Source organism: Paraburkholderia sp. GAS82, from assembly GCF_050436285.1.
Lineage (GTDB): Bacteria > Pseudomonadota > Gammaproteobacteria > Burkholderiales > Burkholderiaceae > Paraburkholderia > Paraburkholderia phenazinium_B.
The window spans coordinates 1,149,319-1,206,240 of sequence record NZ_JBNDLX010000001.1 but is presented as its reverse complement, the minus strand read 5'-3'; the positions used below and the strand labels follow the sequence as shown (position 1 = coordinate 1,206,240).

Sequence of the window (56,922 nt, the reverse complement as noted above, 5' to 3'; positions counted from 1 at the left end):
TCCGGCGAACCGCACACTTTCATCAACCGATGTGGGAATGCATACCATGCTGAAAGTTACCAAAGCCGTGTTTCCCGTGGCAGGTCTCGGGACACGGTTCCTGCCGGCCACCAAGGCAAGTCCCAAGGAGATGCTGCCCATCGTCGACAAGCCGCTGATCCAGTATGCAGTGGAAGAGGCGATAGCGGCCGGCATCACCGAGATGATCTTCGTAACAGGCCGCAGCAAGCGCGCCATTGAAGACCATTTCGACAAGTCGTACGAGATCGAGGCAGAACTCGAGGCGCGCGGCAAGGAGCAACTGCTGGAACTGGTGCGCGGCATCAAACCGGCCAATGTCGATTGCTTCTATGTGCGCCAGGCCACGGCGCTTGGCCTCGGCCACGCCGTGTTGTGCGCGGAAAAACTGGTGGGCGACAGCCCGTTCGCCGTGATTCTCGCCGACGACCTGCTGCACAGCACGCAACCGGTGATGAAGCAGCTCGTCGACGTGTTCAACCACTATCACAGCTCGGTGATCGGCGTGGAAACCATTGCGCGCGAGGACAGCCGCTCATATGGCGTGGTCGACGGCCGCGAGTGGGAAGAGGACGTGATCAAGCTGTCGGGCATTGTCGAAAAGCCGGCACCGGACAAGGCGCCGTCGAATCTCGGCGTGGTGGGCCGCTATGTGCTGATGCCGACCATCTTCAAGCATATCCGCGCGCTCAAGCCGGGTGCTGGCGGCGAGTTGCAGTTGACCGACGCGGTGCAGTCGCTGCTCACGGAAGAACAGGTGCTGGCATACCGTTACTTCGGCACGCGTTTCGATTGCGGCAGCAAGCTCGGTTACCTGAAGGCGACGGTCGAGTTCGCGTTGCGCCATCCGGAAGTGCGGGCTGAGTTCGAAGAGTATCTGCAGGCCTATTTGCCGCTCCATCTCACAGCTGCCGCGGCCTGAAAGCAGCGTCGGGGAACGGGCGCGCGATGCCGTCGGTGGGTTCGCCGAAATCCTGGTAGAACTGATCGACGCTGAATGCGGGCACACCAATGAAAAACGGGCGCCGCAAAATGCGTGGCGCCCGTTCGTTTCGCTCAGGGTCCGGCTATAGAAGAAGCCGCCGGCGCGTTTCTCAGACCTTCTTCACCTCGAGCCGGAACTTGTGCAGCAACGGTTCCGTGTAGCCGCTCGGCTGTTCGAGTCCTTCGAACACAAGCGCCTGTGCCGCCTTGAACGCGATCGTGTCGAAGCTGGGCGCCATTGGCTTGTAGTACGGATCGCCGGCGTTCTGCTCGTCGACCACCTTGGCCATGCGCTTGAACGTCTCTTCGACGAGCTCACGCGTTACCACGCCGTGGTACAGCCAGTTCGCAATATGCTGACTGGAAATGCGCAACGTCGCGCGGTCTTCCATCAAGCCGACATTGTGAATGTCTGGCACCTTCGAGCAACCGACGCCCTGATCGACCCAGCGCACCACATAGCCGAGAATGCCTTGCGCGTTGTTCTCGACTTCCTGGCGGATCTCGTCGGCATTCCACTTCGCGGCTTCGACCACCGGAATCGTCAGCAGGCCATCCAGCAGCTCGCTGCGCACGCTCGCCAGATCGATCTTCTCCAGCTCCTTTTGCACCGCCTGCACGTCCACCTGGTGATAGTGCAGCGCGTGCAGCGTGGCGGCGGTCGGCGACGGTACCCATGCGGTATTCGCGCCGGCTTTCGGATGCGCGATCTTCTGCTCGAGCATCGCGTGCATCAGATCCGGCATCGCCCACATACCCTTGCCGATCTGCGCGCGGCCACGCAGGCCCGCGGCGAGACCTTCCAGCACATTGCTGCGCTCGTAGGCCGTGATCCATGCAGTCGACTTCATGTCGCCCTTGCGCAGCATCGGGCCGGCTTGCATGGCAGTGTGCATCTCGTCGCCGGTGCGGTCGAGGAAGCCGGTGTTGATGAACGCGACGCGCGCTGACGCCTGGGCGATACATGCGGCGAGGTTGACGCTGGTGCGGCGTTCCTCGTCCATGATGCCCATCTTGATCGTGTTGCGCTCGAGACCGAGCAGATCTTCGACGCGCGCGAACAGTTCGCTCGCAAACGCGACTTCAGCCGGGCCGTGCATCTTCGGCTTGACGATATAGACCGAGCCGGTGCGCGAATTCAGGCTGTGCTTGCGGTCGTGCAGTGCGCACAGGGTGGTGATCACCGCATCGAGAATGCCTTCCGGAATCTCGTGGCCCTCTTTCGTCAGCACTGCCGGATTGGTCATCAGGTGACCGACATTGCGGATGAACAGCAGCGAGCGGCCATGCAGCACGACCGGCGCCGTGCCGTTGGCTGCCGTGTAGACGCGATCGGCGTTCAGACGGCGCGTGAAGGTCTTGCCGTTCTTCGTGACCTCTTCGGTCAGATCGCCGGTCATCAGGCCGAGCCAGTTGCGGTAGAGCTGGACCTTGTCGTCCGCATCGACGGCCGCGACCGAGTCTTCGCAGTCGATGATCGTGCTCACCGCCGCTTCCATCAGCACGTCCTTGACGTGGGCCGCGTCGGTCTTGCCGATCGAATCCTCAGCGTCGATCTGGATTTCGAAGTGCAGACCGTTGTGCTTGAGCAGGATGGCGGAGGGCGCCGCCTCTTCGCCTTGATAGCCGATGAATTGCGCGGCCGTCTTCAGCGCCGTGGCGCCGTTCTTCAATGCCACGACGAGCTGGCCGTTTTCGATGCTATAGCGGGTGGCGTCCGCATGCGAGCCATGGGCGAGCGGGGCGGCTTCGTCGAGGAAGGCACGCGCGCGGGCGATCACGCGAGCGCCGCGCACCGGGTTGAAGGCTTTCTGCTTTTCCGCGCCATCGGTTTCGGGAATTGCGTCGGTGCCGTACAGCGCATCGTACAGGCTGCCCCAGCGTGCATTGGCGGCGTTCAACGCGTAGCGCTGGTTCGACAGCGGCACCACGAGCTGCGGGCCGGCCTGTTCGGCGATCTCGGTGTCCACGCGATCGGTCGTGGCCTTGACGCGGGCCGGCACCGGCACGAGGTAGCCGATGCTTTCGAGGAAACTGCGGTAAGCGGCCAGGTCGCGCACCGGGCCCGGATGGGCGCGATGCCATTGATCGAGTTCGGTTTGCAGGCGGTCGCGCTCGGCCAGCAGGGCGCGGTTCTTTGGTGCGAGGTCGTGCACCAGCGCGTCGAACCCCGCCCAGAAGGCGGCGCTGTCTACACCGGTGCCCGGCAGGGCTTCGTGTTCGATAAACTGGTCGAGATTCGCGGCTACCTGCAGTCCGCTTCGCTTGGTCATGTCAGTCATGGACTGCTCCATCTGATTGGGCTGGGCCGGTGTGGGGTCACCGGCCTGATGGTTCGTTTGCTTGCGCAGGGGCCTTCGCGGTTGGCCTGGGTGGCTGCCTTCCGCGCTTGCCCTGCGCAGTTGCGTTGCTCGTTTGCCTTGCTTGTTTGCCTTGCTCGTTTGCCTTGTTACTGCGCTTTGGTCGGTCGTTTCGCTGGAGTTACGGATTCATTTCAACCCTTGAGTGCGGCCGCGCCCGCCTTGGCCACTTGCGCGTCCTGGTCCGCCTTGACGCCGGACACACCCACCGTACCGATCACCTGGCCGTCGACGATCACCGGCACGCCGCCTTCGAGCGAGCCCGACAGCGGCGCGCTCAGAAACGCGGTGCGGCCGCCGTTGATCATGTCTTCGTACACCTTGGATTCGCGCCGGCCGAGGGCCGCGGTGCGGGCCTTTTCAACGGCGATATAGGCGCCGACCGGAGCACAGCCGTCGAGTCGCAGCAGGCCGAGCAGATGGCCGCCGTCGTCGGCGACCGCAATCGTTACGGCCCACTGGTTCTTCTCGGCCTCGGCTCGCGCGGCGGCGAGAATCTGCGTGACTTCGGCAACGCCCAACACATGTTTCGTCAGCATAATGAATTCCCTGTCTAGGTGATGGTAAGGATCCTTCTACATCTATTCGTCCCAATCCTGCGGCGCGCCCTCATGAGGCGCGCGGTTTGCGTATGGGGTGAGCCGTGCGCGCCGCCGGTCGAGGCGTCGCGGCTACGCTGTGCTTCGGGATTTTACGTCCAAGCGCCGCAGGGCGTGTCGGAACCCGGCGCCGGCGCATCGAGAGCACGGGCGCGCTTGCCGCCCGAGGTCCGTAACGCTGCGTAACCGGAGACTGGCAATGGCAACTGACCAGACAGCACGCCTGCCATATTTTTATGTCAAGCTTTTCACATTCGAATCCGATTGAAAGGTTCTCATCATGTCCCGTCCGTCCCGCGTAGCCTCAACGGCGAGCACCGCGCTGCCGTCGGTCCATACGACCTATAGCCTGACGCTGCGGGTGCTGCACTGGCTCACCGCGTTGTGCATGTTCGTCGTGATTCCGCTCGCCTGGTACATGACCAGCCTCGATCGCCACGACCCGATGCGGGGCAATTGGATCAACCTGCACAAATCGATTGGCCTGACCGTCCTGCTGCTGACGCTGATCCGCGTGGTCACCCGCCTGTCGGGCAACGCGCCGCCATTGCCGGCTTCGATCCCGGCGTTCGAGCAAACCCTCGCGCATATCGGCCACGGCCTGCTCTACGTGATCCTCTTTGCAATGCCGATTAGCGGATACATCAACTCCTATGGCGGCGGCCATCCGGTCAACTGGTTCTGGCTGTTCCAGGTGCCGGGCGTGGTGCCGCAGGACAAGGCGCTCGGCCATCTCGGCGGGCAGATTCATGCGCTGCTCGCGTGGGCCACTTATGCGCTGATTGCCGGGCATGTGCTGGCGGTGATCTACCATCAGTTGATGGAGCGCGTGGACATTCTCGGGCGGATGACGGGGCGGGCAGCCAGGCGCTGATTTATGCCCAGTTGGGCGCGCGTGCGCGGCGGCTATTACAATCGGCCTCTACACGATCAAATAACGCCCCCCATCATGCCAGCCGTCAGCGGTCTTTATGTCTATCCGATCAAGTCGTGCGCCGGTATCGCGCTAAACGAGGCGCGGCTGTTGCCCTCGGGCCTCGAATACGATCGCAACTGGCTGGTGTGTACGCCCAGTGGACAGATGCTGACGCAGCGCAGCCACGGACGTCTTGCGCTGATTCAGGTGGCGTTGGGCGAGAGCGAACTGATCGTCTCCGCGCGAGGCATGCCTGAGTTGCGAACGCCGCTCGTGGCCGAGGCGCTCGAACAGCCCGAACGGTTTGATGTCACGGTCTGGCGAGACACCATGCCCGCGTTCGACACCGGCCCGCAAACGGCGGCCTGGTTCACCGCTTTCCTCGGCGAACCTGTACGGCTCGCGCGCTTCGATCCGGCCGTGCAGCGCGTGGTGGACCCGGACTGGACGGGAGACATGCAGGCCATCACGCATTTTGCGGACGGCTTTCCCTTGCTGGTCATCGGCGAGGGGTCGCTGGCCGATCTGAACCGCCGTCTTGCCGGTAAAGGCGCGCCGCCGATCCCGATGAACCGCTTCAGACCGAATCTGGTGTTCAACGGTCTCGATGCCTATGAAGAAGACTTCGTGGACAGCCTCACGATCTGGACGGGGGAGGGTGCGGTGCAGGTTCGACTCGTCAAGCCCTGCGCGCGCTGCCCGATGCCCACGATCGATCAGGCGAGCGGAGTACCCGATCCGCTCTGGCCAAACGAGCCACTCGACACGATGAGCGCCTATCGCGCCAATGCGCGGCTCGATGGCGCGCTGACGTTCGGTCAGAATGGGATCGTTTCGACGGGATTCGGCGCGGTGCTGGCGCTTGGCCAGCAGATCGATGCCGAGCTGGCGTTTGACGATTAGGTAGCTAACGTTCGCCGATCAGGATAGTACGGCAGCGGTGCAGCTCTGATGGAGTGTTTCGCGGGACTTTTCCCCGGCGAACCTTAGGAATCCTGCCGTGTTCAACCGAGGCGCAACAGAAAACCAAAAATCTCGAGGGTAATGGCGAGCGCCACGATGGTGACCGGCAATGTCAGAACAATGACCCAGATCATCCGCGACGATCCCGGGGCGCGCCCGGATGGTTTGACCGTTTTCGCTGCTTCGCTTTCGCGTTCAGTCATGACTGGGCGTCCGTTGGTTGATGGGCTGGGGTCAATTATGCATCGCATCCAGGATTGCCGCTGTCCGATTGCAAACGATGCGAGCTTAAGTTCCCTTTAAGATGAGACGCATAGATTACTCACGTATGCGGCGTCGCATGAACCGATCGTTTCATGCACCGCGCAGTCTCCGAGAGTTACGTCCAGTTGCCCCTTGGCTTTGCAGGGGGTGACCTTTGCAGGCCCGGTCCATAGCCGGGCCTTTCTTTTTTTGTGGACGTGTCGAGCGCCATCCGTCGCGTCGGCGATGCGGACGGCGGCCACACAGCTAGCAGCTGCACGAATCAGGATCAGTGACTGATCGACTCGAGCGATAGCCCGCGCGTCGACGGTCCGAGCAGGATCATCACAATGCCGACCAGCATCGAAACGCCGATGAAAGCTGCCACGCCCGCTACCCCATATCCATGCAACAGGATGCCGATCGCGAGTCCCGCAAAGGCAGCGGAGATCCGGCTCCACGAATAGACAAAGCCGATTGCCCGGGCCCGGATCCGGGTGGGGAAAAGTTCGGCCTGATAGCCGTGATACGCGTACGACATGATGTTCGCCGCGAGCGTGAACAGCACGCCCAGCACGATCAGCAGCCATGGTTCGGAGGCCTGGGAAAACACGGCGATCACCACCGCCATCGTAATCAGGCCGCCGCAGATCTGCGTCTTGCGCTCGAACTTGTCGGCAAACCACACGCCCAGCATCGGCCCGAACGGATTGGCGATGGCAATCACGAATGCATAGCCAAGGCTCGCAGTCACATGAATGCCGCGATGGATGAGGAGGGTCGGCACCCAGGCGGCGAAACCATAGAAGCCGATTACCTGGGCCATGTTGAAGATCGACAGGAGCAGGGTACGTCGACGGTATTGCGGCCCGAAAATCTCCCCATATGAGCCCGTACCAGCCTGCTCGGGCGCGACCGGTTGCGGCGGCGGCAAGACCACACCTTTCTCTGCGGCGACACGACGTTCGATATCCGCGACGATGCGCTCAGCCTCCTCAATGCGGCCATGGCGCGCGAGCCAGCGCGGGCTTTCGGGAATCTTGCGACGCAGGATCCACACGATCACGGCGCCGACAGAGCCGATCAGGATCACCACGCGCCAGTATTCGAGGCCAAGCGGCTGGGTGCCTTTGAGCGCATAGGCGAGAAAGGCGACCACCGGCACGACCGAGAACGTAATGAACTGGTTGACCGCATAGGCCCGGCCGCGCTCGCCACCGGGGATCAGTTCTGAGATGTAGGTGTCGATGGTAACCAGTTCGACGCCGATGCCGATGCCCGAAATCAGACGCCAGATATCGAGCGCGAAGCCGGACGTCTGGAAAGCCATGATCACCGTGCAGACCATGTACCAGATCAGCGACCAGGTGAACACGACGCGTCGCCCGAAACGGTCCGCCACGAAGCCGAACGCCACGGTGCCGATCCACAGGCCCGCGAAGGTGGCAAACACGAAAGTCCCGAACCCGGCCACCGCGAGCGGCTGCAGTGCCGCAAAAAATCCCAGCGATTCGGGTTTGAACAGTCCGGACTCGACCATGCCGGGGGCCACATAACCGGTGAAGAACAGGTCGTAGAACTCGAAGACGCCGCCGAGTGAAATCAGGATCACCATGGTCCAGACGGTACGCGAAGGGGGTAACCGGTCAAACCGGGCGGCGATTTCCGCCGCCTGCTGTGTGGACATGAGCGCCTCTTGTTCTAAAGGTTTTGTAAGGTTGACGGCTGAGCGGGTGATGGCTCGCGGCAATTTCGCACGGCGCGGCGTGCGGGCGCAATGCGTGCGAATACGGAGCGAGATGAGCCGGTTGGTTTTGCAAACCGAGCCGCGTAGGTGAAACGATAATGACTCGGTAAATAATCCGGTCGAACCTTAACTGACTCTTTGGCAATATCTATAATCATCAAATACCGATGCATTAACGCGTCAAAGGAGTATCGAATCCCAATGACCCAACAGCCCCCTCACGACCCCGCGATTGCCCCTTCAGACGTCGGCGAAGAAGAGAAAGCGCAGCTCCAGTGCTATCGCAGCGGTGCCGCCGCGCGTCTCGCACGAATGCCCGTCACAACGCTGCGGATCTGGGAGCGGCGCTATGGCGTGGTCGCGCCGCCCAAAAGCGCGTCGGGGCAACGCCTCTATTCGTCGCAGGATGTGCAGCGGCTGATCCTGCTGAAGAAATTGGTGGAACGCGGTCACGCGATCGGCTCGATCGCGCGGCTCGAACTCGATCAGCTGGATCGCCTCGCGCTGACGTATGCGGAAGCGGCGTTCCCGCCTGGTCCGCTGGATGATGTCACGGAGTCGACGCTCACGATTGTCGGCACCTCGCTCGCACGCCGTTTGCGCAGCGATCTGCCGGAGTTGCGTTCCGCCAGCCAGCCACGCCTCACCGTATTCGACGACATCAAGGACGCTCAGGCGCATCCGCTGAAAACGGATGCGCTGGTGATTCATGTCGCGTCGCTGCACGACGAACTCGTGCAAGCCGTGCTTGGGCTCGGCGAAACGTGTCATGCCAAGGTGCTCGCTGTCGTCTACGCATTCGGTACCGAGCACAGCGTGAATACGCTGCGCTATGCGGGCGTGCGGGTGTATCGCGAGCCGCTTGAGAAGCTGCAGGCACGGCAGATTCTGCGCGACCTGTCACCGCAGACGCAGCCACGCGATGCTGTTGAAGCCTACGCACGTACGCCGCGTCGCTACTCCGACGACGCGCTTGCATCGATCGCCGGGCGCTCGACCACCATCGCGTGCGAGTGCCCGCGCCATCTTGCCGGTCTGATCCAGCAGTTGTCGTCGTTCGAGCAGTACAGCGACGATTGCATGTCGCGCACGCCGGCCGACGCGGCGCTGCATCGCTATCTGGGGGAGGTGGCGAATCGCGCCCGGGCGATGTTCGAGCTGGCGCTCGAGCGGGTGGCGCGGGAGGAGCGGTGGGCGCCGGAGGAGGGTGGTTGAGCGAAGAATGCAGCTTTGCCCGGCACCGATTCCATTTCAAAGTCCATTCACTTCGGATAGCTGACAATCCGTTAGCCAATTCCCGATTCGGTCATCATCGTCCGACGCTGCCGGCGTTCGCCAGTCCCTCAGCCCGCTTTAGCGGCACCATCACCCCAGCGCGCGTATGATCGATACCTACCGTACCCAACATCCCAGCCATCGTTTGCGGAGGAACCTATTGTATGAGCGCGCCTGAAGAAGTCGTATTCCTGCTCGACGTCGACAATACCTTGTTAAACAACGATCAGGTCGTGGCGGATTTACGCGAGCACCTGACCGAACAGTTCGGAACCACGAGCAGCGACCGCTACTGGGAAATCTTCGAAACCTTGCGCAGCGAGCTGGGTTACGCCGATTACCTCGGGGCCTTGCAACGCTACCGGCTGGAACGTCAATGCGACACGCGGCTGATGTTGATGTCGTCGTTCCTGATCGACTACCCGTTCGCCACCCGCCTGTTCCCGGACGCACTTGCGGCAATCGAGAATATGGCCAAGCGCGGGCCTACCGTGATCCTGTCCGATGGCGACGTCGTGTTCCAGCCCCGTAAGATCAAGCAGTCGGGGCTATGGGATGCGGTGGAGGGGCGGGTGCTGATCTACATCCACAAGGAACGGATGCTCGACGAAGTCGTGCAACGGTATCCGGCAAAGCGCTACGTGATGGTGGACGACAAACTGCGCATCCTCGCCGCCATGAAGCAGATCTGGAAAGAACGGCTGACGACAGTCTTTCCCCGCCAGGGGCACTACGCGCTCGATCCGGCCAATATTGCCGCTTATCCCCCGGCAGACGTAACAGTCGAACATGTCGGAGAACTGGCCACGATGGACCTCAGCGTGCTCTGAAGGCCGGTTGCCATGGCGATACGCACGCACCGTCACCGCTTTGTCATCTGGCTGGCATAACGACCACGCACTATAGGAGAGTGCGGAGGCGGCTATCCGTTGGCCGACCATCCGCGGGCGGCTGATCCACTCGGCCGCCCCACGACAACCATGCAAAAGAAGGCGGCGAACGTTAACACGCTGCCCCTGTCAGATTCGGAGACTGAATGAAGGCGAGCTGCTGCCGTACCTACGGCGGCGGCAACCGCGGGACCCTAACCATGGAGCGACCCGATGGCCGAGATCAATACCCTTTCCCCCTCGACTTCCCCCGTGCTGGACGACGAGACGTTGCGCAAGATGGACCGCTACTGGCGTGCCTGCAACTACCTCGCAGCGGGGATGATCTACCTGCGCGCCAATCCGCTGCTGCGCGAGCCGCTCAAAGCCGAACACATCAAACGCCGCCTGCTGGGCCACTGGGGTTCCGATCCCGGGCAGAGTTTCCTGCTGGTGCATCTAAACCGCCTGATCAAAAAGCTCGACCTCAACGTCATCTATATCGCCGGCCCCGGGCATGGCGCGCCGGCTACCTTGGCGAGCAGCTATCTCGAGGGCCGCTATTCGGAAATCTACCCTGACCGCAGTGAAGACGAAGCCGGCATGCAGCGCTTTTTCCGGCAGTTTTCGTTCCCCGGCGGGATCGGTTCGCATTGCACACCGGAAACGCCCGGCTCGATCCACGAGGGCGGTGAACTCGGTTACAGCCTCTCGCATGGTTATGGCGCGGCCTTCGACAATCCCGATCTGATCGTCGCCGTGATGGTGGGCGACGGCGAGGCGGAAACCGGACCGCTCGCGACCTCCTGGCATTCGAACAAATTCCTCAACCCGATCCGCGACGGTGCGGTGTTGCCGGTCCTGCATCTGAACGGCTACAAGATCGCCAATCCGACGATCCTCGCCCGCATTCCACATGAGGAACTGGAAGCGTTGCTAACAGGCTACGGACACAAGCCGTATTTCGTCGAAGGCGACGAACCGGAGTCGATGCATCAGAAGATGGCGGCGACGCTCGAGCATTGCATCGGCGAAATCCGTGCGATCCAGCAGCAGGCGCGCTCGAGTGGCAGCGCCGTGCGGCCGCGCTGGCCGATGATCGTGTTGCGCTCGCCGAAGGGCTGGACTGGCCCGAAGGAAGTGGACGGCCATAAGGTCGAAGGGTCGTGGCGCGCGCACCAGGTGCCGATTCTCGATCCGGCGACCAACGATGCGAGTCTCAAACTGGTCGAGAGCTGGATGAAGCGCTACCGTCCGGAAGAACTGTTCGACGAAAAGGGCAAGCTCGTCGCCGAACTGCGCGACATGGCGCCGACCGGCACGCGCCGCATCAGCGCCAATCCGCATGCCAACGGCGGGTTGCTGTGCAAGGCGCTCGACATGCCGGACTTCCGCGAGTACGCCGTCGAGGTGAAGACGCCCGGCGCGGAGTACGTACCGCCTACCGAAGTGCTCGGCAAGTTTCTCGGCGAAGTCATGCGCCGCAATATGAGCGACTTCCGCGTGTTCGGCCCTGACGAGACTGCCAGCAACCGGCTGACTGCAATCTACGAAGTGTCGGAGAAAACCTGGCTCGCCAAAACCGAGCCTGGCGATGCGGATGGCGGCGAGCTTTCGGTGGATGGCCGCGTCATGGAAATGCTTAGCGAGCACACGCTCGAAGGCTGGTTCGAAGGTTACGTGCTGACCGGCCGGCATGGGCTCTTTGCCACCTACGAAGCGTTCGTGCACGTGATCGATTCGATGTTCAACCAGCACGCCAAGTGGCTCGAAAAGTCGAAACTCGAGTTGAGATGGCGGCAGCCGGTGCCGTCCATCAACCTGCTGATCACGTCGCTGGTCTGGCGTCAGGATCACAACGGTTTTACGCATCAGGACCCGGGTTTTCTCGACGTGGTCACCAACAAGAGTCCGAATGTGGTGCGCATTTATATGCCGCCTGACGCCAACTGTCTGCTGAGCGTGGCCGACCATTGTCTGCGCTCGCGCGATTACGTCAACGTGATCGTCGCCGATAAACAGCCGCATCTGCAGTACCTCAGCATGGACGATGCCGTCACGCACTGTACGAAGGGCATCGGCATCTGGAGCTGGGCCTCCACCGATCACGGCGCCGAGCCGGACGTGGTGATGGCCTGTGCAGGCGACATCCCGACCATGGAGTCGCTCGCGGCCGTGGAGATTCTGAAGGAGAAGTTTCCGACGCTGAAAATCCGCTTCGTCAACGTGGTCGATCTGTTCAGGCTGATGCCCGACACCGAGCATCCGCATGGTTTGTCGGACCGCGACTTCGATTCGCTGTTCACGGCCAACAAGCCGGTGATCTTCAACTTCCATTCGTATTCGTCGCTGATCCACAAGCTCACATATCGCCGCACCAATCACGAGAACCTGCACGTGCATGGCTATCACGAGAAAGGCAACATCAACACGCCGCTGGAACTCGCGATCATCAACCAGGTGGACCGCTTCTCGCTCGCAATCGACGTGATCGATCGGGTGCCAGGTCTGCGCGGCGTCGGCGATCATGTGAAGGAGTGGCTGCGCGGTCAGATCATCGAGCATGTCGCGTATGCGCATACCGAGGGTATCGACTGCGAGGAGATCCGCAACTGGACATGGAAGGGCTAAGACGATGCCGGATACTACTGCGAAAAGCGAACCGACCATCCTGGTTCTGAATAGCGGCTCGTCGTCGCTCAAGTTTGGTCTGTTCAAGGCGGCTCACGCTGCCGGCGATTCGCAGGCCGATCAGGATGACGAAACGTTATTGCTCGAAGGCAGCGCGGAGGGAATCGGCCGAGCGGACGGCAGCCTGAAGATAAAGACAGCCGACGGCACCGTGCTGCTGCAGAAAGACCAGGTGCTGGAGTCGCAAACCGATGCTCTGCAGAGTCTCGCCAGCGTGCTGGCGGACCATGGACATACGCGGCCGGTGGCAGTCGGCCACCGCGTGGTGCATGGCGGCCCGCATCTGCGCGAGCATCAGCTTCTCACACCGGAAGTCAGGCAGCGCCTGCAGGAGGCGGTGCATTTCGCGCCGCTGCATATCCCGCCCGCGCTTGCCTTGATCGATCAGGCGCAGAAGATTTTCGGCGATGCGGCGCATTACGCCTGTTTCGACACCGCGTTCCATCGCACCATGCCGCGCGTGGGTACGCAGCTTGCGTTGCCGCGCCGCTATGCGCAGGCGGGCGTGATTCACTACGGCTTTCACGGTTTATCGTACGAATCGCTGGTGCGGCGTCTGGGCGCCGATCTGCCTTCGCGGGCGGTGTTTGCGCACCTGGGGAACGGTTCGAGCGTGTGCGCGTTGCGGGATGGGCGCTCTGTGGATACCTCGATGGGCATGACGCCAACCGGCGGCATGCCGATGGGCACGCGCAGCGGTGATCTCGACCCTGGGGTGCTGCTATACCTGATGCGCACCGAGCATCTCGATGCGGACAAACTCGAAACGCTGCTGACACGCCAGAGCGGTCTCGCCGGTTTTACCGAAGGCGAGGGCGATATGCAGGCGCTGGAGAAACGCAGCGCCGCAGGCGATGAGGACGCAGAACTGGCGGTCGAAGTGTTCGCGACGGCGGTGCGTAAATATGTCGGCGCCTACGCGGCGTTGCTGGGCGGGATCGATCTGCTGGTGTTTGCGGGCGGCATTGGCGAGCACAGTGCGGAAGTGCGGCGCCGTGTCTGTAACGGGTTGGAATTTCTCGGGCTGAATGCAGACGATCCTGCGGGGAGGGTGCGCGTTCTTCACACCGAGGAGGAGCGGCAAATCGCCCGCCATTGCCGGACGTTGATGCAACACGAGAAGCGTTAGCCACCGCGGCGCCCGCCGCCGCTCTTGTTGCTTTTGCCGCTTTTCGCAAGCCTGGGCCCGTTGTCACCGGTCTTGTTACCGCGCGTCACCGTGGTCTGGTCGGATACCCCTGTCACGCCGAACAGGCGGGTCACATCTTCCAAAGCGGCTGAACGCTGCTCGTCCCGGTCAACCTGACCCAGCAGCGTTACGTGCCCGCGTTCGATCTTTACCTTGAACATGTCCTTCGGCAACCACGCGTCCCACGCGAGGCGCCTGAGCACTTCCACAGCGAGCTGGTCATCGTGCTGTATTTCGGAGTCCACACCGCGAATCTCGATGGCGACAACCACCGCTTTGACACCCTCCACCCGCAACGCAGCGCTTTCGGCCGCCTGCTTTTGCCCGGCGTGTTCGACGTAGCCCAGCAGGGTCACGACGCCGGCATCCACCGCGACAGCGGCTCGTCCCGCAGGCACATCCGCCGCGTTTAGCTCGAGCAGCACGGCGCGCTGCAACGCGTCGTCGTTCGAAAGGGCTCGTTTCATGGGACCTCGATCTCCTTGTCCGGCGTCGCCTTGCGTGGGGCGAAAGTGCGACAACCGGGTCTGTTTTCTCATTATGCGTTGTTCCCGCCAGCGGCGTCTTGCTCGTAGCCGCTACCTGCGGCACAGCGCTTGCTCGAACACAGCAAGCGCTGCGGCTCCTGAACGGCCGCGCCGACACATCGACGCGGCCAGGGAGGCCCTCATGTTAGATACCCGTATGCGTGCCGCGGATCACGAGGCGAAGCGGCGTGCCCAAAACGCTGTATATGACGAAGATACGGTCGCTGCCCATCGTCAGGACTCTGTAAAAACTGCCGGCGCGGCGCTCGAAGATTTCCTGACTCATGCACGCTTCGACTCAGCGGATCCCGCCGCACTAGGCGTCATCCTGACGCAAATGATCGCAGCCGGTCACGACCGTTTGCCGTTGCCGGGCAGCGGCCACACGCTGGCCCGCTGGCGTGCGTTGGCGGCAGTCGCAGCGCGCGATCTCGGTCTCGTCAAACTGTTCGAAGGGCATACCGACGCTCTCGCGATCCTCGCCGAACTTAAGGCGCCTGCCGTGCCCCCCGGAAGTAGTTGGGGCGTATGGGCAGCCGAGGCGCCCGACGCCCGCTTGACCGCTACGCCGCTTGCAAACGGCCAATTGCAGCTGGATGGCGTCAAGGCATGGTGCTCAGGCGCACGCGCGCTCAGCCATGCCGTGGTGACCGCATGGTTGGGCGACGAGCCGGTGCTGGCCGCCGTCGCGCTAACCCAGCCGTCCGTTTCGATCTCTTCAGACCACTGGCAAGCCGTCGGCATGCGCGCGACCGAGAGCGGCGATGTCCGCTTCGAGCAAACCCGCGCCATTCAGATCGGCACGCCGCGCGACTACGTCAACCGCGCTGGCTTCTGGCAGGGCGGCGCAGGCATCGCGGCGTGCTGGTACGGCGCCGCCGCAGGCATCGCTCACATGATGGCCGACGCCGTGGCGGCTCGCCCCGATGCCCATCGTCTCGCGCACATGGGAGCGGTCGATGTCGCGCTGGCCGGTGCTGCGGCGGTGTTGCGCGCCACCGCCGCGCAGATCGACGCTCGCCCGCGCGCTGACGTCCAGATTGCGGCGTTACGCGCACGCCTGATTGTCGAGGCGGCGGCCACCACGGTCATGACCCACGCGGGCCGCGCGCTCGGCGCCGCGCCGCTATGCCGCAACGAGCGCTTTGCCCGCGCCATGGCCGACCTGCCGGTTTTCCTCAGACAGAGCCACGCCGAGCGCGATCTGGCCGCGCTCGGCGAGCGCGTGCTGTCGGAGCAAGCAGGCGGGAATGGTAATGCCGAATCCCGCGGAGACAACGGCGTGTGGTCGCTCTAGACAGCCCGCGCGATTCGCTTCAGAAAATGGCGGGACAAACAGGATTGACGATTGATACAGAGCTGGCGCAACGAGCCAGACCCTGAGCTTTAAAACAAGGTGTCCGAAATGATTTCATCAGGCTGCTACTTCGACTCACTCTATGAAGCCTGCGACGACCCGTGGGGCTTTCGCAACCGCTGGTACGAGCGCCGCAAACGTCTGCTGACGATGGCGCTGCTGCCACGCGAGCGTTATAGGCGTGTCTTCGAGCCGGGTTGCGCAAACGGCGAGCTCTCGGCGCAGCTTGCTGCCCGTTGCGACAGTCTGCTCGCGACCGATCTCAACGAAACCGCGGTGCGCCTCGCAAGCGAGCGCCTCGAGGCGCTGCCACACGTGCTGGTCGAGCGCGGCAGCGTGCCCGACGACTGGCCGGCCGGCAGATTCGACCTGATCGTCATCAGCGAACTCGCGTATTACCTGAGCTCGCCAGAACTGGAGCGGCTAGCCGAATGCATCAAGGCGGCACTCACGCCGGACGGCACTTTGCTGGCTTGCCATTGGCGCCGACCCTTCGATGCGGCTCCACAATCGGCGGCATCCGTGCATGCGTTGCTCGATGCGCGCTGCGGACTCACACGGCTCGCGCGTCACGAAGACGCCGACATGCTGCTCGACGTCTGGTCGCGCGATCCGCGCTCGGTGGCCGAACAGGAGGGGCTGGCATGATCGGCATCGTGATTCCTGCCCATAACGAGGAGGCGTGGCTCGCGCGCTGCCTCGCGTCGATTCTCGAAGCGGCGCGCGATCCCGCACTGGGCGGCGAAGTGGTGCGAACGATTGTGGTGCTCGACGATTGCACCGATCGTTCCGCCGAGATCGCCACGTGTTGCGGCGTGGAGACGCTCGCGTTGCAGGCGCGCAATGTCGGCATCGCGCGAGGCGCCGGTGCACAGCGCCTGCTCGCGGCGGGCGCGCGCTGGCTCGCGTTCACCGATGCCGACAGCCGCGTTGCGCCCGATTGGCTGGCGGCGCAGTTGTCGCTCGCTGCGGATGCCGTGTGCGGGTCGATCTGCGTCGACGACTGGGCGGCGCATCCACAGCAGGTGCGCGACTACTTCCGCCAGACCTATGTCGACGCGGACGGCCATCGTCACGTGCATGGCGCCAACCTTGGCGTATCTGCGCAGGCGTATCGTCGGGCAGGCGGTTTCGCGCCGCTCGCCTGCAGCGAAGATGTGGCACTGGTGGAGCAGTTGCAGGCGAGCGGGGCATGCATCGCGTGGAGCGCCGCGCCGCGGGTCGTGACGAGTGCTCGGCGCGCAAGCCGGGCGCGCGGCGGCTTCGGCGATACGCTGTCCGCATGGGGCGTCAAGCTGGCCGAGCCGTTGTATGGCTATGAAAATTGTCCGGCTGCCGCGGCGGAGCCCTTGCCGCCGACGCTGTGCATGGAACCGTGCGAACTGGAGGAGGTTATCGAAATTCGCGATCCGTTCGACGACCCGTACCTCAAGACCTCGCCTTCGTAAGTTGCGCCGGCGTATCGGGCGCGCCCATGCGGTTGGCCGCGTCGAGCGGCGTTACGCCCGACGCGTCGCGCGCTTGCGGATTGGCGCCGTGGGCAAGCAGCAGATCGACGATCTCGGTGCGATTGAACATGGCCGCGATCATCAACGCAGTGCGGCCGTCCGGCGAGGCACCCTCGACATCCGCGCCGCCCGCGAGCAGGGCTTCGACAACCTCCTTGAAGCCCTTGAACGCCGCGCCCGCAATAGGGCTCTGGCCGTTGTCGTTGCGCAGATCAGGATCCGCGCCGTGTTCAATCAGGGTGCGCACCGCATCGGCGTGACCGTGATAGCTCGCCAGCATCAGCAGACTGTCGCCTTTCTCGTTGCGCAGATTGGGCGGCACCCCTTTGCCGATCACCGCCGCGAGCGTGGCGGCTTCACCGCGCCGTGCGGCGTCGAAGACTTCGCGTGCGACGTCGAGCAGGTCTGAATCGATGCCGCCATTAGCATCGATTGAAGAGGATTTGGGTTCGTCGTTCAAGGTGGACTCCGTGCAATGCGGTCGCAGCAGACGCGGGCGTTGCACGATTCGCATCGCCCGCCTGCTGCGCTCAAGGGTTCGGCTGCGGCTCGTGGCGCCCCTCGTTCGGTTGCGCGCGGCCCTGCGGTTGTTGCTGCGGCTGACCTTGCGGACGTGCCGGCATCTGGGCCGGCGGCCTGCCACCGTTTTCGGGCGGTCTGCCACCGTACTGCTGCTGCGGTTGTCCCTGCGGCTGCTGCGGGGCGCCATGCGGTCCCGCATTCGGACGATACACCGGTTGACCTTGACCCTGCATCGGCGGCGGGTACGGATGGCCGCCGTTTGGGTAAGGCTGACCAGGGTGAGGCGGCGGCTGATACGGGCGTCCCTGATAGCCGCCGGGCGGGCCGCCATGACGCCAGCGATCGCGATCGCCATACCACGGACGGCCGGCATAGTAGCGGCCCCAGTAGTCGTCGATCGAAAACACGATGACTGGCAGACCGATCACCGCGCCGTAGCTCTGCAGCGGCACTTCGTTGCCTTCGTACGCGTACGTGAGGGCGTTGCCGTCGACCCAGCCGCGCAGATCGCCGAGCGCTACATCGCACCATTCGTAATCGCTGACGCAGTCGAACACCTCGACCGGCTGATTGGGCCCAAGGCCGGTTACTACCGGATAGTCGTCGCCGGGTCCTGCCATCAGGTTAATGGGTTGATTCGTGAGCGCATCCACCTGGGCGAAGGCGAGGCAAGGAAAAGCGAGTGCTGCGGCAAACGCCGCGCGGGTTGCCAGTTTGAGCGTGGCAGTGGGCCGGATTGGCATGAGAAACGCGCCTGAGGTCGCTGTAGTTGGTAGGTGACCAGCGTAGCAGATGGGCGACGCTTAGGCTGTAAGCGCGCGGGCCGTGGCAGCGCGAAATTGTGTGAATTTGAAACCGGGCGTAACGGCCGTGGGCTTCGGCCTGAAGCGGTGGCGTGCGTTGCATTGAAATCGCACTGAACGTATCGCCGGCGCGGCCACGAGGAGGCTCGCACCGAGGCAGCGCTACAGGCGCTGGTTCGCCTGGCGGATTGATAAGACCATGCGTATACGTTACCGTCGCGCTACCGTCCGGAGCGGGCACGCCGCTTGCTGGCGCTTAGACAGTCGCCTGAGCAGCCGCTCAAGCAACGCATGCCGTTGCGCGGGCGAACCCGCTGCATCTGCGGCAGCTGGCGCCGGAGGTTCGGTGGCTGCAGCCGTGCGGCATTTTCCGCTTTCGATCCTGGAGAAAAACACATGCATATCGTGACGAACGTGGGGCCGCTCGCGGCACTGATTGCGGGCATTCTGATTCTCGTGGTGCCGCGCCTGCTCAATTACATCGTGGCGCTGTATCTGATCATCATCGGCCTGCTCGGCCTGTTCGGCGACCACATTCGCTGATCGACATGGCCGCTGGACGCCCGTTGGCGTCCAGCGATCATCATCCGCCGCGCGTCAGCGCCCGGCACCCGATGCCGCGCGGCCGACGTTGGCCGTAGCGAGCGGCGCTTCGTCGAGACGGCGAAATATCAGCGCCGACACCAGCGTAATCACACCCATGCAGACGAAGCTCAGACGGAAGCCCATCGCCGCCGAGCCGAGCTGTGCCGCGAACAGCTTCACCAGGCCACCGCCGATCGATACGCCAAGCCCCATCGCCAGCATCTGCACCATCGAAAACAGGCTGTTGCCGCTGCCCGCGTCTTCGTGCGAGAGACCCTTCAAGGTTACGCTGTTCATTGCGGCGAACTGCATGGAGTTACCGGCGCCGAACACGGCCAGCACGATAATTTCGACAAACAGCGGCGTGCCGCGCGAGATCAGTGCGAAGGCCACGATTGCCGCACCGACGATCACCGTGTTGACCAGCAGGAACATGTCATAGCCGTAACGCCGGATAAGCGGCGCGATCCAGCGTTTGGCGACAGTGCCGGCGAGCGCGGCCGGCAACATCATCAAGCCCGAATGGAGCGGCGTATAGCCGAGTTGCAACTGCATCAGAAGCGGCAGCAGGAACGGCACCGCACTCGAGCCGACGCGGCACACCAGATTGCCGATCAGGCCGACGCTAAAGTTAGGTTCGCTAAACAGTTTGAGCTTGAACAGTGGATTGGCACGGCGCTTTGCGTAAGGCACATAGGCGAGGGCCGAGACGAGACCCAGCACGAACAGACCCGCGGCCCACGCAGCGCGATGGGTTTGTACCGGTGTCTCCACTGCGAGCGAGAACGCGATCATGCACAGCGAGAGCAGGGCGCAGCCCGCCAGATCGAACGGCGGCGCGGCCGAGGTCGTGCCGCGCGGCAGATAGCGGTGCACGGCAAAGAGCCCGATGGCGCCAATCGGCACATTGATGAGGAAGATCCAGTGCCACGAAATGGCCTCCACGAACCAGCCGCCCAGCGTCGGTCCGACAATCGGACCGACTTGGCCCGCCACGGAAATAAACGCCAGCGCCGACACATACTGCTCGCCGGACACACTGCGTAGCACGGCAAGCCGCCCGATCGGCAACAGCATCGAACCACCGACGCCTTGCAGTACCCGCGCAATCACCAGTTGTCCGAGCGTGTGTGCGCTCGAGCAGCACAACGAGCCGAGCACGAAGATCAGGATGGCCGCGAAATAAACCCGGCGCGTGCCGTAGCGGTCGGCGAGCCAGCCCGAGGCGGGCGTGAGCATCGCCATGGTGAGCGTGTAGGCGACGATCACCGGCTGCATGGCCAGCGGTTTTTCGTTCAGGCTGTGCGCGATCGACGGCAAGGCCGTGTTGACGATCGTCGTATCGAGCGACTGCATGAAGAAGCCGGCAGCGACGATCCATAGCAGCGCAGTCTGGGTTGAATCCTTACTCATGTGAACTTCTCGGGGATGCTGGGGCGCCTCGCGCGCCTTGCACCGCAACAAGGCGGTGGGAGTCATTCGATGACGCAACTGACGACGCAAGCATTGGGCAATTAATCGGGATAGCGACATGATATTGACATATACGTCAATCGGGAACCCCACTAGGGACATTGACTGTTATCGGCATTGCCGATAACAATGACGCATGCTCAATCCTATCTGGCTCAAGACTTTTGCCGCTGTCGCCGCGTGTCATAGCTTCACGGAGGCGGGGCGGCAACTCGGCCTCACGCAGTCGAGCGTGAGCGAACACATCCGGCGGCTCGAACAGGAAATCGGCCGGCGGGTGTTCGTGCGCGATACCCACTCGCTCGCCATGACGCCCGATGGCGAGGCGATGCTTGCGCACGCCAGCGTGATCCTGCAGGCGCTGACGCGGGCCGAATCGCAGTTTCGAGCGCCGCGCCTGAAGGGCCGGGTGCGGCTCGGTTCGTCCGATGACGTTGCGCTCGGCCCGCTACCCACCGTGCTGGCGGCGTTCCGCAATGCCCATCCCGACGTGGAACTGGAAATCACCATCGGCATGACCGGCAGGCTTTATGAACTGCTGGACGCGGGTTCGATCGATCTGCTGGTCGGCAAGCGGCGTCTCGGCGACCGGCGCGGCGTGCCGCTTTTCACCGGACGGCTCGAGTGGCTTGCGCGTACCGGTACGCTGGTGGACATGACGCAACCGCTGCCGCTGATCCTCGTGGCGGAGCCGAGCGTCACCCGCGCCGTGGTGCTGGATGCGCTCGCCGAAGCGGGTTTCAGCTGGCAGGTGGTATGCACGAGCAGCAGTCACTCAGGATGCATTGCCGCGGCACGCGGCGGCCTGGGCATTACCGTGCGGCCGCAATATCTGACGGCACGTGGCCTCGCGGCGCCGGTCAACAGTGCGAGCCTGCCGGTTTTGCCGGATGTGGAGTTCATCGCGCTTGCCGCCAGACGGCTCAGCCGCCCTGCGGGCACATTGCTGCAGTTGCTGCACGACAGCGATCTGCGTGGGACGTGGGTCGGCGAGTAGCGTGCTACCTTAAAGCTTCAGCCAACACGGAACTACATGATGTCGACCGCCTCTCCACTCGCACTCCACCGGTTTCCTCGTTTCAGCCTGCTCGAAGGAGCCACGCCTATCCAGCCTCTCGCACGCCTGAACCGGCAGCTTGGCGGTGTCGAAGTGTTCGTCAAGCGTGACGATCTGAACTGGCTTGGCGGTGGCGGCAACAAATTGCGCAAGCTCGAATTTCTGGTCGGCGAAGCCATCGCGCAGGGCGCAGACACGATCATCACGGTCGGCGCGCGCCAGTCGAACCATGCGCGCCTGACCGCGGCAGCGGCGGCGCGAGCCGGTCTGAAGTGCGAACTGGTTCTGACTCGACTGGTGCCGCGGTACGACGACGACTACCTCGAGAACGGCAATATCGTGCTGAATGACCTGTTCGGCGCCCATGTGCACGACTTGCCGGGCGACGCGAATGCGCTAGCGTTTGCAGAAGAGCGCGCGACAGCTTTACGCGCCGAAGGACGCAAGGTGTATGTCTGTCCGTTGGGCGGATCGAGCCCGGCCGGTTGCCTCGGCTATGCGGATTGCGCGGCGGAAATCGTCGCGCAGTCGGAGCAGATGGGCGTTCCGTTCGATTACATCGTGGGACCGAACGGCAGTGGTGGCATGCACGCCGGCCTCGTGGCCGGGATGATCGCGCTGGGTCGTACCACGCCCTCAGTCATCGGATACGGTGTGTATGGTCCAGCCGAAGCCGCCCACGCCGCGACCCTCGACAAGGCCAATCAGACGATCCGCCTGATCGATCCAACGCTCAGTGTGCCCAGTGAAGCGGTGGTTGTCGACGGCAGTCAGCTTGGCGACGGCTACGGGATCCCCACTGAAGCGATGCTGCGGGCGGTGCGACTGCTGGCCTCAACGGAGGGGCTTCTGCTCGATCCCGTGTACAGCGGTAAAGCTTTTGCAGGTCTGTTGGATGGAATCGAGACCGGCGCGTATCGTGCCGGACAGCGCTTGCTGTTCGTGATGACGGGTGGTTTGCCAGGGCTGTACGCCTATCGGAGCGCGTTCGAAGGTTCCAGATAACGGCTAGTGCGCGTCTCGGGCTTATCCGTTCAACCAGCGGATGGCATCGTCGACGACCGTATCCCAGTCTCCCGTTAACGTTTGGCGCAGTACGCTGACGTTATCCATCCAGGGCGTGATAGAGCCTTGGCTACCCCAGCGCCAGTCGCAGGAGACCGATGTCAGCACAGCGGTGGGCTTGCCGATCATTGCACTGAGATTGGCAACGCCCGAGTCCACCGCAATGACCGCGTCCAGTTGTTCGATGCAGGCAGCTGTGTCCGCAAAATCTTCGATGCCCGGGTTGTATTGGCCAAGATTGCCAGAGGGAATGCCGGCGAGCGGCTGAGCCGCGGGATGGTGCAGACTCACGAAGTGTATGTTGGGCTCGACTTGCGCATCGCTAACCAGGCGATTCACGGCAGCAAGCGGCAAGCTGCGCGCAGCAGCCCAATAGCGGTCTATGCTGCTGGCCTCGATAAAGTGACGTTGACTGCAATCCCAAAACAGCCCGACCAGACGCTTCCCGGAGTGTTTCGCCCTCAGGGCTTGCACCCACCCGGCAGCAATATTTCGTTCTGTTAAGGGTGCCTGGATGTAGGGCGTGAAGTACGGCGCGGGCGGCGTCGTGCGCGCTGCAGCCAGCACTGGCAGATGCAGCAATGTGATGTGCAGGTCTGGCGCGAAGGCCCGCACAGCATCCCGTAGCGCCTCGGGTAATGGGGCACCCCGATCGAGCGGGCGCTCTGCACTGACAACCGTGCATTGCGGCAACGCCGCTTTCATCAGCGCGTGAATCCGGCTGTCGCAACTGACCATAATGGTCGCGCCGGCCGCAAGCCAATGCGAAAGGCAGGAAAAGAGCAAAAACTGATCGCCGAAGCCTAACTGATTCGTGACGAGCAGGCGCTTGCCACGCAGATCCTGTTCACCCGTCCAGCTGGGTACACCGTCTGGTCGATAACTGCCGCTGTTGTCCTGATTGCGCGCGAGCCAGTGGTTGAAACCCTGAGGCAGTCCAGTCTTGAGGAGGGCCTCGCCCAATAGGCGCTCGGCTACTGGGGCCAGAGGGGCGTTATCGGCCGCGGCCCCCTGCCATGCGCGCCGCAACATGGGGATGCCGCGTTCGAAGTCGCCCGCCATCTCAAGACTATGTCCAAGATTCAATTGATAGAAAGTGGTGTTCCAAGGCAGCGACGCGTAGTGAAGCCAGGTTGCGATGGCTTCGAAGTGCCGCCCGAGTAACGTCAGGCAATGCGCGCGCAGGCAGACGAATTCAATGTTCCGGGGATCCAGCGTTAATGCCTTCTCGGCCCATGGCAACAATTCACCGTCACGCTTAAGCTCGATTAGCGCGAGACAAATGTCTTTTAGCGCAGCCAGATCTTCTGGTGCTAGCGCGTGCGCTGCTAACGCCCTTTGCAATGATGCGTCCATTTGTTTACTTATTTATCGATTTATCGGACTCAGCCGAGAAAGCGTCAAATGATAGCGCCGCGCCATAAAAAATCATGGCAAATCTATTATGTTTTACGACAACCGAAAATTCAAAAAAACCGGGGGTTATTCTGCAGGACTGATTGATGCCGCGTCTCGCACGCCGATGCGCGGCATCCATTGGCTCTTTTAGCGCGAATCGCCGTCATGATGCGGATCGTGCTTATCCTTTTGCTGTACTTCCTTGGGCTCAAGCCGCGTCTTGCCGCCCGTCGACGGTGCGTCGCTTGCCGGGAAACTGTCTTCCACGGCCTGATCGATCTGCGCTTCGCCCTTATCGGCGTGCGGATGCTTCTCGGTGTGCTGCTTCGACATGGTGTGCTCCTTGACTTGAACGATCCGGATCAACGATACGGGTCAAGGTTAAGCAGCAAGCCGCATGCCTCGCGCTTCCGCGAGAATCCAGTCGCGGAACAGCTCCATCGCCGGCGCCATGTGCCGCGATTTCAACCGGGTCAGCCAGTAGCTGCCGGTGCTCACTTCAGTGTCGAACGGGCGCATCAGCAGCCCGTTTTGCAGTTCGCGTCCGAACATGCACGGCGGTGCGAGCGCTACGCCCGCGGCTTGCATGGCGGCTTCCACCATCAGTCGCGACGAGTCGAACACCGGACCGTTGATCGTCCACGGCTCGAGTCCCGCGGCGTCGAGCCACAGGGTCCATTCATCGGCACGATATGAACGCAGCAGCGTTTCCTTGACGAGGTCGCGAGGCGTGGCGAGCCGTCTGGCAATCTCCGGCGCGCACAGCACGCTCAGCGGAGCGTCGAGCAGCAATTCGTTGTGAGTGCCAGGCCAGATTCCTTCGCCGAAGCGGATCGCAAAGTCGAGCCCCTCCGCGGCGAGATCTACAAGATTGTTGTGGGTCAGCAGCCGCAACTCGACAAACGGATGTGCGTCACGAAACGATTTGAGCCGTGGCATCAGCCAGCCGACCGCGAACGTGCCGACTACTCCCACCGTGAGCACCTCGTGGAAATGGCCGCCCTCGAACTGCTTGAGCACGCTTTCGATGCGTCCGAAGGCGTCGCTCAGCACCGGCAGGAGCGCCCGGCCTTCGTCGGTAATGCCGAGCCCGCGCGGCAAGCGCTTGAACAGCGTCGTGCCGAGCCGCTCTTCGAGCATGCGCACCTGCTGGCTGACGGCCGCCTGCGTGACGTTGAGTTCGAGTGCGGCGCGCGTGAAACTCAGATGGCGTGCCGACGATTCGAACGCGCGTAGCGCGTTAAGTGGGAGATGGGGACGCATACGATCCAGACCAAGATTTTCTTTACCCTAGGTCCGATTATCCCCGTTTGTGAGGCGCTCGCAAAGGTGAAACGGTCGCGCTCTGCCGCAACGCCAGCCTGCAGCCGCTAGCCACCACTCGGCTTACGCAGACGCACCGGAATCGACTTCGCTGCCGGCACGAGGCTCGATTTCGCGTGATGGTAAAGCGGGATCAGCGGATTGCATTCCGGGTAGTAGCCCATCATGCAGCCCTGTGGAATATCGAACGCATGCACGCGCATGCCGTCGAGTTCGCGCGCGATGCCGTCGTTCGACAACGTGGAAATACATACTGCGTCGCCTTCTGCAAAGCCGAGCCGAGTCAGGTCGTCACGATGCATCAGCAGCACTTCGCGCGTGCCGGTCACGCCGCGAAAGCGATCGTCCAGACCGTAGACCGTGGTGTTGAACTGGCTGTCGCCGCGAGTCGTCATCAGACGCAGCACATCTGGACCGGTGGACGGCATATCCGCGTCCTCATCGAGCGTCTCGGGCACAATGAAATTCGCCTTGCCATTGGGCGTTTTCCACTTCCGCTCGCAGGCGGGAATAGGACGGTGAAAACCGCCTGGTTGCCAGAAACGCTCGTTGAAATCGCGGAACTGGTCGGGATAGGTCTGCTCGATCGCGTCGCGAATCTTTGCGTAGTCGTCCACCCACGCATCCCAGTCGACCCGTGGATTGCGCGGCAGGAGTGCGTTGGCCAAGCCCGCGACAATGGCCGGTTCCGAAAGCAGCATCTCGCTCGCCGGCTCCACGTAACCGTGCGAACCGTGAATGCAGGCCGTGCTGTCTTCGACGCTAACCGCCTGGTCGCCGCTCGCCTGGCGGTCGATCTCGATGCGTCCAAGGCACGGCAACAGATACGCGACCTCGCCGTGAATCAGATGGCTGCGGTTGAGCTTGGTCGCAATCTGCACGGTAAGCCGCACCTTGTGCCACGCCGGGTCCATCACATGATGATCGGGGGTCGCGACCTGGAAGTTGCCGCCGAGCCCGATGAAACCTTTTACTTTGCCATCGAGCACACCGCGACACGCTTCAACAGTGCTCATGCCTTTATCCCGTGGCGGCTCGAAGTCGTACAGTTCCGCAAGCCTGTCGAGCGGGGCGAGTTCCGGTTTCTCGGTGATGCCCACGGTACGCTGTCCCTGGACGTTCGAATGGCCGCGAATCGGACAGATGCCTGCACCGGGGCGCCCGATATTGCCGCGTAACAGCAGCAGATTGGTGAGCATCTGCACGTTATGCACGCCGCTGCGATGCTGGGTAATGCCCATGCCGTACAGCACGATCACCGCTTGGGCGCGGGCGTACTCGCGAGCGGCTGCTTCGAGCGTGGCGCGACTTAGATGGGCGTGGCCTTCGATCTCTTCCCACGTGGTCGCACGCATGGCCGAAGCAAACTCGTCGAAGCCATGCGTGTGCTCGGCGATAAAGGCGGCGTCGAGCACGCGTGGGGCGCCGTTCCGCTGTGCTTCGTCATCCCATTCGATCAATAGTTTGCACAGCCCTGCAATCGCCGCGGCGTCGCCGCCTATTTTGACCTGGTGATACTGGGTGCTGATTTGTGTCGCGCCGGGTGTCAGCATCTCGACTGGAGACTGCGGATTGGCAAAGTCGACGAGGCCGCGCTCCCTGATCGGATTGAACGTGATGATTTCCGCGCCGCGTTTGCGCGCATCCTGCAACTGGTGCAGCATGCGCGGCGCGTTGGTGCCGGTGTTGTGGCCGAAGAAAAACAGACAGTCGGCTTTCTCGAAGTCGGCGAGCGTGACGGTGCCAACCGGCGCGCCAATCGCCGGCACGAGACCCACGGAGGTGCTCTCGTGGCACATGTTCGAGCTGTCGGGCAGATTGTTGCTGCCATACATGCGCGCGAGAAGCTGATACATGTACGAGGTTTCAAGCGAAGCACGACCGGACGCGTAAAACACCACTTCCTTCGGATCCATCGCGCGAAGCTCGCTGGCGATGTCGGCAAACGCATCCTCCCACGTTGTGGGGACGTAGCGATCGCTAGCCGGGTCCCAGCGCATCGGCGCGCCGAGCCGTCCTTGCGATTCAAGTTCAAATCCGGACCACGACTCCAGCTCGCTCAGCGTATGAGTCTCGAAGAACTGAGCGTCGACACGTTTGTTGGTGATCTCCCAGGCCGTGGCCTTCGCGCCGTTCTCGCAGAACTCGAACAGGTGCGGGTCGGCGGGCTTCGCCCATGAACAGCTTACGCAGGCAAAGCCGTCCGGTTTGTTCTGGTGCATGAGCACCTGCGTGCCGTGCAGTGCGACGTGCTCCTGGACCAGGATCGAGGCCACCGCCTTTACAGAGCCCCAGCCGCCTGCAGGGTGCGAGTACTCCTTGATGGGGGCATCTGTGCTCATACCGGCTCCTGGACATTGGGTTGGACGCCAAACATCGGCGTAAGAAGACCCGCAAGAAATGGGCCGCTGGGCTTGATTAAAGACCGGGACAAACGCGTTGCACGTGTAGCGAGAATGCCCCACGTCGGTCAGTCGTCGATTGACCACTCCGCGGGGTGCACGCTTGTGCTTGTCATGTGTGCCATCGCCCGCTCGACTGTGTCATTGCGTTCGGGAGCGTGCCAATGCACCTGGAAGCGCTCCTCGAGGACGCCGATTGCTGGATCCATCCGCAAGCCGCGCGACGCCACCCGGCAATGCAGGCGTTCGAGTTCATCGAGCCATCGGGCCCGTTCGCGGGAGGCAACGTCGTAGCGGATGGTGAGCGAAGCACGCAGGTTGCGCGGCAACCGGTGTTCGATTTTTGCGAGCGCGCTCAACACGAACATCCCGAGCACGATCCCGATCACGGCGAGCGCAATCTGCCCGCCGCCGGCGCACAACCCCACCACGGTGACGAACCACAACGTTGCTGCCGTTGTCAGCCCGGTGACCAGACCGTCCTTACGCAGGATCGCGCCCGCACCGATAAAACCGACGCCGGAGAGGATACCGAGCGGCAGACGCATGAGGTCGAGCACCGCGAACGAACCTTCGGGCTTGCCGGCCTGCGAGAGCAGCACGTTCATCTGCAGCATCGCGAGGCAAGCGGTGAGACATACGAGCATGGTGGTACGCAGGCCCGCTGCCTTGCCCGATTCGCCGCGATTCAGGCCAAGCAGTGCGCCGGCCAGCAACGCCACCGCAAGCCGGATGGCGAGATCTTGCCAGACTGGGATGAACGGCATTGGCGTCATGAAGATGATTTCCGCTGAACGAAAATTTGCGCGAGGGCGTAATCCTGCGGATGCAACGCGCATGCCATACAGGGGCTAAACGGGCTCGTCGCGATCTTTCGTCATGCTCAGGAACAGCCGTTGCTCGGTGCTCGTTAAACGCTCCCACGCGCGAAGCTGACCGCTGAGCGTAAAGGGATGCGGCGAAGAAAGCCTCTATACAGGGAAGTATGCAGAATGGCGCGACACAAAGCCGACGTAGCCGATGACGAGTTTGAAATCTTCGCGAGTTACCACAGCACGGGAGACGGTCGATATATCGGTGGCCTAAAGGTTATCCGCAAGGCCGACCGGAGAATCCTGTTTCCATTCGAAGGCGCACCGCAGATCGGACCCTACGAAAGCGCGGATGAAGCACGTCATGCCGCGATTGAATACGGCCGCTCGATTGTCGCGGCGGATCGGGCTGCGCCTGAGCCTTGATTTCCGTGTCCGGTACGCGGATCGTCGCAATCGGGGAGGCGGCCACGCCGTTCTCCTTTTTACAAAGTCGATGAGGAATTTGCTGCAACCCCCGGTGCCTGGTTTGCCGCTTTCTGGCGCGATGAAGCGGTCCGGTTGTTGCTGCGATGCTGAGGTCGTCATCTACAGGAGGTTGTGATGCAACACGATTCGAAGCCCCAGAATGCAGGACCGCGCGATGAGGATAAGTCGCGAGGCGATACCCGCACGGCGGCACAAAAGGAAGAGGCGGAGCGTACCGATCCGGCGCGCACGCGCCAACGTCCGAAGCAGACTGCGGAGGTGCCGCTCGGCACGGGTGAGCGTAGCGAGCCACCCGGAGGCGGTGGCCGCGAGGCACAGCGAGTGTCACCGGACAAGCAGCGCGGTCATTGATTCACGGCAGCGCTCACAGCACCACTTGCACTCCAAGCTCCACCACGCTGTCGCCATCTAGCCCGTAGTATTCGGCGCTCGATGCGGAATGAAACGACATCGCAGCAAATAGCGATTTGCGCCAGTCCCGCATGGCATCGCCATGATGTCCCTTGACGACTTCTTCGCGCGGCAAAAAGAACGTGGTGTGCTTCGGCTCGTAGCGCCAGTCGCCGAGCCGTCCATTGAGCGAGGCGAGCAATGTGGGCAGATTGGGCCGCTCCACAAAACCATGCCGTGCTACGACCTCGTAGCAGCCGTTGCCGAGGTCACGCGTCTCGATACGGGTTTTTTCGTCGACCCGGGGAGCGGATTCCGAGAGGTTGGTGAAGAAGATCGAGGTCCGATGCAGGACGCGGTTATGGCGTACGTTACTGTGCAGCGCGGCTGGTGTCATGCCGCGCAGATTGCCCGGGTAGACCGCCGTGCCCGGCACACGTGCGAGCGGTTCCGCATCGCCCAACGCTTCGGCCAAAAAGGTTTCCAGCGTCGCCGTCTTCGCGGCGCGCTGCGCCTCTGCCTCACGGCCGCGCTGCCAGGTAGTCATGAGCACGAACATCAGCGCGCCGATCGTGACTGGAAACCAGCCGCCTTGCGGAATCTTGGGCACATTGGCCGCTACCAGCAGGCCGTCTACTACTAGCAACGGCACGCTGACGGCCGCCATCGCAAGGCGCGGCCAATGCCAGACATGTCGCGACAGGCTGATCATCTGGATCGTGGTGGTCAGCATCGTCAGGCCGACGGCAATGCCATAGGCGGAAGTGAGCTTCGCGGACGAGCGAAACGCCAGCACCAGAAACATCACCGCCGCAAACAGGATCAGATTGACGGCCGGCACATACACCTGGCCGCGGTGCTCACGCGAAGTTTCCACCACGCGCATGCGCGGCAGGAAACCGAGTTCGATTGCCTGGCTCGTCATCGAAAACGCGCCGGAGATCACCGCTTGCGACGCGATCACGGTGGCAAGCAGCGCAATCACGATAGTCGGAATCAGTGCCCAGCCTGGCGCCATCGAGAAGAACGGTTGGTCCTTCGGGCCGGCCTCGTAAAGCTGCGTGGCGCCCTGGCCGAAATATCCGAGGATGATGGAAGGAAACACCACCATCAGCCACGCCACGCGAATCGGACGGCGTCCGAAATGGCCGATATCGGCATACAGCGCCTCCGCGCCGGTCAGCGCGAGAATCACCGCGCCGAGGATCACGAAGGCGATCGTCGGGCGTTCCTGCACGAGGTGCATCGCCCACCACGGTGACAGCGCGCTCAGGACCTGGGGATGCTGCGCGATCCGGTAAATGCCAAGCGCAGCGAGCCAGAGAAACCACAGCGTCATGACCGGACCGAACCACCGTCCGACCGTCGACGTGCCGCGCTTCTGGAACAGGAAAAGCCCAATCAGGATCGCGACAGCGCCGGGCACGACGAGCGGGGCTAACGCATGATCGATCTGCGGTAGCCCTTCGGCCGCGGACAGCACGGAAACGGCGGGCGTAATCATCGAATCGCCGTAGAACATCGCCGCACCGAACAGGCCGACGAGCAGCAGGATACGGGGCGCCGGCTTGCCGTCCTTGTCGCAGCCGGCGCGCACCAGCGCCGTGAGCGCGACGATACCGCCTTCGCCCTGGTTGTCTGCACGCATCACGTAGCAGACGTATTTCAGCATCACCACGATCACGACGGCCCAGACGATGGTCGACAGGACACCCATGACGATCAGTGGCGTGCTGGCGCCGGCATCGAGCACACCCTGGCGGAACGCATAGATGGGGCTGGTGCCGATATCGCCGAATACCACCCCAAGCGAACCCAGCACGAGGCTCGAGGTGCCGGGGCGATGATGGGGTTGGTCGGTGCTGCGTTTAGCAGCAGCGTCGCGGGCCGTCGGGCGAGACTCGGTGGAAGAAGTTGACATGGCGCGGCTTGCAGATCTCCTGTACGCACGGCGATTACCGGCATCAATGAAATGCTTTAGCAAGACGTGTTCCCTTGCATGAACGAACCTGTCCCCGCACGCCAGGGCGAGGGCGTCGAAGCCGGCTGATGGCGGCTCAGGCGAGCGAGGAGGGCGTACTCGCAACCCACAGAGCAGGCGCGGTTTGTGCGGCACAACGAGGGTGCTGGACACATTCTGGAGTCGACCATGTATAACGATGCCGAATACGCGCGGGACGTCGCAAACGAACAGTACGAGGTTTTCAGGCTGGATCCTCGCGAGTGGGTACCGAACAATTCCCGGCTGCCGGTCGTGATCTACCGGCGCGCCTTACGCGCCGACAGCGGCGATCTTGCGTCTGCCTTCGAGATTCTCTTCGAGCGTAACGACTGGCCGCCGCAGTGGCGCGACGGCATTTTCGACTATCACCATTTCCACGCCACTGCCCACGAAGTGCTGGGCATCGCCTCGGGTTCCGCCGAGGTGATCGTGGGCGGCCCCGGCGGACGCGTCGTGAAAGTCACCGCGGGGGATGCGCTGCTGCTGCCGGCGGGTACCGGTCATTGCCTACAGGCCTTCTCGGGCCGTTTTCAGGTGGTGGGCGGCTATCCGGCAGGCCAACAGTGGGATATTCGCCGCGACGCACTGACGCCTGCCGAGCGCGCAACCATGGAGGCGCTGCCGTTTCCGCCGCGCGATCCGCTCGACGGCACGCACGGTCCGGTCGTCGAACACTGGCTGCATGCTGCCTGAGTCTGTAGTCGTCGCAAGCTTTGAAAGCTGCGTGACGGCAGCAGGCAGGGCATTGCGGCGATTGTTGCGCGGCCGCCGCCTAGTCGTTGCACGCCATACAGTTGGCTATTGCCGCATATCGGCGCATGATCGGACGGTTGGCCGCCACTGGGCCGTTTAAGATGGGCTGTCCCCATGCAGGGCGCCCGTAGCCGGCCGCCCCATGCCGGTCGCTCCGGGCAAGCCTCGCTTTCGGCCCGTTTCCGCAGGAATGTTCAATTGCCGCGCGTCACTTCGACGTCGCCCTTCGTAGAACAGGAGCTTCCCATGCAAAACAATCCCTCCCTCGATAAGCTGTGCATCGACACAATCCGTACGCTATCGATGGATGCCGTGCAAAAGGCGAATTCCGGCCACCCCGGCACGCCAATGGCGCTGGCCCCGGTCGCCTATCACCTGTGGCAAAACCATCTGCGCTATGACCCTGACGAGCCGCTGTGGCCCAATCGCGACCGCTTCGTGCTGTCGGTAGGGCACGCGTCGATGCTCTTGTATTCGCTTCTGCATCTCGCTGGTGTAAAGGCGGTCGACGACGACGGTAAACCGACTGGCAGACCCGCTGTATCGCTCGACGACATCAAGCAGTTCCGCCAACTCAACAGCAATACCCCGGGACACCCCGAATACCGCATGACGACCGGCGTCGAAACCACCACTGGCCCGCTCGGCCAGGGCCTAGGTAATAGTGTCGGTATGGCCATGGCCGCGCGCTTCTACGAGACGCGCTTTAACCAGTCCGATGCGCCGCTGTTCGATTACCGCGTCTACGCGCTGTGCGGCGACGGCGACATGATGGAAGGCATCTCGCACGAAGCGGCTTCGCTCGCGGGCCATCTGCAGTTGTCGAACCTGACGTGGATCTACGACAGCAATCGCGTGACGATCGAGGGGCACACGGATCTCGCCTATAGCGACGACGTGGAAGCGCGTTTTCACGGCTACCATTGGCATACGGTTCACGTCACGGACGCGAACGATGCCGCCGCGCTGGAAGCCGCCTTCAACGAGGCGAAAAGCGTGACCGACAAGCCGACGCTGATCGTGGTGAACAGCATCATCGGCTGGGGCGCGCCGAAAAAGCAGGACACCTCGGCCGCGCACGGCGAGCCGCTCGGTGACGAAGAAGTCGCCGCCGCCAAGCGCTTTTACGGCTGGCCCGAAGACAAGAAGTTCTACGTGCCGGATGGCGTGATGGCGCGCTTCGCGGACGGCATCGGTGCACGCGGCAAGGCGGCGCGTAGCGACTGGCTGGCGAAACTGGACACCTACGGCAAAAAGTATCCGGATCTCGCGCGCGAGTTCGCGCAGATCGAGGCGCATGAATTGCCCGATGGCTGGGACACCGACATTCCCACTTTCGAGCCGGATGCCAAAGGCATCGCCACGCGCGAGTCGTCGGGCAAGGTTCTCAATGCGATCGCCGCGCGTCTGCCGTGGCTCATTGGCGGCGCAGCCGATCTTTCGCCGTCCACCAAGACCAATCTGAAGTTCGAAGGGGCGGGCAGCTTCGAGCACGACAGCTACGGCGGCCGCAATCTGCACTTCGGGATTCGCGAGCACGCCATGGGTGCCGCGGTGAATGGCCTCGTGCTATCGAACCTGCGTGCTTACGGCTCGACGTTCCTGATTTTCAGCGACTACATGAAGCCGCCGATCCGGCTGTCGTCCATCATGGAAGTGCCGGCCATCTATGTGTTCACGCATGATTCGATCGGCGTCGGCGAGGACGGTCCGACGCACCAGCCAATCGAGCAGCTGGCGTCGCTGCGCGGCGTGCCGGGTCTGACTGTGCTGCGGCCCGCGGACGCCAATGAAGTGGCCGAGACGTGGCGCGTTGCGTTGTCGAGGCCGCGCCATCCTTCTTGCATCATCCTGACGCGTCAGCCGCTGCCGACATTCGACCGCAAAAAATACGGCTCGGCCGAAGGGGTGCGCAAGGGTGGCTACGTGCTGGCCGATGCCGCCGACGGCAAGCAGCCGCAAGTGATACTGCTCGCAACCGGCAGCGAAGTGTCGATCTGCGTGGACGTCTACGAAAAGCTGAAGAGCGAGGGTATTGCCGCGCGGGTGGTGTCGATGCCGGCATGGGATATTTTCGAATCCCAGGACGACGCTTATAAGGACTCCGTGCTTCCGCCTGATGTCGACGCGCGGGTTTGCGTCGAACAGGCCGCGGAACTCGGTTGGGACCGCTACGTGGGCCGGCTCGGGGCGAAGGTCGTGATGCATACGTTCGGTGCTTCGGCGCCGTTGAGCGAACTGAAGAAAAAGTTCGGCTTTACGCCGGAACATGTCTACGACGCGGCCAAGCAGCAGATTGCCCGGGTGCAGAAGAAGTAACTACGCGCCCGGTTAGTCCGAAGGCATTCAGGTTGGCCTGGCAGTTGCAGGCCGCCTGAATGCTTTTTTATTGTGCCGCCAGCTTTTGATCAGCGTTCCTAATTTGCTGGAATCGTCACAACCGGAGCCTTGGTGCTGGTGTCGGCCTCGGCGAGCGCCATCAGGTTCTGCACGACGGTGAAGGCGTATTTCGAATCGAAATCATTGCGCTCCACCCAATAGGCCGAGGCGCCGTAGTTGACCACCACATAGGCGTCCGCAGGCGGCTTTTCGCCCGAATGCACGATGATGGTAGGCCGCGTTTCTCCACCGATCAGGCCCACCGTCGGCTTGGTCGCACCGCTGCTGATCTGTTCGAGCGGCACCTGTACCTGCGCGCCGAGATCGGTCAGGATGCCGAGCACCGAACGGGTCACCATGGGAATCCGGTCTCCCCGTTCAGACGACGGTCCATAGACGATCTGATAGGTCCGTGTATTTGGCGCGAGATTCAGCAAACGGCGCACGCGCGCCAGGTCAGCGACGCTTTGCGGCGACACGCCGCTGGTCGCCGCGCTCATCGCCAGATAGACGCTCGCTTTGCCGTTCTCCTGGCGCGATTCCACGTTGAGCTCGCCCGCCATCTGCAGGCGTCTGAGAGACTGCAGCAACTCGAAGAAGCCCGGCGCGCCCGCGGCATTGTCGCCGCCTAGCGCGCTGCCGTTCTGCAGGCCGCCAATCGATTGCGCAGTGATGCGCAATAACAGATCGATCGGGATGCCGCCTTCGGCGAGCGGCAGCACCAGTTCAGGTGCGAGCGGCCGGATGTAGGCCGAGGCGAATGCTTCGCCGGTGGTCGGCGAGAAGGTGAAGGTGGGGTGGTTCGAGTAAGACACGCTGCCGGTTGCGAGCGCATAGTTCGGCTCGCTGCCCGAGCCGACGTTTCCGGTCGCGCCGATGGTCGAGTCGAACTGATAGGCCGCGATGATCGAGCTGACCGTCAGGAACGCGGGCGCATCGCCGTAACGTAGTCCGACGACTGCGGCCAGGATTTCGCGTTTTTTTGCGTCGCCTAGCGCTCTCGCGTAATCGACCTGATCGGCTCTCAATCGGGTGGGGCCCACATGTACGCATGCAGTGGTGAGGCAGGCTGTGCAGAGAACCGCGAGAACCGAGGCTTTTGTCATCATGGGAACGCGAGAGCGGAGCGGGCCGCGTGGGAAATTGGCATCCCAGGCGCAGTAGCAGAGCGTATGCCTGATCGGGGGTTTCTAGCGCGAGCGTCCGTGGTGTGGGGACTCGGCGGTGCTGACAGGTAGCTTGCACCGCTGAACGCAGCGTAGATTCCACAGATGAATGCAATATTTGCAGAGCGCGAAGTTCAGGGGTGAAACGGCCAACCAGCGATTCCTTTAGATTCCTTTAGACTGGGAGACGGAAAGGTCCAACCCTTCGTCAACCTCTCATTGCTTCCGAACCGACTCGATGCCAGCAACTCCTGCAGAGGATCTGATCGTTGCCCGTCCGCAGGGTCTCTATTGCCCGCCAGGCGATTTCTACATCGATCCCTGGCAGCCCGTCGACCGTGCGGTCATTACTCACGCCCACTCCGATCACGCCCGTTGGGGCCACACGCACTATCTCGCCGCTCAGCCAGGCGCGGGTGTTCTGTTATCAAGGCTGCCCGGTATCGATCTGCAAACCGCTGCATACGGCGAGCGTCTCGACATCAAGGGCGTAACGGTCTCGCTGCATCCCGCGGGCCATGTACTCGGTTCCGCGCAGATACGCGTCGAACATCGCGGCCGCGTGTGGGTCGCCTCCGGCGATTACAAACTCGATTCCGATCCCACTTGCGCCCCGTTCGAACCGGTACGCTGCGACACGTTCATCACCGAGTCGACGTTCGGACTCCCGATCTATCGCTGGGAGCCGCCGCAAACCGTGTTCGACAGCATCGACTCGTGGTGGCGGCATAACGCTTCAGAAGGGCGTGCGTCGGTGTTGTTCTGCTATTCGTTCGGCAAGGCGCAGCATTTGCTCGCGGGTGTCGACGCAGCCATTGGTCCGATTTTCTGCCACGGTGCGCTCGAGTCGATCAATAACGCGTATCGTGCCGAAGGCGTCGCGTTGCCGCCAGTTCGACTGGCCGGTGAAATTGCCGCGAAGGACAAAGCGGTCTTCAAACAGGCGCTCGTCGTCGCGCCCCCCTCGGCGCAAGGCAGCCCCTGGTTGAAGCGCTTCGGCGATTACAGCGACGCATTTGCATCCGGCTGGATGCGCTTGCGCGGCGCACGCCGCAGACGCGGCGTCGATCGCGGCTTCGTGCTGTCCGATCATGCGGATTGGTCCAGCCTGCACACTGCGATTCGCGAGACCGGTGCTGAGCGCGTGATCGTCACGCATGGCCAGGTGGAACCGATGGTGCGTTGGCTGCGCGAACAGGGTCTCGAAGCAGGCGCCTTCGCCACGCAGTACGGCGACGAGGCCCTCGAAGATGCCGCAAGCGCTGTCGAAACCGCCACGCCAGCCGCATCCGATCCACCGTGAGCCGCGCGTCATGAAACGATTTGCTGCGCTCTACACCGCGCTCGATGCCACCACCTCGACGCACGACAAGCTCGAAGCGTTGACCACCTATTTCAGCGCGGCCGCGCCTGAGGATGCCGCGTGGGCGTCCTATTTTCTGGCGGGCGGCAAACCGCGGCAGTCGGTGCCGACGCGCCTGCTGCGAGAAATCGCCTGCGAGCGCGCAGGTTTGCCGGCCTGGCTCTTCGAGGAGTCGTACCAGGCGGTCGGCGATCTGGCCGAGACCATCGCGCATATTCTGCCGCCGGCGCAGCGCATCTCGGAGCTGGGGCTCACGCAGTGGATCGAGCAGCGCGTGCTGACCTTGCGCGGCGTCGCGCCCGAAGAACTGCGCACGCGGCTCCTCGCGTACTGGGACGAACTCGACTGGGGCGGGCGGTTTCTGCTGACCAAACTGATCGGCGGTGGCTTTCGGGTTGGCGTGGCACGGCAACTGGTGGTGCGTGCGCTCGCCGAAGTGGCAGGCGTCGATCACAAACGAATCGCACAGCGCATGGTGGGCTGGACCGATTCGCAACAAACACCCGATGCCGCACGCTATCTTCGCCTGATAGCACCGGAGCCTAACCATGCAGCAAATGGCGACGCCACGAACGAAGCGGAGCAGGGCACGCCCCTCGATGCAGCGAACGACAGCGACCTCGGTCTGCCGTACCCATTCTTTCTCGCGCATCCGCTGCAAGCCGAACCGCAGACGCTGGGCGACCCGCAACACTGGCAGATCGAATGGAAGTGGGATGGCATTCGTGCGCAACTGGTCAAGCGTGCCGGCCAGGTATGGCTGTGGTCGCGCGGCGAAGATCTGATCACCGCGCGCTTTCCCGAAGTCACCGCGCTGGGCGAAGCGTTGCCGGATGGCTTCGTGCTCGATGGCGAGATTCTGGCGTGGGAACCCGATGCATTGGCGCCGTTGCCGTTTGCCCGGCTGCAACCGCGCATCGCGCGCAAAACCCTCACGAAGAAAATTCTCGCCGATTCACCCGCCGCGTTCCTCGCCTACGATCTGCTCGAAGCACAGGGCAACGATTTGCGCATGACGCCGCTCGCGCAGCGCCGCGCACAACTCGAAGCGCTGGCGGTTTCGCTGGACGGCTCGCAGATCCGCGATCTGCTGCGAGTCTCGCCATTGGTGGAGGCGCCCGACTGGACCGCGCTCGCACAGTTGCGCGACGAAAGCCGGGCCCGCGGCGTAGAAGGCTTGATGCTGAAGGAGCGTCAGTCGATGTACGGCGTGGGTCGCACCAAGGCCTCGGGCACGTGGTGGAAGTGGAAGATCGATCCCTACGCGGTGGATGCCGTACTGGTCTATGCACAGCGCGGACACGGCCGTCGCGCGAGTCTCTACACCGATTTTACTTTCGCCGTATGGGACGAAGCCGATGGCGTACGCACACTGGTGCCGTTTGCCAAGGCCTATTCTGGTCTCACCGATGAAGAGATGCGCCAGGTCGATGCGATCGTACGCAAAACGACGATAGAAAAATTCGGCCCTGTGCGCAGCGTGACGCCGACGCTCGTGTTTGAAATCGGCTTCGAAGGCATTCAGGCGAGTCCGCGGCACAAGTCGGGCGTAGCGGTACGTTTTCCACGCATGCTGCGCTGGCGCACGGACAAGACGATCGAAGATGCCGATTCGCTGGCAATGTTAAAAGGCTTTATCGACGATCGCTCCGCCTGACGCGGACCCACTCGGGATTTTCCCTGAGAGCCATGCCAGATGCGTGGCGTGATGGCTCTGGTTGCGCACACAAGGGGTTTCCCAGGCTGGTCAGCGCTTGTGCATTTTGATACTTCTTGCTCCTTTGGACCGGTCGCTTCGCCTGCTTGCAGGCACCATCAGGATCGAATCTTGCGGCCGACGTCCGATGTGCACGCTTGTGGCACAGGGGAGAATGCAGTGACTGCAGACGACGGAATCAATGATAGCGACGACGTAGTGGTGTGGCGGCCAATCGGTGAAGCATTGGCATCGCATCGCCGCGTGCTGGTGGTCGACGACTACCGCGAAGCGGCCGACGCATTGCAATTGCTGCTCAATGCGGATGGTTTCGAATGCCGCGCACTCGAAGACCCTTTGACGGTTTGCGATGTGGCAGGGGACTGGCAACCGTTCGCGGTAGTGCTCGACATCAAGATGCCGGGACTTGACGGTTTAGAACTCGCACGGCGGCTGCGGGCTCATCCTTCCACGTCACACATGCTGCTGGTTGCGTGTACCGCGTTCTCATCGGCAAATGATCGGGCTCGAGCGAAAGCAGTGGGCTTCGACGCGCATTGCGCGAAGCCGCTCACGCCGCAGCGTCTGTTGCGCGTGCTGGAAGCCGCAACGACGAGCAGGGCAACCGGCCCGCTGTAACTGGCAGCGGACCATCCCGCACACGTGCGCACAGCCCGCGCTGCAAAAACCCTCTTCATTCAATCAGGCGCGTACTTGAATTCAGGCAGCGCCTCGAGCGACTTCTTCGTGGCCTCGGGCAGCATCACCTGGCGGTTCTCGATCTGCAGCTCGGCAAACGGCACCGCGACCAGGTGCTTGTCCATCCCCAGAAATCCTCCCACCGACAGGATGGCATACGTGCTGTGATCGCCTGGCGCGACGATCAGGTCGTCGAGCGTGCCGATGTCATCCTTGTTGCGGTTGTATACCGACGCGCCGTGCAGTTTAGATGCGCGGTAACCGCTGCCGAGTTGCACGACGTCGGTTCGTTTTTCAGTGACTGCTTGCGGCGCTCCCTGCGCGAAAGCTCCGCAAGAGAGCAGGGCGGCGAGCACACCCGCCGCAAATTGCATCTTCGATGTTCGTGTCATGGTGTCCACCCTCGGGGCGCCTGACGAGGCGCGTCTGGTTTAGTCATGCAAAAGACAGCGCGGACCTACCCAATTCGCCGTGCTGATTCATGCGCGTAAGAGGTAGAGGCAAAACGCATGCCTTGCCATGTGGCACGATTCAAACAGCGCGTGCCAAACAACGTGCGAAGGGATATCGGCGGTTCGGGACCATAACTTGCTTAAGTTAGTCTTTCGCACAGGCTCCCGTGCAATCACTCCCATCGTCCAAGGAAAAAACATGTCACGTGAGGCCTCCCAAACTCCTCCCGCTCAATACGCCGCACGCATCGCGGAAGGCGTCCCTTACCCGCTGGGCGCGACCTGGAACGGCGTCGGCGTCAATTTCGCATTGTTTTCCGCGCATGCGACAAAGGTCGAACTCTGTCTGTTCGATTCAACGGGCGAGAAGGAAATTGAGCGCATCGAACTTCCCGAATATACCGATGAGGTCTGGCATGTCTTCGTGCCGGATCTGAAGCCCGGTGCGATCTATGGCTACCGCGTGCATGGCCCGTATGCACCCGAGGAAGGCCATCGCTTCAATCCGAACAAACTGCTGCTCGACCCGTACGCCAAGGCGCATATTGGCGATCTGAAGTGGGGGCCGGAAATCTTCGGCTACACGCTCGATCACGAAGACGGCGACCTGTCCTTCGACGAGCGCGACAGCGCCCCCTTCGTGCCGAAGTGCAAGGTGGTGGACGCCAATTTCTCGTGGAGCCACCCCGAGCGCAATGCGCTGCCGTGGGAACGCGTGATTGTCTACGAGACGCATGTGCGCGGTTTCACGCAACGCCATCCCGCCGTGCCGGAAAATCTGCGCGGCACGTTCGCCGGCCTCGGCCAGCAACCGGTGATCGATTACATCAAGGGGTTGGGCGTCACCACCGTTGAACTGCTGCCCATCCACATGTACGTCAACGACAGTTATCTGCTCGACAAAGGTCTGACGAACTACTGGGGCTACAACACGATTGGCTTCTTTGCGGCTGACCCGCGTTTTTTCGCGAGCGCGAATGCATCGTTGGAAGAATTCAAGGCGATGGTCGACCGCTTCCATAACGCCAATCTCGAAGTGATCCTCGACGTCGTGTACAACCACACCGCCGAAGGCAACGAACGCGGCCCCACGATCTCGTTCAAGGGCATCGACAACGCTTCGTACTACCGTCTGATGCCGGATGAACCGCGCTATTACATCAACGACACCGGTACCGGCAATACGTTGAACCTGTCGCATCCGCGTGTGCTGCAGATGGTGACCGACAGCTTGCGTTACTGGGTAAGCGAAATGAAAGTGGACGGTTTCCGCTTCGATCTCGCCACGATTCTCGGTCGCGAGCCGCATGGTTTCGATGAAGGCGGCGGCTTTCTCGACAGTTGCCGGCAGGATCCGGTGCTCTCGAGCGTGCGTCTGATTGCCGAGCCTTGGGATTGCGGTCCGGGCGGCTATCAGGTGGGCGGCTTTCCGCCGGGCTGGGCAGAGTGGAACGACCGCTTCCGCGATACCACCCGCGCTTTCTGGAAAGGCGATGAGGGTATGGTGCCCGATCTCGCCAAGCGCCTTACCGGCTCCGGCGACAAGTTCAACCGGCGTGGCCGGCGTCCGTGGGCGAGCGTAAATTTCATCGCGGCCCACGACGGCTTCACCACGAACGATCTCGTTTCGTACAACGACAAGCACAACGAGGCGAACGGCGAGGACAACAAGGACGGCCACTCCGATAACAAGTCGTGGAATTTCGGCGTGGAAGGCCCTACCGACGATCCGGATATCCGCCAGCAGCGCGAGCGTCAGAAGCGCAACCTGCTGGCCACGTTGCTGCTTTCGCAAGGTACGCCGATGATCCTCGCCGGCGACGAATTCGGCCGCACCCAGAAGGGCAACAACAACGCCTATTGTCAGGACAACGAGATCAGCTGGCTCGACTGGGAAGGGATCGACGACGACGGGCGTGCGTTGACGGAGTTCGTCAAGAACCTCACCACCTTGCGGCATCGTTTGCCGGTGCTGCGGCGCGGACGCTTTCTGACCGGCGAATACAACGCTGCGCTCGAGGTGACCGATACCCGCTGGCTGTCGCCGACTGGCGAGGATCTCTCGCAGGAACAATGGGACGACGCCGCGATGCGCTGCTTTGGCCTCGTGATCGACGGCCGTGCCCAGGCGAGCGGCATTCGCCGGCCAGCCTCCGACGCGACACTGCTGCTGGTCCTCAACGCGCATCACGACGTGGTCAATTTCACGTTGCCGGATGTTCCCGAGGGCGATCAATGGACCTGCCTTCTCGACACGAACATGCCGGTACGCGACGAACTGCCGGCATTTTCTGCCGGCGCGTCTTACCAGGTCACCGGCCGCTCGCTGCTGTTGTTTGCGCTCGACGCTTCGAGCCGTGCAACCCAGCGGGTATTGGACGGACTCGAGCAGCAGTTGACCACCGATGATCCCGGCAAAGCGGGCTAAGCACGGTCCGTAACGCCAGGTATAGGGCTTGCTGAACATGTACGCGCAGGCACCGCCGCGTGCCTCTGCATTCGCCTGATTCGCTGGTGCAAGCCAGCGAAGAAAATCCAGGCAATGAAGAACGCAGCGGCGGTCGCTCCGACCAAAGCAGGCTCAAGGCAAAACGCCCAGGAGGGCAAGATGGCACAGGACCACGAACTCGAAACAAGCAGCACCGAAGAAAAGATTCGCACCCGCGCGTACTACCTGTGGGAACAGGCGACCGACCCCAAGGGCAACCCGGACGAATACTGGGAGCAGGCGCGCGCTGAAGTCGAGAAGGAATCGATGGGCGCGGAGGGCGACTCGCATACGGGTGTGACGGTAACGCCGACACACAAGGAATAGATGCGGGACTTCGACGACCCACGCTTGACGCGCACGGCGACACGTATTGCTCCGAGCACCGCGCTGGGCATCGAGGGGCTGATCACGCTGGCGGTCGGCGTGCTGGCCGTCGCTGCGCTTTACTTTGCGCGCGACGTGCTGATTCCGATCACGCTCGCGATCCTGCTCAGCTTCCTCGTCGCGCCATTGGCGAATGCTTTGTTGCGTATCCGCCTGGGACACGTCGCCTCGGTGTTTGCCGCGGTGCTGCTGTCAGTCTCGGTCATTGTGCTGCTCGCCAGCGTGATCGGGACTCAGCTCACCGACCTCGTCGCCAACGGGCCGCATTACGAAGCTACCATCGAGCGCAAGCTCGACACCGCGCACAACCTGACCATCGGCAAGCTCGACCGCCTGATGGGCACAGCCGGTCAGGCGCTGCAGCGTGTCACGGAGCCGCAGCAGCAGCCGTCCCCCACGCCGCCACCGGCCTCGCGCAGTGCCGTGGCGCCATCATCCGATGCACAGGCACCCGCCGCGATGCCCGTCGTCGTGCGCGAGCCGGTGCCCACGCCGTTCGAACTCGCGCGGCGTTTTCTGACACCTGCCATTAGCCCGCTTGAAACCGCGTTTATCGTTTTCGTCGTGACGATCGTGATTCTGCTGCAGCGCGACGATCTACGTGACCGTGCAATCCGTCTGTTCGGTTCGCGCGATCTGCATCGCACGACGACCGTGATGGACGAGGCCGCGCGTCGTCTGAGCCGCTACTTCGTGTCGCAGCTCGGCGTGAATGCCGGGGTGGGCGTAGTGATCGGCATCGGCCTCTCCCTGATCGGAGTGCCGAGCCCTATCCTGTGGGGCATCATGGCCGCGCTCTTGCGGCTTGTGCCATACGTGGGCATCTGGATTTCGGCGGTGCTTGCCACCGCTCTGGCCGCGGCGGTGAGTCCCGGCTGGTCGATGGCGATCTGGTCGCTGGCGCTCTTCGTGAGCGTCGAAGTGCTGGTTGGGCAAGTGGTCGAGCCTTTGCTGTACGGACACAGCACGGGTCTTTCGCCGTTTTCCGTCGTGGTCGCCGCGATTTTCTGGAGCTGGATCTGGGGGCCTATCGGACTGATCCTCTCCACGCCCTTGACCTTATGTCTGCTGGTATTGGGCCGTCATGTTCGACGGCTCGAGTTTCTCGACGTGCTGCTAGGTGATCAACCCGCGCTCACGCCGATCGAGAACTTCTATCAGCGTGCGCTGGCCGGCGATCCGGATGAGGCGCTCGCACAAGCCGAGAGTCTGCTTCGCGAGCGTTCGCTCTGCGCGTATTACGATGAAGTTGCCCTCAAGGGTTTGCAACTGGCGGCCAACGACGTGCAGCGTGGCAGCGTCACCGCCGCGCAACTCGCACGGATCGAATCCACCACTAACGACCTGGCCGAAGGGCTCGACAGCTTTCCCGATCGCGATCCCAGGCTCGATCAACCCGAGGAAAACTGGGCGGCAGTCGGGCCGTCCGACGAACGATCGCGATTGCCCGTGGATGAAGCGAGCGTCGAGCGCGAAGCCAGAGCGAAAGCGGCGGCGAGCGAAGGTGAAGCGGGCATGGGGGCAGGTCAAGGCACGGCCGGCAACACGAGCGACGAGACGCGTATCCAACGTGAGCGCGCCGAACGCAATCGGGCTGGCCATCAGGTGCTATGCATCGCCGGACGCGGTCCGCTCGATCAACTGGCGACCAGCCTGCTGCTGCAACTGCTCGGCAAGCACGATCTGAATTGCCGCTCGCTGCCGCATGAAGCGGCGTCGCGCACTGCTATCGATACGCTCGATACGTCGGCGGTCACCATCGTATGCCTGTTCTATCTGAACATCGACGGTATTCCCTCTCATCTGCGCTATCTCGTGAGGCGGGTTCGTCAGCGCCTGCCTGATGCGTCGATTGTCGTTGGCCTGTGGCCGCAAGGGCAGCCGGAAAAGTGGAGCGACGATCTGCAAAGCGCGATCGGTGCGGACTGCTACGCAACGTCGATGCAGGACATGCTGAATGCGTGCTGCCGGATCGCCGCTACCGTTCCGGTGGAAATGGAACCGGCGCAGACGGTCGACGATATCGCGGCGTAGTTCTGGAAGTGCCATCCTCAACCGCCCGGCGCTGTCGCCGGGACCGCATCCGTCGCGCCTGTCGCATTCCCACCAGCTTGCCATCCGCCGCCCAACGCCTTGTACAGTGCCACGAGGTCAGTGCTGACCTGCATGGTTTCCTGCGCGTACTGCTGCTGCGCATCGCTTAGCTGCCGTTCTGCGTCGAGCACGTTGATAAAAGTAACGAGGCCCTTGCGGTAGCTGTCGCGCGCGAGTTCGAAGGCGGCCTGCTGCGCCGCGACGCTGTCGCCCAGCGACACCTGGCGCGCCTGATCGGTACGGTAGACAGCGAGGGCGTTGTCGACATCGCGCAACGCCATCAGCACCGTCTTGCGGTAATCCAGTGCAGCCTGCTGCTGTTGCGCTTGCGACAGATGGAGGTTGGCCACCAGCGAGCCGCCCTCGAAGATCGGCAGCGAGATGCTCGGCCCGAATGAATAGAACAGGCTCGACCAGTGTGTCAAACCGCTCGCGTTTGTGGCGCGCGTGCCGACCTGGCCGGTCAGCGAGATATCCGGGTAGAACTGCGCCACCGCGACGCCGACATCGGCGGTGGCCGCATGCAGACTCGCCTCGGCCCGGCGGATGTCCGGGCGTCGGCGCGCCAGTGTCGACGGCATGCCGACCGGCACGCTCGGCGGTACAGGCGGCACCGCGGCAGGCGCGGACAGCTCATCCGCGAGCGAGCCCGGCGGCTCGCCGAGCAGGTAGGCGAGGCCATTGAGCGCCTGCTGGATCTGCTGATCGTATTGGGGCAACTGCGCCTGCGTCTGCGCGTATTGCGCTGTCGCGCTTTTCACATCGAGCTGACTCGCGAGTCCCACCTTCGCCTGACTTTGCGTCAACGCGACGATATCGCGCTGCTGATCGACGAGGCTTTGGGTAATCTGCCGCAATGCCTGGGCGCCGCGCAACTGCATATAGGTTTGCGCGACCTCGGCCTCGAGCGACACCAGTGCGTCGTTGCGGCTTTCCACCGCCTCTTCGGTCTGCGCATGCGCCGCCTCGACCGAGCGGCGCACCCGGCCGAACAGATCCAGCTCCCACGAAGCATCGAAACCGACCTGCCATAGGTTGATCGGCGCGGTCAGCTGGTTAAGGACATTGTTGGCGCCGTTTTCCAGCGTAGCGCCCGCCCCAGGCGCGATCTGGTTGACCGGCGAGTTCGGCGCGCCCAGTTGATCGACCTTGTTGTAGACGCCATCGGATTCCAGAAAGCCCTTCGCGCCGAGTTGTTCGCGCTGATAGCTACCGCTTGCGCGTACGTTGGGCAGACCCTGCGCAGCCGCGCTCTGCTCCTGGGTGCGTGCTTCGACGATGCGCAGCACGGCCTCCTGCAGGTCGAGGTTGTCGCGCGCGGCGCGGTCGATCAGCCCATCGAGCGTCGGGTCCGAGAAGCTGCGCCACCATTGCGGATCGGGATCCGAGTCCATCGTGGGCACGGATGCGGCTGTTGGCGCCGCAGCCGAAGCAGGCGTCGCGGCATGAGCCGTCGCCTCTGAGGCAGCCTGCTGCGGATCGTGCCATTGCGCCGGCGCGTCGGCTTGCGGAGCGTGAAACTGCGGCCCCACCGTGCAGGCGCCGAGCAGCACTGCAAGAGGAAGTGCAACGGGGAGTGCACGCCGGAGCGCGGCACGTCGTACGCGGCGAACGTGGCTCATATCAGTGTCCTCCTCCGCCGCCTGCGGCTTTGGCCGGAGAAAAGAAAAACGTCACGGGAATGACCATGGCGCAGAAAAGTGCGAGGTAGCCGAACACATCCACGTAAGCCAGAATGGTCGCCTGTGAGATGAAGGTCGTATAGAGCTGCCCGGCGGCGGTTTTCATCGCCTGCGCGAGCGGCTGGCCGGTCATGCCGGCAATCGTATGCGCCGTGCGCTGCAGCGTGTCGTTGTAGTTCTGCGAGAGCGTTGTCGTATGGACCGACAAATGCGCCATGCGCGCCTGGGTGCGCTCGCGGATCAACGCGGTGGATAACGAAATGCCGATCGAGCCCGCCACGTTACGGAACATCGTAAACAGCGCCGACGCGTCGTCGTTGAGTTCGCGCGGCACGGTCAGATAGGCGAGCGTCGTAATCGGCACGAACAGAAAGCCGATCGCAATCGACTGCGCGCTACGCATCTTGACGAGCGTGTCGTAGTCGACATTCGGCACGAGCGTATGCGAGTAGGCAAGGGCGAGCGCGAGCAGCAGAAAACCGGTCGCCACAAGGAAACGCGTCTGCACGTAGGGCATCGCGCGGCTGATAAGCGGAATCTCCATGACGATCAGAATCGCGCCTGGCGATAGCACGAGCCCCGCCAGCGTCGCGGTATAGCCGAGTTGCTGCTGGGCGAGTTGTGGCACGAGCACGGCACTGCCATAGAGCATCATCGCAAAGGCCGCCATGGTGATGCAGCCAAGCGCGAAGTTACGATCCCGCATGCACGCCAGATTCACCACGGGCTTCTTCGCATAGAGCAGCCACGCTATCGCCCCCGCTATGCCCGCCACCGCCAGCGCCGCAAAGATGCGAATGAACGTCGACGAAAACCAGTCGTCGTCTTCGCCGCGATCGAGCATCACCTGCAGGCAGCCGAGACCGATCGCGATCAGCGTAATGCCGATATAGTCGATCGACACCTTGCCGCTGTCCTTGTTGCGCCACGGCGGATCTTCGACCAGCTGCATCACGGCGAGCGAGGTGAGAATGCCCACCGGCACGTTGAGCAGGAAGACCCAGCGCCATGAGAAGTTGTCGGTGATCCAGCCGCCGAGCGTCGGGCCCAGCACCGGCGCAACCACGATCGCCACCGCCGAAATCGAAAACGCGCGTCCCCGTTGTTCAGGTGGGAAGGTGTCGAGAATGATCGACTGCTGGTTCGGCTGCAGACCGCCGCCGAAGAACCCTTGCAGCAGCCGGAACACGATCAGCTGCATCAGGTTGCTGGCAATCCCGCACAGGAACGAGCAGATCGTAAACGCCACGATGCAGACCAGGAAATAGCGCTTGCGGCCCATCACCCGGCCAAGGAAACCTGAGATCGGCAGCACGATGCCGTTCGCCACCAGGTAGGAGGTCAAGGTCCAGGTCGCTTCGTCGTAGCTGGCCGACATGGTGCCGGCAATATGCGGCAGCGCCACGTTGACGATGGTGGTGTCGAGCACTTCCATGAACGCGGCCAGCGTCACGACGATCGCGATCAGCCATGGATTGCCGGCAGGCTTCCAGTTGGCCTCGCTCATTTCAGGAAGACCTTGGGCGACACCGAAAGTCCGAGACCGAGCGGCTGATCGCGCGGCATGCCGTCGTCGATCACGATCTTCACCGGCACGCGCTGGACGATCTTGACGAAGTTGCCGGTCGCATTTTCCGCCGGGAAGGCCGAGAAAACCGAGCCGCTGCCGAGCTGCACGCTGTCGATATGGCCATGCAGTTCGAGCTTCGGATACGCATCGACCTCGACGTTCACCTTGTCGCCGGGGCGCATGCGCTCGAGTTGCGACTCCTTGAAGTTGGCCGTCACCCAGACGTCCGGCGTGACGATCGAGAACAGCGACACGCCCGCCTGCAGGAAGCTGCCATACTGCACATTGCGGCGCGTAACCCAGCCATCGGAGGGCGCCCGCACTTCGCAGTACGAGAGATTGAGGCGCGCCTGTTCGAGCTGCGCCTCAGCCTGCTGAACCTGCTGACGGCGCTCTTCGACCGTCGCCTCGGTCTGCCTGATCTGCTGCGGCACGAGGCTCGCCGTCTGCTGCTGGGCTTGTGCCTGCTGCACGCTGGCGCGGGCGGTTTGCTGCTGCGCGTCGGCAGTGTCGATGTTTTGCTGCGAGGTGGCGCGCTGGTCGACCGCATGCTGACGCACGTAGGCGGCCTGCGCCTGCTTCAGGTTGGCCTCGGCCGAAGCGGTTTGCGCCTTGGCCTGCAGGTACTGCGCCGGATACTGCACCCGTGCGATATCGAGCTGGACCTGGGCTGCATTCAACTGCGCCTGCGCGAGCCCCAGTTGAGCCTGGGCGGCGTCCACCTGGGCCTGATACTCACGCTTGTCGATGACGACCAGCAGCTCGCCCTTGTGCACGTAGACGTTGTCGTTGATCGCCAGCTGGACCACGTAACCCGAGACTTGCGGCGCAATCGTGATGGCGTTGCCGTCGGTGTAGGCGTCGTCGGTGGTGACCTGGTTGCGGGTCGCAAACCACCAGATAAACGCGCCGATCAGCAGGATCACGGCCACTACGGCAAGGATGATCAGCGGCTTTTTGCTCTTGTTCTTTCCGGAGCCATTGGCGTCCTTGCCGTCCTTGCCGTTGCCATTACTGCTGTCCTTGTCGTTCTTGCTGCCGTTGTCGTTCTTGGTGGACCGGTCGTTCGCGCCGTTCTGGCCGCTCGCCGCGCGCCCGGAGTCGCCGGCGCTGGATTGCCGGTCGCGTTGCTGGTCTTCATCACCGTGGGATGGAGCGGTCTGGTCAGACATGACGATTCGTTCCGATAGGGCGGTGCCCGCTGCGGCAGCAATCGTTGTGCCCAGCTGCCTTGCGGATCGCGACGGAACGCCCTTGAACGCCATAGAGCCTGCTGTAAGCGCCATATGTTTGTGTCTGGGCGCGGCCTGTCGTACAGTCAGGCGAAACCGAATTAGGGTCGCGCGCGGTATCGGGCACGTTGTCTGCAAGCCACCCAGTTCGACCTACACTGAATTTATCGATTCGTCAGAGGAGATCGTCACGTGCAACATGCGGAGCGCGCCGTCGTCGACTTACCCCTGCCGTTACGCAACTTTGCTGCAACGCGGCGCATCCTGCTCGTGGTGTTCGTCGCCTCGATCCTGTTTCCGCTCGCCTGTCTCGCAGGCTACGGATACTTCGACTATCAGCGCCGGATTGCCGATTCCGACAACATGATCGACCGCCTCGCACGCGTGACCGACGAGCAGGCCGTCAAGGTGCTCGATCTGAACCAGCAGATCATCGCCCGTATTCTCGACCTGCTCGGTGACGACGACGTGGCCACGATCCGGGCCCACGAAGGCGAGATCTTCCAGCACCTGCGCGAGATTGGCGGCGACTTCCCGCAGGTGGCGGCCATTGCGATCTTCGACCCGGCGGGCAAGCTGCTGGTCAATAGCCGCGTCTTTCCCGCCCCGGACGTCTCGGTCGCCACACGCGACGATTTCCTCTCGGCAAAGGCGATCCGCCCGTCGACGTACTTCTCGCTGCCGATGTACGGGCAGGTCTCGCAGACCGATGTGTTCAACACGACGCTGGCCCGCTCGACGGCGGACGGGCGCTTCCTCGGCGAAGTCTCCATCGCGCTGCGCAGCGACTATTTCTCGCGTTTTTACAGCGACCTGACGGGAGGCGACCCATCGCTCGCGCTCGGTCTGTACCGCCAGGACGGCCAGTTGCTGGTGCGTTATCCGGGCTGGCCACCGGGCACCGAGCTGTCGGCGCATACGCCGTTTACCGATGCGTTGCGCGACAAGGAACTGTTCGGCCACGTGCGGATGACTTCGAGCGTCGACGGGGTGGAGCGGCTGCTGGCATTCCGCCGGGTCGCCGACTATCCGCTGTATGTGATGAGCGCCTACGCCACCTCCGCGATCTATGAGCAGTGGTGGCACCACTTCTTCCTGATCGCCACCATCACGGTGGTGCCGTGCATCGCCATCTGGCTGCTGGTGTTCTTCTCGCTGCGCCAGCTCGAGACCGAGCGTCAGGCCTGGGAGCGCTGGCAGGGCGAAGTGGCGATGCGGCTTTCCGCCGAGGCATCGACCCGTCAGTTGCAACGCATGGGTGCGCTCGGCAATCTGGTGGCCAACGTCGCGCACGACTTCAACAATCTGCTGATGGTCGTCTCGTCGAACATGCAGATGGCCCGCCACAAGAGCTTCAACAACATGGAAAACGAGGTGAAGGCGGTAGAGCGCGCCACCTCGACTGCGGAGGCGTTGACGCGCCGCCTCCTGAGCGTGGCGCGCAAGCAGCCGCTCAAACAGGAGCCGGTCCAGCTGGCGAAATGGCTGCCCGGCGCCGCCCCGCTGATCGACGCGGCGGTGGGCGACAAGGTGCAGGTGAAGCTCAATCTGATGGACGAGATCTGGCGCGTGCTGGTCGACCCGACCGAGCTCGAATTCGCCATCATGAACCTCGCGGTCAACGCACGCGATGCGATGCCGCGCGGCGGGCGCTTCGCGATTCGCTGCCAGAACGTGCGGCTGGTGTCGAGCGACACATTGCTGCCCGATGGCGAATACGTGCTCATCACCTGTTCCGATGATGGCGAGGGCATGCCCGAGGCGGTGGCGCGCCGCGCCTTCGAGCCGCTTTTCACGACCAAGCTGCACGGTTCCGGCACAGGCCTCGGGCTCGCGCAGGTGCTCGCGATGTGCGAACAATCGGGCGGCACCGCGAAAATAGACAGCGTGGTGGGCAGCGGCACGACGGTGCGTCTATATCTGCCGCGTTACCGCGAAGCGCGGGCGGCGCAGCCGATAGTCGCCACGGCGACCGGCGACGACCACTCCGCTGCGCAGGGCGTAGTGCTGCTGGTGGAGGACAACGCGGATGTCGCAGCGGGCATCGCGGCCGTGTTGCAAACTTTCGGATGCGAAGTGCATCACGAAGCGACTGCGGACCGGGCACTCGATGTCCTCACCGCCGGGGAGACTTTCGAACTGGTGCTCTCCGATATCCAGATGCCCGGCAAGCTGAACGGCGTCGACCTCGCAGAACGGGTGCGCACTTCCTGGCCCGCCCAGAAGATCGCCTTGATGACCGGCTACGCCGACGAACTGGAACGCGCCAAGCATATCGGCGTGGCGATTCTCGCCAAGCCATTCAATATCGACGAACTGCATGCGCTCGTGACTTGCGAGTGACGGTGAACCAGGTGAGTCTGGTGAACTGGCGGGACCGTCGCAGGTAAGGTCAGCCTCTCCGCTTGAATTTTCTACACGGCGTTGCAACTCCCCAAGGCTGCCGGCGTCGCCGACGCGATCCGGCGGACGCGCGTAGACTCGAGCCCTGTTGTTGCAGGATGGAAAATGCGTGGCCATCGGGCGGCGCATCAGCAGCACATGAGCAGTAAGCGAGCAGCAAATGCGAAGCAACCTTACGGAGATTATTCGATGGAACAGAGATATTTGGGCGCGTCCGGCTTCAAGGTTCCGGTGCTCAGCTTCGGCACGGGAACATTTGGCGGCAAGGGCGAATTCTTCGAGGCGTGGGGCGCAACCGATGTCGCCGAAGCGCGCCGTCTGATCGATATCTGTCTCGACGCGGGCGTGACGATGTTCGACAGCGCCGACATCTATTCGAAAGGCTCGTCCGAAGCCGTGCTCGGCGAAGCGATCAAGGGCAAGCGCGACAAGGTCATCATCTCGACCAAGGCCACCTTCCGTTTCGACGATGGGCCCAACAGTGTCGGCTCGTCGCGTTTTCACCTGATCCAGTCTGTCGACGCAGCATTGAAGCGTCTGCAGACCGACTATATCGACCTGTTCCAGCTACATGGCTTCGATGCCAAAACACCAGTCGTGGAAGTGCTGTCGACGCTCGACGATCTCGTGCGGGCAGGCAAGATCCGCTACACCGGCGTGTCGAATTTTTCCGGCTGGCATCTGATGAAGTCGCAAGACGTGGCCGACCGTTATGGCTATCCGCGTTACGTCGCGAATCAGGCGTATTACTCGCTGGTAGGACGCGACTACGAATGGGAGTTGATGCCGCTCGGACTCGACCAGGGCCTGGGCGCGGTGGTGTGGAGTCCGCTCGGCTGGGGGCGTCTGACCGGCAAGCTGAAACGCGGTCAACCGTTGCCGGAAAAGAGCCGCCTGCATAAAACCGCTGACATGGGTCCGCCGGTGCCGGACGAATATCTGTTCCGCGTGCTCGACGCGATCGACGAAGTGGCGGCCGAAACCGGCAAGACCGTGCCGCAGATTGCGCTGAACTGGCTGTTGCAACGTCCCACGGTTTCGACGGTGCTGATCGGTGCGCGTAACGAAGATCAGTTGCGGCAGAATCTCGGCGCCGTCGGCTGGAATCTGACGGCCGAACAGATGGCGAAGCTCGATGCCGCCAGCGCAGTGCGTCCCGTGTATCCGTACTGGCATCAGGAAGGCTTCGCGGAACGCAATCCGTCGCCGGTGTCAGGTGGAGCGTCGTAACCTGTAGTTGATGGCGGGTGGCCGGCCTTCAGTTCGTGGCGAGATGCCACGGGCTGAAGGCCGATGCTGTTATCCCTTCAGCATTTCAATCATGGTCACCATCAGCGTGAACATGCCGATGCAACCACCTAGCGTCACCGCGCCCTGCATGAAGTGCGACATATTTGAGGTCTCCTCGTGCTTAACGAAGGCCTCAATTTAACCTTAATTGAAAGAATAAAGAAAGCAAAAAGAAAGGTTTGGTGGAATTGAAACACCAGGGATAACCCTTGAACAAGGTCCTGTTTCGAGAACCACCCGTTTCGGTAAATGCCTCTCGGCCTGCACGAGCGACGGATATACTCACAAGCGTCGTCAATCTTCCGGGACAGGGCCGCCTCATGCGCTTCTCACCGCAGCGAACGCTCGCCGCGATCGTGTTGCTGATCGCCACCCAGACCGCTCTCGCGCAAGCGCCGAAAACCGTGTTCCTCGAAAACCTCACGTGGACAGAGGTACGCGACGAGGTGGCGGCAGGCAAGACAACCATCATCATTCCCATCGGCGGCACCGAGCAAAGTGGACCCGACGTCGCGCTCGGCAAACACAACGCGCGCGTCGCGGTGCTGTCGCAACGCATCGCGCAGGGACTCGGCAATGCGCTCGTCGCGCCTATCGTGGCTTATGTGCCGGAGGGTGGTTATGCGCCGCCCACTTCGCACATGCGCTTTCCGGGCACCATCACGATTCCGGACGACGTCTTCGAAAAGATGCTCGAATCCGCCGCCAACAGCTTCGCTGTGCATGGCTTTAAAAACATCGTGTTTCTCGGCGACCACGGCGGTTATCAGAACGATCTCAAGCACGTCGTCGCGCAGTTGAACAAGTCGTGGGCCGGCACCTCGACGCGTGCCTTCGTGCCGCCGGAGTACTACGGCACAAGTTCGGACGGCTTCAACGCGATTCTGCGCGAGCATGGCTTTCACGACGACGAGATCGGCACCCATGCGGGACTCGCAGACGTGTCGCTGCTGCTCGCGGTGGCGCCGCAAATGGTCCGGCTCGATAAGCTGCGCAGCGGCCCGAAGCCAGGGGCCGCCGATGGCGTGTACGGCGGCGATCCGCGTCGCGCGACCGCCGAGCTCGGTCAGCAGGGCATCGACGCAATCGTGTCGCGCACTGTGGAAGCAATCAGGAAAGATACGGCGGGGCACTGAGGTGCGTGCGTTGTGCATGGCATTGTCTGTCGCCTCGTCCTCGTTGTCCGCGTTGTCCTTGCGTTGCCCTTATATGCCGCTCGTTCATGGAGTTCATCGCTATGGCTTACCGTTCCGGTCGCTGGATGCAGCTCGTGTCGCTGGTTGGGGTGGTCCTGTCGGGACTATGGATGACTAGCCTCGCGGCGTCGGCAGCGCCCGCCGTCACGACCGTGGCGGGTATGCCGCCGGTGATCAACGCGGGCAACCTGTACAGCGAGGCGGGCGTCAATCGCATGAGCGCCGCCGTGACCGGCGCGCTGCCACGCGTCTATGTGCCCAACCTGCGCTCGAACGATGTCTACGTGATCGATCCGGCCACCTTCAAGGTGGTCGACAGATTTCCAGTCGGCCGTAGTCCGCAGCACGTGGTGCCCTCGTGGGATCTGCAGACGCTGTGGGTCGCCAATAACGCCGAGGGCCGGCTCGATGGCAGCCTCACGCCGATCGATCCGAAAACCGGCAAGCCGGGCAAGGAGGACATGGTCGACGATCCCTACAACATGTACTTCACGCCGGACGGCAAGGAAGCAATCGTAGTGGCCGAGGCGCGCGCCCGCCTCGACTTCCGCGACGCTCACACGATGGCGCTCAAGTCGAGCCTCGAAGTGCCGGAGTGCAAGGGCATCAACCACGCGGACTTTTCGATCGACGGCAAATACGCGCTCTTTACCTGCGAATTCGGCGGCAAGCTGGCGAAAATCGACATGGTGAACCGCAAGGTGCTGGGCTATCTGCAGCTCGACGCCAAGGGCATGCCGCAGGACATCCGTATCTCGCCGGACGGCAAGGTGTTCTACGTGGCGGACATGATGGCCGATGGCGTGTTCGTGGTCGACGGCGATAGTTTTACCAAGGTCGGCTTCATCCATACCGGTATCGGAACGCATGGGCTGTATCCGAGCCGCGACGGCACGAAGCTGTACATCTCGAACCGCGGCTCGAACCGTGTGCATGGGCCCAGACATGGCCCGGGCAGCATTTCGGTGCTCGACTTTGCCACGCGCAAGGTGCTGGTCACGTGGCCGATTCCCGGTGGCGGCAGTCCCGACATGGGCAACGTCAGCGCGGACGGCAAGACGCTATGGCTGTCGGGCCGCTTCGACGATGTGGTGTACGCGATCGACACGACCTCGGGCACCATGCATCTGATTCCGGTCGGCATGGAACCGCATGGCTTGACGGTGTGGCCGCAGCCGGGACGTTACTCGCTAGGTCATACGGGGAACATGCGCTGATGCGGGAGAGGGTAAGGGCGACGAGGGCGCCCGTGCCGATGCCTATGCCTATGCCGAAGTCGACGCAAACCGGTCAGGAGGTCTTCTCTTTTACCCAGTTTTTGGTCTTGTGATACCCGTGGCTCGTCGTGTTCGCGACTGCGTGCCCGGCGGTCTTCGCGCCATGCGCCACTGCGTGTCCCGTTGCCTTCGCCCCGTGCGCAACCGCATGACCGGCATCACGGAACGCGTGTCCGGTTTCCTTTCCAGCGGTCTTCACGTCGCTCTTGAATTGATGTGCGGCATCGGAGACGTCCGCATGGGCCATCGGAGTGAGCGTGGCAAATGTCACTGCTATAAGCGCGGTCAGCGCGCTGAGCTTCTTCATCACACAGGTCCTGAAGTAACGCCGGGGCTCGACGCGAGCCCCGGCCGTTGAAAGACAGATCAAGGGCAAAACAAGGAAACACTAAAGAGCACCGCTTGCATCGAGCATGACGGCGGCGCGGCCTGTCAGCAGCAGGCGCTCGTCACACCGCAATGCGAAGTGGTACAGAATATTATTCTCGTTGCCGCTCAAGCGCTCGGCTTCGACACTCAAGGGGCCATCCAGCGTATCGAGGCGCGCCACCTGCGCATCGACTTCCCGCACGCTGGCGAGAAAACCTGCCCGCGGACGTTGCTGTCCGGCTGCGCCCAGCAGCGCACCATGAACGGCCATTGCCTGGGCAGCGTACTCGATGCCACACACCGCCGCGAGGCGTCCGTGCGCACGCAGCGGATTATGCACGTCAAGATGACTGGTGGCCATACAGCGGATATGGTCGGCGTCCCACTCCGCGACGTGGTCGAGCAGGCACATCGCGCCGCTATGCGGGATCTTCGTGGCAATCCACGCGCGGTCGAGCGGCGGTGAAAGCGGCAGGGTTGAAGTCATGGCGTTATCTACTCGCTAGAACCGTTCGGCACAGTGATATCGAGTTGAAGCTGTACGTCCTGCAGATAATCGAGTACCACGCTCGCTGGGCGCTGTTTCGCCAACGCTTCGAGCAAGGGCAGGGCGCGGGCGGCGGGGTTGCTGCGGCGCATCTGTTCGAACTCCGGCACGGCAAGCACGCTGGCGGGCGTGTCGGTGAGCCGTGCGTCGATGCGCGCGAGCGCGCTTGCATTCGTGCCTGCGGCTGTGCGCACATCCGCACCTTGCACCGGCGAGAGCAGCAGCGCCACGCCGAAAGCGTCGGGGACCGGCCGGACGTCGCGCATCGGTGCCGGGTACTCGGTGTCGAAGACGATCAGCAGCGTGGGCACC

The 56,922-nt window shown here is 62.8% G+C and carries 49 protein-coding genes (1 of these 49 only partly in view); 27 read left to right on the top strand and 22 right to left on the bottom strand.

Annotated elements, in window-relative coordinates; all coding sequences use genetic code 11:
• The first annotated feature begins 46 nt into the window (after positions 1–46).
• Positions 47–940: a UTP--glucose-1-phosphate uridylyltransferase GalU gene (galU, locus tag P3T17_RS05265; RefSeq protein ID WP_074266076.1), complete on the top strand. Its 894-nt coding sequence runs from the start codon at positions 47–49 to the stop codon at positions 938–940.
• A gap of 172 nt (positions 941–1,112) precedes the next feature.
• Here the strand turns inward: galU and P3T17_RS05260 are convergent, their stop codons facing one another.
• Together P3T17_RS05260 and P3T17_RS05255 are read right to left on the bottom strand one after the other, a co-directional pair.
• Complete coding sequence (locus tag P3T17_RS05260; RefSeq protein ID WP_429288361.1) at positions 1,113–3,284, bottom strand: malate synthase G; 2,172 nt, start codon at positions 3,282–3,284, stop codon at positions 1,113–1,115.
• A gap of 212 nt (positions 3,285–3,496) precedes the next feature.
• Positions 3,497–3,901 (bottom strand): heme-binding protein, encoded by a 405-nt coding sequence (locus tag P3T17_RS05255; RefSeq protein ID WP_074264627.1) that lies wholly within the window; start codon positions 3,899–3,901, stop codon positions 3,497–3,499.
• 340 nt (positions 3,902–4,241) lie between these two features.
• Between P3T17_RS05255 and P3T17_RS05250 the strand changes: the two genes are divergently transcribed.
• Positions 4,242–4,835 (top strand): cytochrome b, encoded by a 594-nt coding sequence (locus tag P3T17_RS05250; RefSeq protein WP_429405131.1) that lies wholly within the window; start codon positions 4,242–4,244, stop codon positions 4,833–4,835.
• Between the two features lie 75 nt (positions 4,836–4,910).
• Positions 4,911–5,780 (top strand): MOSC domain-containing protein, encoded by an 870-nt coding sequence (locus tag P3T17_RS05245; RefSeq protein ID WP_429405129.1) that lies wholly within the window; start codon positions 4,911–4,913, stop codon positions 5,778–5,780.
• 101 nt (positions 5,781–5,881) lie between these two features.
• Here P3T17_RS05245 and P3T17_RS05240 read toward each other — a convergent pair whose 3' ends face one another.
• Both P3T17_RS05240 and P3T17_RS05235 read right to left on the bottom strand, forming a co-directional pair.
• A complete protein-coding gene (locus tag P3T17_RS05240) occupies positions 5,882–6,043 on the bottom strand; it encodes a hypothetical protein (RefSeq protein ID WP_167379386.1) in 162 nt (53 codons plus the stop codon).
• A gap of 329 nt (positions 6,044–6,372) precedes the next feature.
• Positions 6,373–7,770, bottom strand: a complete 1,398-nt coding sequence (locus tag P3T17_RS05235) for an MFS transporter (protein WP_429405127.1) — start codon at positions 7,768–7,770, stop codon at positions 6,373–6,375.
• A gap of 261 nt (positions 7,771–8,031) precedes the next feature.
• Here P3T17_RS05235 and P3T17_RS05230 point away from each other — a divergent pair, with 261 nt between their 5' ends.
• The 4 genes from P3T17_RS05230 (at position 8,032) to P3T17_RS05215 (ending at position 13,794) form a co-directional block, all read left to right on the top strand.
• The gene (locus tag P3T17_RS05230; RefSeq protein WP_083611417.1) at positions 8,032–9,045 is read left to right on the top strand and encodes a MerR family transcriptional regulator; all 1,014 of its coding nucleotides are present in this window, start codon (positions 8,032–8,034) and stop codon (positions 9,043–9,045) included.
• 224 nt (positions 9,046–9,269) lie between these two features.
• The gene (locus P3T17_RS05225; RefSeq protein WP_074264624.1) at positions 9,270–9,935 is read left to right on the top strand and encodes an HAD family hydrolase; all 666 of its coding nucleotides are present in this window, start codon (positions 9,270–9,272) and stop codon (positions 9,933–9,935) included.
• A gap of 273 nt (positions 9,936–10,208) precedes the next feature.
• A complete protein-coding gene (locus P3T17_RS05220; RefSeq protein WP_429405124.1) occupies positions 10,209–12,605 on the top strand; it encodes a phosphoketolase family protein in 2,397 nt (798 codons plus the stop codon).
• Positions 12,606–12,609: 4 nt separating this feature from the next.
• Complete coding sequence (locus P3T17_RS05215) at positions 12,610–13,794, top strand: acetate/propionate family kinase (RefSeq protein ID WP_429405122.1); 1,185 nt, start codon at positions 12,610–12,612, stop codon at positions 13,792–13,794.
• On the opposite strand, the gene P3T17_RS05210 is transcribed toward P3T17_RS05215, so the two are convergent.
• Positions 13,791–14,321 carry a BON domain-containing protein gene (locus tag P3T17_RS05210; protein ID WP_429405120.1) on the bottom strand — a complete coding sequence of 177 codons (531 nt, stop codon included), beginning with the start codon at positions 14,319–14,321 and terminating at the stop codon, positions 13,791–13,793. The two genes, P3T17_RS05215 and P3T17_RS05210, sit on opposite strands and share 4 nt — an antisense overlap.
• 202 nt (positions 14,322–14,523) lie before the next feature.
• Between P3T17_RS05210 and P3T17_RS05205 the strand changes: the two genes are divergently transcribed.
• From P3T17_RS05205 to P3T17_RS05195, 3 genes are all read left to right on the top strand, one after another.
• Complete coding sequence (locus P3T17_RS05205; protein WP_429405118.1) at positions 14,524–15,678, top strand: acyl-CoA dehydrogenase; 1,155 nt, start codon at positions 14,524–14,526, stop codon at positions 15,676–15,678.
• Between the two features lie 108 nt (positions 15,679–15,786).
• Positions 15,787–16,386, top strand: coding sequence for a class I SAM-dependent methyltransferase (locus P3T17_RS05200; protein WP_429405117.1), 600 nt, complete (start codon positions 15,787–15,789; stop codon positions 16,384–16,386).
• Complete coding sequence (locus tag P3T17_RS05195) at positions 16,383–17,186, top strand: glycosyltransferase (protein WP_429405115.1); 804 nt, start codon at positions 16,383–16,385, stop codon at positions 17,184–17,186. The genes P3T17_RS05200 and P3T17_RS05195 overlap by 4 nt, the downstream gene beginning before the upstream one ends.
• Here P3T17_RS05195 and P3T17_RS05190 read toward each other — a convergent pair.
• Together P3T17_RS05190 and P3T17_RS05185 are read right to left on the bottom strand one after the other, a co-directional pair.
• Positions 17,167–17,679, bottom strand: a complete 513-nt coding sequence (locus P3T17_RS05190) for an ankyrin repeat domain-containing protein (RefSeq protein WP_429405524.1) — start codon at positions 17,677–17,679, stop codon at positions 17,167–17,169. The two genes, P3T17_RS05195 and P3T17_RS05190, sit on opposite strands and share 20 nt — an antisense overlap.
• 97 nt (positions 17,680–17,776) lie before the next feature.
• Positions 17,777–18,511: an SH3 domain-containing protein gene (locus tag P3T17_RS05185; protein WP_429405113.1), complete on the bottom strand. Its 735-nt coding sequence runs from the start codon at positions 18,509–18,511 to the stop codon at positions 17,777–17,779.
• 456 nt (positions 18,512–18,967) lie between these two features.
• On the opposite strand from P3T17_RS05185, the gene P3T17_RS05180 reads away from it, so the two are divergent.
• The gene (locus P3T17_RS05180) at positions 18,968–19,114 is read left to right on the top strand and encodes a DUF3096 domain-containing protein (RefSeq protein ID WP_074264617.1); all 147 of its coding nucleotides are present in this window, start codon (positions 18,968–18,970) and stop codon (positions 19,112–19,114) included.
• 54 nt (positions 19,115–19,168) lie between these two features.
• On the opposite strand, the gene mdtD is transcribed toward P3T17_RS05180, so the two are convergent.
• On the bottom strand, positions 19,169–20,635 hold the full coding sequence (gene mdtD, locus P3T17_RS05175; RefSeq protein WP_429405111.1) for a multidrug transporter subunit MdtD: 1,467 nt from the start codon (positions 20,633–20,635) through the stop codon (positions 19,169–19,171).
• 130 nt (positions 20,636–20,765) lie between these two features.
• Here mdtD and P3T17_RS05170 point away from each other — a divergent pair, with 130 nt between their 5' ends.
• Entirely contained in the window at positions 20,766–21,626 is an 861-nt protein-coding gene (locus P3T17_RS05170; RefSeq protein WP_074264615.1) for a LysR family transcriptional regulator, read from the top strand.
• Positions 21,627–21,665: 39 nt separating this feature from the next.
• Positions 21,666–22,691 carry a D-cysteine desulfhydrase family protein gene (locus tag P3T17_RS05165; protein ID WP_429405522.1) on the top strand — a complete coding sequence of 342 codons (1,026 nt, stop codon included), beginning with the start codon at positions 21,666–21,668 and terminating at the stop codon, positions 22,689–22,691.
• A 21-nt stretch (positions 22,692–22,712) separates the two neighbouring features.
• On the opposite strand, the gene P3T17_RS05160 is transcribed toward P3T17_RS05165, so the two are convergent.
• From P3T17_RS05160 to P3T17_RS05140, 5 genes are all read right to left on the bottom strand, one after another.
• Complete coding sequence (locus tag P3T17_RS05160; protein WP_429405109.1) at positions 22,713–24,107, bottom strand: hypothetical protein; 1,395 nt, start codon at positions 24,105–24,107, stop codon at positions 22,713–22,715.
• Between the two features lie 189 nt (positions 24,108–24,296).
• A complete protein-coding gene (locus P3T17_RS05155) occupies positions 24,297–24,482 on the bottom strand; it encodes a hypothetical protein (RefSeq protein ID WP_429288347.1) in 186 nt (61 codons plus the stop codon).
• A gap of 48 nt (positions 24,483–24,530) precedes the next feature.
• On the bottom strand, positions 24,531–25,421 hold the full coding sequence (locus tag P3T17_RS05150) for a LysR substrate-binding domain-containing protein (RefSeq protein ID WP_429288494.1): 891 nt from the start codon (positions 25,419–25,421) through the stop codon (positions 24,531–24,533).
• A 98-nt stretch (positions 25,422–25,519) separates the two neighbouring features.
• The gene (locus P3T17_RS05145) at positions 25,520–27,814 is read right to left on the bottom strand and encodes an FdhF/YdeP family oxidoreductase (RefSeq protein ID WP_429405108.1); all 2,295 of its coding nucleotides are present in this window, start codon (positions 27,812–27,814) and stop codon (positions 25,520–25,522) included.
• A 128-nt stretch (positions 27,815–27,942) separates the two neighbouring features.
• Positions 27,943–28,650: an MgtC/SapB family protein gene (locus P3T17_RS05140; RefSeq protein WP_429405106.1), complete on the bottom strand. Its 708-nt coding sequence runs from the start codon at positions 28,648–28,650 to the stop codon at positions 27,943–27,945.
• 216 nt (positions 28,651–28,866) lie between these two features.
• Here P3T17_RS05140 and P3T17_RS05135 point away from each other — a divergent pair, with 216 nt between their 5' ends.
• Positions 28,867–29,112: a DUF6723 family protein gene (locus P3T17_RS05135; RefSeq protein ID WP_074264609.1), complete on the top strand. Its 246-nt coding sequence runs from the start codon at positions 28,867–28,869 to the stop codon at positions 29,110–29,112.
• Between the two features lie 177 nt (positions 29,113–29,289).
• Positions 29,290–29,526 carry a hypothetical protein gene (locus P3T17_RS05130; RefSeq protein ID WP_429405104.1) on the top strand — a complete coding sequence of 79 codons (237 nt, stop codon included), beginning with the start codon at positions 29,290–29,292 and terminating at the stop codon, positions 29,524–29,526.
• Between the two features lie 13 nt (positions 29,527–29,539).
• Here the strand turns inward: P3T17_RS05130 and P3T17_RS05125 are convergent, their stop codons facing one another.
• Entirely contained in the window at positions 29,540–31,486 is a 1,947-nt protein-coding gene (locus P3T17_RS05125) for a potassium transporter Kup (protein ID WP_429405102.1), read from the bottom strand.
• A 228-nt stretch (positions 31,487–31,714) separates the two neighbouring features.
• On the opposite strand from P3T17_RS05125, the gene P3T17_RS05120 reads away from it, so the two are divergent.
• On the top strand, positions 31,715–32,260 hold the full coding sequence (locus tag P3T17_RS05120) for a cupin domain-containing protein (RefSeq protein ID WP_429405101.1): 546 nt from the start codon (positions 31,715–31,717) through the stop codon (positions 32,258–32,260).
• 306 nt (positions 32,261–32,566) lie between these two features.
• The gene (gene tkt / locus P3T17_RS05115; RefSeq protein ID WP_429405099.1) at positions 32,567–34,639 is read left to right on the top strand and encodes a transketolase; all 2,073 of its coding nucleotides are present in this window, start codon (positions 32,567–32,569) and stop codon (positions 34,637–34,639) included.
• Between the two features lie 98 nt (positions 34,640–34,737).
• Here tkt and P3T17_RS05110 read toward each other — a convergent pair whose 3' ends face one another.
• Positions 34,738–35,808: a hypothetical protein gene (locus P3T17_RS05110; RefSeq protein ID WP_429288340.1), complete on the bottom strand. Its 1,071-nt coding sequence runs from the start codon at positions 35,806–35,808 to the stop codon at positions 34,738–34,740.
• Between the two features lie 295 nt (positions 35,809–36,103).
• Between P3T17_RS05110 and P3T17_RS05105 the strand changes: the two genes are divergently transcribed.
• The 3 genes from P3T17_RS05105 to P3T17_RS05095 all read left to right on the top strand — a co-directional run bounded on the left by P3T17_RS05105 (position 36,104) and on the right by P3T17_RS05095 (position 39,563).
• Positions 36,104–37,168 (top strand): ligase-associated DNA damage response exonuclease, encoded by a 1,065-nt coding sequence (locus tag P3T17_RS05105; RefSeq protein WP_429405097.1) that lies wholly within the window; start codon positions 36,104–36,106, stop codon positions 37,166–37,168.
• 10 nt (positions 37,169–37,178) lie between these two features.
• Positions 37,179–38,885, top strand: a complete 1,707-nt coding sequence (locus tag P3T17_RS05100; protein ID WP_074264602.1) for an ATP-dependent DNA ligase — start codon at positions 37,179–37,181, stop codon at positions 38,883–38,885.
• A 219-nt stretch (positions 38,886–39,104) separates the two neighbouring features.
• A complete protein-coding gene (locus P3T17_RS05095) occupies positions 39,105–39,563 on the top strand; it encodes a response regulator (protein ID WP_429405095.1) in 459 nt (152 codons plus the stop codon).
• A 59-nt stretch (positions 39,564–39,622) separates the two neighbouring features.
• Here the strand turns inward: P3T17_RS05095 and P3T17_RS05090 are convergent, their stop codons facing one another.
• A complete protein-coding gene (locus P3T17_RS05090; protein ID WP_074264600.1) occupies positions 39,623–40,015 on the bottom strand; it encodes a PRC-barrel domain-containing protein in 393 nt (130 codons plus the stop codon).
• Positions 40,016–40,274: 259 nt separating this feature from the next.
• Between P3T17_RS05090 and glgX the strand changes: the two genes are divergently transcribed.
• The 3 genes from glgX (at position 40,275) to P3T17_RS05075 (ending at position 44,984) form a co-directional block, all read left to right on the top strand.
• The gene (gene glgX / locus P3T17_RS05085) at positions 40,275–42,503 is read left to right on the top strand and encodes a glycogen debranching protein GlgX (RefSeq protein WP_429405093.1); all 2,229 of its coding nucleotides are present in this window, start codon (positions 40,275–40,277) and stop codon (positions 42,501–42,503) included.
• A gap of 180 nt (positions 42,504–42,683) precedes the next feature.
• On the top strand, positions 42,684–42,890 hold the full coding sequence (locus P3T17_RS05080) for a DUF2934 domain-containing protein (RefSeq protein ID WP_429405091.1): 207 nt from the start codon (positions 42,684–42,686) through the stop codon (positions 42,888–42,890).
• On the top strand, positions 42,891–44,984 hold the full coding sequence (locus P3T17_RS05075; protein WP_429405089.1) for an AI-2E family transporter: 2,094 nt from the start codon (positions 42,891–42,893) through the stop codon (positions 44,982–44,984). It begins immediately after the preceding gene.
• A 17-nt stretch (positions 44,985–45,001) separates the two neighbouring features.
• On the opposite strand, the gene P3T17_RS05070 is transcribed toward P3T17_RS05075, so the two are convergent.
• From P3T17_RS05070 to P3T17_RS05060, 3 genes are read right to left on the bottom strand one after another with little or no spacing between them, the layout of a single operon-like run.
• Entirely contained in the window at positions 45,002–46,666 is a 1,665-nt protein-coding gene (locus tag P3T17_RS05070; RefSeq protein ID WP_429405087.1) for an efflux transporter outer membrane subunit, read from the bottom strand.
• A 1-nt stretch (position 46,667) separates the two neighbouring features.
• Positions 46,668–48,233 (bottom strand): DHA2 family efflux MFS transporter permease subunit, encoded by a 1,566-nt coding sequence (locus P3T17_RS05065; protein ID WP_429405085.1) that lies wholly within the window; start codon positions 48,231–48,233, stop codon positions 46,668–46,670.
• On the bottom strand, positions 48,230–49,468 hold the full coding sequence (locus P3T17_RS05060; RefSeq protein ID WP_429405083.1) for an HlyD family secretion protein: 1,239 nt from the start codon (positions 49,466–49,468) through the stop codon (positions 48,230–48,232). Before P3T17_RS05060 ends, P3T17_RS05065 begins: the two co-directional genes overlap by 4 nt.
• A gap of 252 nt (positions 49,469–49,720) precedes the next feature.
• Between P3T17_RS05060 and P3T17_RS05055 the strand changes: the two genes are divergently transcribed.
• The 4 genes from P3T17_RS05055 to P3T17_RS05040 all read left to right on the top strand — a co-directional run bounded on the left by P3T17_RS05055 (position 49,721) and on the right by P3T17_RS05040 (position 55,634).
• Positions 49,721–51,871, top strand: coding sequence for an ATP-binding protein (locus tag P3T17_RS05055; protein WP_429405081.1), 2,151 nt, complete (start codon positions 49,721–49,723; stop codon positions 51,869–51,871).
• 249 nt (positions 51,872–52,120) lie between these two features.
• Positions 52,121–53,161: an aldo/keto reductase gene (locus tag P3T17_RS05050; RefSeq protein ID WP_429405079.1), complete on the top strand. Its 1,041-nt coding sequence runs from the start codon at positions 52,121–52,123 to the stop codon at positions 53,159–53,161.
• A gap of 380 nt (positions 53,162–53,541) precedes the next feature.
• Positions 53,542–54,357, top strand: a complete 816-nt coding sequence (locus P3T17_RS05045; RefSeq protein ID WP_074264592.1) for a creatininase family protein — start codon at positions 53,542–53,544, stop codon at positions 54,355–54,357.
• 170 nt (positions 54,358–54,527) lie between these two features.
• The gene (locus P3T17_RS05040; protein ID WP_429405520.1) at positions 54,528–55,634 is read left to right on the top strand and encodes a hypothetical protein; all 1,107 of its coding nucleotides are present in this window, start codon (positions 54,528–54,530) and stop codon (positions 55,632–55,634) included.
• 73 nt (positions 55,635–55,707) lie between these two features.
• Here P3T17_RS05040 and P3T17_RS05035 read toward each other — a convergent pair whose 3' ends face one another.
• The 3 genes from P3T17_RS05035 to P3T17_RS05025 form a co-directional block, all read right to left on the bottom strand.
• Positions 55,708–56,001, bottom strand: coding sequence for a hypothetical protein (locus P3T17_RS05035; protein ID WP_074264590.1), 294 nt, complete (start codon positions 55,999–56,001; stop codon positions 55,708–55,710).
• An 81-nt stretch (positions 56,002–56,082) separates the two neighbouring features.
• Positions 56,083–56,550 (bottom strand): hotdog family protein, encoded by a 468-nt coding sequence (locus tag P3T17_RS05030; protein ID WP_074264589.1) that lies wholly within the window; start codon positions 56,548–56,550, stop codon positions 56,083–56,085.
• 8 nt (positions 56,551–56,558) lie between these two features.
• Positions 56,559–56,922, bottom strand: the 3' end of a protein-coding gene (locus tag P3T17_RS05025) for a beta-ketoacyl synthase chain length factor (protein WP_429405518.1). 479 nt of this gene lie beyond the right edge of the window; only the last 364 of its 843 coding nucleotides appear in the window; the start codon falls outside the window, past its right edge; its stop codon occupies positions 56,559–56,561.

Excerpts from the sequence above, each read along its gene's own strand:
- galU (WP_074266076.1), top strand. The coding sequence starts at position 47 with ATGCTGAAAGTTACCAAAGCCGTGTTTCCCGTGGCAGGTCTCGGGACA.
- P3T17_RS05260 (WP_429288361.1), bottom strand. The coding sequence starts at position 3,284 with ATGACTGACATGACCAAGCGAAGCGGACTGCAGGTAGCCGCGAATCTC.
- P3T17_RS05255 (WP_074264627.1), bottom strand. The coding sequence starts at position 3,901 with ATGCTGACGAAACATGTGTTGGGCGTTGCCGAAGTCACGCAGATTCTC.
- P3T17_RS05250 (WP_429405131.1), top strand. The coding sequence starts at position 4,242 with ATGTCCCGTCCGTCCCGCGTAGCCTCAACGGCGAGCACCGCGCTGCCG.
- P3T17_RS05245 (WP_429405129.1), top strand. The coding sequence starts at position 4,911 with ATGCCAGCCGTCAGCGGTCTTTATGTCTATCCGATCAAGTCGTGCGCC.
- P3T17_RS05240 (WP_167379386.1), bottom strand. The coding sequence starts at position 6,043 with ATGACTGAACGCGAAAGCGAAGCAGCGAAAACGGTCAAACCATCCGGG.
- P3T17_RS05235 (WP_429405127.1), bottom strand. The coding sequence starts at position 7,770 with ATGTCCACACAGCAGGCGGCGGAAATCGCCGCCCGGTTTGACCGGTTA.
- P3T17_RS05230 (WP_083611417.1), top strand. The coding sequence starts at position 8,032 with ATGACCCAACAGCCCCCTCACGACCCCGCGATTGCCCCTTCAGACGTC.
- P3T17_RS05225 (WP_074264624.1), top strand. The coding sequence starts at position 9,270 with ATGAGCGCGCCTGAAGAAGTCGTATTCCTGCTCGACGTCGACAATACC.
- P3T17_RS05220 (WP_429405124.1), top strand. The coding sequence starts at position 10,209 with ATGGCCGAGATCAATACCCTTTCCCCCTCGACTTCCCCCGTGCTGGAC.
- P3T17_RS05215 (WP_429405122.1), top strand. The coding sequence starts at position 12,610 with ATGCCGGATACTACTGCGAAAAGCGAACCGACCATCCTGGTTCTGAAT.
- P3T17_RS05210 (WP_429405120.1), bottom strand. The coding sequence starts at position 14,321 with ATGAAACGAGCCCTTTCGAACGACGACGCGTTGCAGCGCGCCGTGCTG.
- P3T17_RS05205 (WP_429405118.1), top strand. The coding sequence starts at position 14,524 with ATGTTAGATACCCGTATGCGTGCCGCGGATCACGAGGCGAAGCGGCGT.
- P3T17_RS05200 (WP_429405117.1), top strand. The coding sequence starts at position 15,787 with ATGATTTCATCAGGCTGCTACTTCGACTCACTCTATGAAGCCTGCGAC.
- P3T17_RS05195 (WP_429405115.1), top strand. The coding sequence starts at position 16,383 with ATGATCGGCATCGTGATTCCTGCCCATAACGAGGAGGCGTGGCTCGCG.
- P3T17_RS05185 (WP_429405113.1), bottom strand. The coding sequence starts at position 18,511 with ATGCCAATCCGGCCCACTGCCACGCTCAAACTGGCAACCCGCGCGGCG.
- P3T17_RS05180 (WP_074264617.1), top strand. The coding sequence starts at position 18,968 with ATGCATATCGTGACGAACGTGGGGCCGCTCGCGGCACTGATTGCGGGC.
- mdtD (WP_429405111.1), bottom strand. The coding sequence starts at position 20,635 with ATGACTCCCACCGCCTTGTTGCGGTGCAAGGCGCGCGAGGCGCCCCAG.
- P3T17_RS05170 (WP_074264615.1), top strand. The coding sequence starts at position 20,766 with ATGCTCAATCCTATCTGGCTCAAGACTTTTGCCGCTGTCGCCGCGTGT.
- P3T17_RS05165 (WP_429405522.1), top strand. The coding sequence starts at position 21,666 with ATGTCGACCGCCTCTCCACTCGCACTCCACCGGTTTCCTCGTTTCAGC.
- P3T17_RS05160 (WP_429405109.1), bottom strand. The coding sequence starts at position 24,107 with ATGGACGCATCATTGCAAAGGGCGTTAGCAGCGCACGCGCTAGCACCA.
- P3T17_RS05155 (WP_429288347.1), bottom strand. The coding sequence starts at position 24,482 with ATGTCGAAGCAGCACACCGAGAAGCATCCGCACGCCGATAAGGGCGAA.
- P3T17_RS05145 (WP_429405108.1), bottom strand. The coding sequence starts at position 27,814 with ATGAGCACAGATGCCCCCATCAAGGAGTACTCGCACCCTGCAGGCGGC.
- P3T17_RS05140 (WP_429405106.1), bottom strand. The coding sequence starts at position 28,650 with ATGACGCCAATGCCGTTCATCCCAGTCTGGCAAGATCTCGCCATCCGG.
- P3T17_RS05135 (WP_074264609.1), top strand. The coding sequence starts at position 28,867 with ATGGCGCGACACAAAGCCGACGTAGCCGATGACGAGTTTGAAATCTTC.
- P3T17_RS05130 (WP_429405104.1), top strand. The coding sequence starts at position 29,290 with ATGCAACACGATTCGAAGCCCCAGAATGCAGGACCGCGCGATGAGGAT.
- P3T17_RS05125 (WP_429405102.1), bottom strand. The coding sequence starts at position 31,486 with ATGTCAACTTCTTCCACCGAGTCTCGCCCGACGGCCCGCGACGCTGCT.
- P3T17_RS05120 (WP_429405101.1), top strand. The coding sequence starts at position 31,715 with ATGTATAACGATGCCGAATACGCGCGGGACGTCGCAAACGAACAGTAC.
- tkt (WP_429405099.1), top strand. The coding sequence starts at position 32,567 with ATGCAAAACAATCCCTCCCTCGATAAGCTGTGCATCGACACAATCCGT.
- P3T17_RS05110 (WP_429288340.1), bottom strand. The coding sequence starts at position 35,808 with ATGATGACAAAAGCCTCGGTTCTCGCGGTTCTCTGCACAGCCTGCCTC.
- P3T17_RS05105 (WP_429405097.1), top strand. The coding sequence starts at position 36,104 with ATGCCAGCAACTCCTGCAGAGGATCTGATCGTTGCCCGTCCGCAGGGT.
- P3T17_RS05100 (WP_074264602.1), top strand. The coding sequence starts at position 37,179 with ATGAAACGATTTGCTGCGCTCTACACCGCGCTCGATGCCACCACCTCG.
- P3T17_RS05090 (WP_074264600.1), bottom strand. The coding sequence starts at position 40,015 with ATGACACGAACATCGAAGATGCAATTTGCGGCGGGTGTGCTCGCCGCC.
- glgX (WP_429405093.1), top strand. The coding sequence starts at position 40,275 with ATGTCACGTGAGGCCTCCCAAACTCCTCCCGCTCAATACGCCGCACGC.
- P3T17_RS05080 (WP_429405091.1), top strand. The coding sequence starts at position 42,684 with ATGGCACAGGACCACGAACTCGAAACAAGCAGCACCGAAGAAAAGATT.
- P3T17_RS05075 (WP_429405089.1), top strand. The coding sequence starts at position 42,891 with ATGCGGGACTTCGACGACCCACGCTTGACGCGCACGGCGACACGTATT.
- P3T17_RS05070 (WP_429405087.1), bottom strand. The coding sequence starts at position 46,666 with ATGAGCCACGTTCGCCGCGTACGACGTGCCGCGCTCCGGCGTGCACTC.
- P3T17_RS05065 (WP_429405085.1), bottom strand. The coding sequence starts at position 48,233 with ATGAGCGAGGCCAACTGGAAGCCTGCCGGCAATCCATGGCTGATCGCG.
- P3T17_RS05060 (WP_429405083.1), bottom strand. The coding sequence starts at position 49,468 with ATGTCTGACCAGACCGCTCCATCCCACGGTGATGAAGACCAGCAACGC.
- P3T17_RS05050 (WP_429405079.1), top strand. The coding sequence starts at position 52,121 with ATGGAACAGAGATATTTGGGCGCGTCCGGCTTCAAGGTTCCGGTGCTC.
- P3T17_RS05045 (WP_074264592.1), top strand. The coding sequence starts at position 53,542 with ATGCGCTTCTCACCGCAGCGAACGCTCGCCGCGATCGTGTTGCTGATC.
- P3T17_RS05040 (WP_429405520.1), top strand. The coding sequence starts at position 54,528 with ATGACTAGCCTCGCGGCGTCGGCAGCGCCCGCCGTCACGACCGTGGCG.
- P3T17_RS05035 (WP_074264590.1), bottom strand. The coding sequence starts at position 56,001 with ATGAAGAAGCTCAGCGCGCTGACCGCGCTTATAGCAGTGACATTTGCC.
- P3T17_RS05030 (WP_074264589.1), bottom strand. The coding sequence starts at position 56,550 with ATGACTTCAACCCTGCCGCTTTCACCGCCGCTCGACCGCGCGTGGATT.